Annotated in this window: 47 protein-coding genes (2 of these 47 running past the window's edge); 21 read left to right on the forward strand and 26 right to left on the reverse strand. The window is 74.2% G+C overall.

All coding sequences use genetic code 11. The features are described 5' to 3' along the window. A protein-coding gene (locus JE024_RS01460) for a Gfo/Idh/MocA family protein (protein WP_205371807.1) crosses the window boundary here: on the forward strand, positions 1-30 show its 3' portion. The gene continues 1,113 nt to the left of window position 1, outside the view; the window shows 30 of its 1,143 coding nt (coding positions 1,114-1,143); its start codon lies beyond the left edge, outside the window; it ends in the stop codon at positions 28-30. After that, the gene (locus JE024_RS01465; RefSeq protein ID WP_205371808.1) at positions 27-956 is read left to right on the forward strand and encodes a DUF6807 domain-containing protein; all 930 of its coding nucleotides are present in this window, start codon (positions 27-29) and stop codon (positions 954-956) included. The genes JE024_RS01460 and JE024_RS01465 overlap by 4 nt, the downstream gene beginning before the upstream one ends. A gap of 89 nt (positions 957-1,045) precedes the next feature. On the opposite strand, the gene JE024_RS01470 is transcribed toward JE024_RS01465, so the two are convergent. The 7 genes from JE024_RS01470 to JE024_RS01500 form a co-directional block, all read right to left on the reverse strand. Further along, entirely contained in the window at positions 1,046-3,784 is a 2,739-nt protein-coding gene (locus tag JE024_RS01470) for an exo-rhamnogalacturonan lyase family protein (RefSeq protein ID WP_205371809.1), read from the reverse strand. A gap of 628 nt (positions 3,785-4,412) precedes the next feature. After that, on the reverse strand, positions 4,413-5,003 hold the full coding sequence (locus JE024_RS01475; protein ID WP_205371810.1) for a hypothetical protein: 591 nt from the start codon (positions 5,001-5,003) through the stop codon (positions 4,413-4,415). Positions 5,004-5,008: 5 nt separating this feature from the next. Beyond that, positions 5,009-5,869, reverse strand: a complete 861-nt coding sequence (locus JE024_RS01480; RefSeq protein WP_205371811.1) for a carbohydrate ABC transporter permease — start codon at positions 5,867-5,869, stop codon at positions 5,009-5,011. Further along, positions 5,866-6,819, reverse strand: a complete 954-nt coding sequence (locus JE024_RS01485) for a carbohydrate ABC transporter permease (protein WP_244883110.1) — start codon at positions 6,817-6,819, stop codon at positions 5,866-5,868. The genes JE024_RS01480 and JE024_RS01485 overlap by 4 nt, the downstream gene beginning before the upstream one ends. 35 nt (positions 6,820-6,854) lie before the next feature. After that, the gene (locus JE024_RS01490) at positions 6,855-8,132 is read right to left on the reverse strand and encodes an extracellular solute-binding protein (protein ID WP_372449752.1); all 1,278 of its coding nucleotides are present in this window, start codon (positions 8,130-8,132) and stop codon (positions 6,855-6,857) included. 1,220 nt (positions 8,133-9,352) lie between these two features. Further along, positions 9,353-10,927, reverse strand: a complete 1,575-nt coding sequence (locus JE024_RS01495) for a glycoside hydrolase family 53 protein (protein ID WP_205371813.1) — start codon at positions 10,925-10,927, stop codon at positions 9,353-9,355. A 263-nt stretch (positions 10,928-11,190) separates the two neighbouring features. Continuing rightward, positions 11,191-13,212, reverse strand: coding sequence for a beta-galactosidase (locus JE024_RS01500; RefSeq protein WP_205371814.1), 2,022 nt, complete (start codon positions 13,210-13,212; stop codon positions 11,191-11,193). A gap of 212 nt (positions 13,213-13,424) precedes the next feature. Here JE024_RS01500 and JE024_RS01505 point away from each other — a divergent pair, with 212 nt between their 5' ends. The 5 genes from JE024_RS01505 (at position 13,425) to JE024_RS01525 (ending at position 19,332) form a co-directional block, all read left to right on the forward strand. Then, positions 13,425-14,735: an ABC transporter substrate-binding protein gene (locus JE024_RS01505; protein WP_205371815.1), complete on the forward strand. Its 1,311-nt coding sequence runs from the start codon at positions 13,425-13,427 to the stop codon at positions 14,733-14,735. After that, complete coding sequence (locus JE024_RS01510; protein ID WP_205371816.1) at positions 14,732-15,670, forward strand: carbohydrate ABC transporter permease; 939 nt, start codon at positions 14,732-14,734, stop codon at positions 15,668-15,670. Before JE024_RS01505 ends, JE024_RS01510 begins: the two co-directional genes overlap by 4 nt. Next, on the forward strand, positions 15,667-16,584 hold the full coding sequence (locus JE024_RS01515; RefSeq protein ID WP_205371817.1) for a carbohydrate ABC transporter permease: 918 nt from the start codon (positions 15,667-15,669) through the stop codon (positions 16,582-16,584). The genes JE024_RS01510 and JE024_RS01515 overlap by 4 nt, the downstream gene beginning before the upstream one ends. A 25-nt stretch (positions 16,585-16,609) precedes the next feature. Next, the gene (locus JE024_RS01520) at positions 16,610-17,638 is read left to right on the forward strand and encodes a LacI family DNA-binding transcriptional regulator (RefSeq protein ID WP_205371818.1); all 1,029 of its coding nucleotides are present in this window, start codon (positions 16,610-16,612) and stop codon (positions 17,636-17,638) included. A 416-nt stretch (positions 17,639-18,054) separates the two neighbouring features. Beyond that, positions 18,055-19,332, forward strand: coding sequence for a cytochrome P450 (locus JE024_RS01525; protein ID WP_205371819.1), 1,278 nt, complete (start codon positions 18,055-18,057; stop codon positions 19,330-19,332). On the opposite strand, the gene JE024_RS01530 is transcribed toward JE024_RS01525, so the two are convergent. Beyond that, the gene (locus JE024_RS01530; protein WP_205371820.1) at positions 19,323-19,643 is read right to left on the reverse strand and encodes a GNAT family N-acetyltransferase; all 321 of its coding nucleotides are present in this window, start codon (positions 19,641-19,643) and stop codon (positions 19,323-19,325) included. The two genes, JE024_RS01525 and JE024_RS01530, sit on opposite strands and share 10 nt — an antisense overlap. A gap of 168 nt (positions 19,644-19,811) precedes the next feature. Here JE024_RS01530 and JE024_RS01535 point away from each other — a divergent pair, with 168 nt between their 5' ends. The 5 genes from JE024_RS01535 to ppk2 all read left to right on the forward strand — a co-directional run bounded on the left by JE024_RS01535 (position 19,812) and on the right by ppk2 (position 26,001). Further along, on the forward strand, positions 19,812-20,159 hold the full coding sequence (locus tag JE024_RS01535; protein WP_205371821.1) for a hypothetical protein: 348 nt from the start codon (positions 19,812-19,814) through the stop codon (positions 20,157-20,159). A 181-nt stretch (positions 20,160-20,340) separates the two neighbouring features. Further along, positions 20,341-22,377, forward strand: coding sequence for a SpoIIE family protein phosphatase (locus JE024_RS01540; RefSeq protein ID WP_205371822.1), 2,037 nt, complete (start codon positions 20,341-20,343; stop codon positions 22,375-22,377). Between the two features lie 112 nt (positions 22,378-22,489). Next, positions 22,490-24,556: a SpoIIE family protein phosphatase gene (locus JE024_RS01545; protein WP_244882500.1), complete on the forward strand. Its 2,067-nt coding sequence runs from the start codon at positions 22,490-22,492 to the stop codon at positions 24,554-24,556. A 69-nt stretch (positions 24,557-24,625) separates the two neighbouring features. Then, complete coding sequence (locus JE024_RS01550; RefSeq protein ID WP_205371824.1) at positions 24,626-24,943, forward strand: hypothetical protein; 318 nt, start codon at positions 24,626-24,628, stop codon at positions 24,941-24,943. Positions 24,944-24,996: 53 nt separating this feature from the next. Next, positions 24,997-26,001: a polyphosphate kinase 2 gene (ppk2, locus tag JE024_RS01555; protein WP_205371825.1), complete on the forward strand. Its 1,005-nt coding sequence runs from the start codon at positions 24,997-24,999 to the stop codon at positions 25,999-26,001. Between the two features lie 79 nt (positions 26,002-26,080). On the opposite strand, the gene JE024_RS01560 is transcribed toward ppk2, so the two are convergent. The 8 genes from JE024_RS01560 to JE024_RS01595 all read right to left on the reverse strand — a co-directional run bounded on the left by JE024_RS01560 (position 26,081) and on the right by JE024_RS01595 (position 35,867). After that, positions 26,081-26,347 (reverse strand): WhiB family transcriptional regulator, encoded by a 267-nt coding sequence (locus JE024_RS01560; RefSeq protein WP_205371826.1) that lies wholly within the window; start codon positions 26,345-26,347, stop codon positions 26,081-26,083. Positions 26,348-26,569: 222 nt separating this feature from the next. Further along, positions 26,570-28,873: a PTS fructose transporter subunit IIABC gene (locus JE024_RS01565; protein ID WP_205371827.1), complete on the reverse strand. Its 2,304-nt coding sequence runs from the start codon at positions 28,871-28,873 to the stop codon at positions 26,570-26,572. A 97-nt stretch (positions 28,874-28,970) separates the two neighbouring features. Continuing rightward, positions 28,971-29,930, reverse strand: coding sequence for a 1-phosphofructokinase (gene pfkB, locus JE024_RS01570; RefSeq protein WP_205371828.1), 960 nt, complete (start codon positions 29,928-29,930; stop codon positions 28,971-28,973). Then, positions 29,927-30,682 (reverse strand): DeoR/GlpR family DNA-binding transcription regulator, encoded by a 756-nt coding sequence (locus JE024_RS01575; RefSeq protein WP_205371829.1) that lies wholly within the window; start codon positions 30,680-30,682, stop codon positions 29,927-29,929. The genes pfkB and JE024_RS01575 overlap by 4 nt, the downstream gene beginning before the upstream one ends. 181 nt (positions 30,683-30,863) lie before the next feature. After that, on the reverse strand, positions 30,864-32,939 hold the full coding sequence (fusA, locus tag JE024_RS01580) for an elongation factor G (RefSeq protein WP_244882502.1): 2,076 nt from the start codon (positions 32,937-32,939) through the stop codon (positions 30,864-30,866). A gap of 524 nt (positions 32,940-33,463) precedes the next feature. Further along, entirely contained in the window at positions 33,464-33,955 is a 492-nt protein-coding gene (locus JE024_RS01585; RefSeq protein ID WP_205371830.1) for a nucleoside deaminase, read from the reverse strand. A gap of 93 nt (positions 33,956-34,048) precedes the next feature. Further along, positions 34,049-35,083, reverse strand: coding sequence for a phosphotransferase family protein (locus tag JE024_RS01590; RefSeq protein ID WP_205371831.1), 1,035 nt, complete (start codon positions 35,081-35,083; stop codon positions 34,049-34,051). Between the two features lie 85 nt (positions 35,084-35,168). Then, on the reverse strand, positions 35,169-35,867 hold the full coding sequence (locus JE024_RS01595; protein WP_205371832.1) for a TetR/AcrR family transcriptional regulator: 699 nt from the start codon (positions 35,865-35,867) through the stop codon (positions 35,169-35,171). A gap of 206 nt (positions 35,868-36,073) precedes the next feature. Here JE024_RS01595 and JE024_RS01600 point away from each other — a divergent pair, with 206 nt between their 5' ends. Continuing rightward, entirely contained in the window at positions 36,074-37,303 is a 1,230-nt protein-coding gene (locus JE024_RS01600) for a saccharopine dehydrogenase family protein (RefSeq protein WP_205371833.1), read from the forward strand. A 9-nt stretch (positions 37,304-37,312) separates the two neighbouring features. Here the strand turns inward: JE024_RS01600 and JE024_RS01605 are convergent, their stop codons facing one another. Next, positions 37,313-38,170 (reverse strand): LysR family transcriptional regulator, encoded by an 858-nt coding sequence (locus JE024_RS01605; RefSeq protein WP_205371834.1) that lies wholly within the window; start codon positions 38,168-38,170, stop codon positions 37,313-37,315. Between the two features lie 70 nt (positions 38,171-38,240). Between JE024_RS01605 and JE024_RS01610 the strand changes: the two genes are divergently transcribed. Both JE024_RS01610 and JE024_RS01615 read left to right on the forward strand, forming a co-directional pair. Then, entirely contained in the window at positions 38,241-38,837 is a 597-nt protein-coding gene (locus JE024_RS01610; protein WP_205371835.1) for a short chain dehydrogenase, read from the forward strand. A 170-nt stretch (positions 38,838-39,007) separates the two neighbouring features. Beyond that, a complete protein-coding gene (locus tag JE024_RS01615) occupies positions 39,008-39,982 on the forward strand; it encodes an alpha/beta hydrolase (RefSeq protein WP_205371836.1) in 975 nt (324 codons plus the stop codon). Positions 39,983-40,044: 62 nt separating this feature from the next. On the opposite strand, the gene JE024_RS01620 is transcribed toward JE024_RS01615, so the two are convergent. Further along, complete coding sequence (locus JE024_RS01620; protein ID WP_205371837.1) at positions 40,045-41,334, reverse strand: ROK family transcriptional regulator; 1,290 nt, start codon at positions 41,332-41,334, stop codon at positions 40,045-40,047. Positions 41,335-41,524: 190 nt separating this feature from the next. On the opposite strand from JE024_RS01620, the gene JE024_RS01625 reads away from it, so the two are divergent. From JE024_RS01625 to JE024_RS01640, 4 genes are read left to right on the forward strand one after another with little or no spacing between them, the layout of a single operon-like run. Beyond that, complete coding sequence (locus JE024_RS01625) at positions 41,525-42,841, forward strand: ABC transporter substrate-binding protein (RefSeq protein ID WP_205371838.1); 1,317 nt, start codon at positions 41,525-41,527, stop codon at positions 42,839-42,841. A gap of 14 nt (positions 42,842-42,855) precedes the next feature. Beyond that, positions 42,856-43,851, forward strand: coding sequence for a carbohydrate ABC transporter permease (locus tag JE024_RS01630; RefSeq protein WP_205371839.1), 996 nt, complete (start codon positions 42,856-42,858; stop codon positions 43,849-43,851). Between the two features lie 40 nt (positions 43,852-43,891). After that, a complete protein-coding gene (locus tag JE024_RS01635) occupies positions 43,892-44,731 on the forward strand; it encodes a carbohydrate ABC transporter permease (protein ID WP_205376309.1) in 840 nt (279 codons plus the stop codon). A 46-nt stretch (positions 44,732-44,777) separates the two neighbouring features. Next, on the forward strand, positions 44,778-46,151 hold the full coding sequence (locus JE024_RS01640; protein WP_205371840.1) for a GH1 family beta-glucosidase: 1,374 nt from the start codon (positions 44,778-44,780) through the stop codon (positions 46,149-46,151). A gap of 340 nt (positions 46,152-46,491) precedes the next feature. On the opposite strand, the gene JE024_RS01645 is transcribed toward JE024_RS01640, so the two are convergent. The 6 genes from JE024_RS01645 to JE024_RS01670 form a co-directional block, all read right to left on the reverse strand. Further along, complete coding sequence (locus JE024_RS01645) at positions 46,492-47,532, reverse strand: LacI family DNA-binding transcriptional regulator (protein ID WP_205371841.1); 1,041 nt, start codon at positions 47,530-47,532, stop codon at positions 46,492-46,494. Positions 47,533-47,710: 178 nt separating this feature from the next. Continuing rightward, entirely contained in the window at positions 47,711-48,697 is a 987-nt protein-coding gene (locus tag JE024_RS01650) for a hypothetical protein (protein ID WP_205371842.1), read from the reverse strand. Beyond that, on the reverse strand, positions 48,694-50,298 hold the full coding sequence (locus tag JE024_RS01655) for a polysaccharide deacetylase family protein (protein ID WP_205371843.1): 1,605 nt from the start codon (positions 50,296-50,298) through the stop codon (positions 48,694-48,696). The genes JE024_RS01650 and JE024_RS01655 overlap by 4 nt, the downstream gene beginning before the upstream one ends. Positions 50,299-50,398: 100 nt before the next feature. After that, the gene (locus tag JE024_RS01660; protein WP_244882505.1) at positions 50,399-52,093 is read right to left on the reverse strand and encodes a glycosyltransferase family 2 protein; all 1,695 of its coding nucleotides are present in this window, start codon (positions 52,091-52,093) and stop codon (positions 50,399-50,401) included. Then, positions 52,090-53,415, reverse strand: a complete 1,326-nt coding sequence (locus JE024_RS01665) for a nucleotide sugar dehydrogenase (RefSeq protein ID WP_307840687.1) — start codon at positions 53,413-53,415, stop codon at positions 52,090-52,092. The genes JE024_RS01660 and JE024_RS01665 overlap by 4 nt, the downstream gene beginning before the upstream one ends. 237 nt (positions 53,416-53,652) lie before the next feature. After that, on the reverse strand, positions 53,653-54,639 hold the full coding sequence (locus JE024_RS01670) for an EamA family transporter (protein WP_244882506.1): 987 nt from the start codon (positions 54,637-54,639) through the stop codon (positions 53,653-53,655). Between the two features lie 83 nt (positions 54,640-54,722). On the opposite strand from JE024_RS01670, the gene JE024_RS01675 reads away from it, so the two are divergent. Then, the gene (locus tag JE024_RS01675) at positions 54,723-55,685 is read left to right on the forward strand and encodes a LysR family transcriptional regulator (protein ID WP_244882508.1); all 963 of its coding nucleotides are present in this window, start codon (positions 54,723-54,725) and stop codon (positions 55,683-55,685) included. Between the two features lie 257 nt (positions 55,686-55,942). Here JE024_RS01675 and JE024_RS01680 read toward each other — a convergent pair whose 3' ends face one another. Further along, the gene (locus JE024_RS01680) at positions 55,943-56,299 is read right to left on the reverse strand and encodes a PRC-barrel domain-containing protein (RefSeq protein ID WP_205371844.1); all 357 of its coding nucleotides are present in this window, start codon (positions 56,297-56,299) and stop codon (positions 55,943-55,945) included. Between the two features lie 339 nt (positions 56,300-56,638). Here JE024_RS01680 and JE024_RS01685 point away from each other — a divergent pair, with 339 nt between their 5' ends. Next, positions 56,639-57,301, forward strand: a complete 663-nt coding sequence (locus tag JE024_RS01685) for a pyridoxamine 5'-phosphate oxidase family protein (protein ID WP_205376314.1) — start codon at positions 56,639-56,641, stop codon at positions 57,299-57,301. Here the strand turns inward: JE024_RS01685 and JE024_RS01690 are convergent. Continuing rightward, positions 57,276-57,671, reverse strand: the 3' portion of a protein-coding gene (locus JE024_RS01690) for an arginine deiminase (protein ID WP_205371845.1). It continues 870 nt past the right edge of the window; only the last 396 of its 1,266 coding nucleotides appear in the window; the start codon falls outside the window, past its right edge; its stop codon occupies positions 57,276-57,278. The two genes, JE024_RS01685 and JE024_RS01690, sit on opposite strands and share 26 nt — an antisense overlap.

Here is a 57,671-nt window from a genome sequence, read left to right on the forward strand (position 1 = left end):
CCGGCGGGCGCAGCGGGGGCGGGGGCATGAGCGCGCCCGTCACCGTCACGCACACCCACGGCGAGCGGATCGTGGTCGCGGCCGCCGGGGTGGAGCTGCTGACCTACGTGTACCGGCCGGACCCCGAGGCGTTCGAGTCGGCCAAGCCCTACGTCCATCCGCTGCGCACCCTGTCCGGCCGCACGGTGACGGGCTACCGGCCGAGCGACCACCGCTGGCACAAGGGCCTCCAGATGACCGCCAGCCATCTGTCCGGGCAGAACTTCTGGGGCGGCAACTCCTACGTCCACGGCACGGGTTACCTGCCGCTCCCCGAGCGGATCGGCCGGATGCGGCACGACCGGTTCGAACCGCTCTCCCCCGGCGGCGGCCGGGTGACCCTGGACGAGCACCTGACGTGGATCGAGAACGGCGGCCGCGAGTGGGCCCGTGAGCGGCGCACGCTGACGGTGCACTCGGTGGACACCGGCGCCGGCACCTGGGCGCTGGACTGGACGATCGCGCTGACCAACGTCCACGACGAGCCGCTGAGGTTCGGCTCGCCGACCACGGCGGGCCGCCCGGGCGCCGGATACACCGGGCTGCACTGGCGGGGACCGCGCGACCTGACCGGCGGCGACGTGCTGGGACCGGACGGGACCGGCGGCGCGGGCGAGCAGGGCGCGGCGGCCCTGATGGGCACCCCGGGGCGGTGGCTGGCCTTCACCGGCGTCCACGACGAGGTGGACACCCGCAGCACCCTGGTGTTCGCCCACGCGCCCGAGAACGCCGCCGCCGACCACCCGTCCCACTGGTTCGTGCGCTCCGAGCCCGTCCCGACGGTCGCCTTCTCCTGGGCCTTCCACGAGGAGTTCGCGCTGCCGCCCGGCGAGGGCTTCGCCTACCGCTACCGGATCGTGGTCGCCGACGGCGCCCTGGACCGGGAGGCCGTCGAGGGGCATCTGAAGGACTGGTGACCCGTGCCGCGCGGCGGCACACGACGACGCCCGGGCCGCGGGCGGGAGAACTCCCGCCCGCGGCCCGGGCGTTCACGGGCGGCGGGCCGTCACGGCATCCGGTCGCCCAGCAGCGCCAGGTTCTCGATGGCCGCCAGGCCGTACAGGGCGGTGTCGTTGGTGTACACCCAGTCGGCCTCGCTGCCCGGCACCAGGGTGACCGGGCCGCCGACCTCCTCGGTGGCCCACGGGGCGGACTCGCGGTAGCCGTCGCTGTTGTAGAACTTCTCCCAGGCCCGCCGGGCGAGCTTCTCGTCCCCGGTCTGGACGGCCGCGTACGCGTCGAGACGCGAGTGGCCCTGGAAGAGGATCAGCGAACCGAAGTTCGCCCCGTACCGTGCGGCCTGTTCCGCCTTCGTGGCGTTGAAGTACCGGCAGTAGTCGAGGTACGCCTCCTTGAAGCGCGGCATGTCGACGAGGTCGATCAGCTCCGCGCACAGCTCGTTCAGCCCGAAGACGGCCGAGAGATGGGAGACGGAGACCTTGGGCTCGGTCTCCACCGCGAACCGGCCCGTGTCGAGGTCGTAGAGCCCGCTGCCCTGCACGAAGCCGTTGGGCTGTGCCGCGATCGTCTCCATGGTGGACAGCACCCGCGCCTTCGCCCGCTCCGCCTTCGGGCCGCCGCGCTCCCACTCGGTGAGCCAGGCGGAGACCAGTCCGCTCCAGTCGGTGCCGAAACCGACGGACAGCGCGTGGCGGTCGGGCGTGTACGGCTCGGTGCGGATCTTGCGGATCGGGTCCAGGGCGAGGAAGGTCTCGTCGGAGTCCACGTTGGCGTGCATCAGGTCGCCGGTGCGCTCGTCGGCGGTGAGGAAGTAGTAGAAGCGCCGGTAGGTCGTGTTGGCGATGCGCTGCTGCTTGGCGCTGTCGGCGTAGTGCTGGACGCCGTGCCGGGTGCCGAGGCCCGCCCAGGTGCCGAGGTGGTAGACGTCGACCTCGCCGGTGTGGCGGGTCATCGCCTCGGCGAAGCGGAAGATGTCGGCGCGGCCCGAGCGCAGATAGGCGTACCAGAGCCAGAGGTCGGGCGAGAGCTCGGAGTTGTCCCAGGCGTAGCCGCCGACGTCGTAGCGCCACTGGTGCCGCGCCGGGTCGTAGCTGTGCATGATGTCGCCGTAGTCCCAGAAGCCGTACCAGCGGCGCATGTCGACCTGGTCGCGGTAGTACGTGAACAGGAAGTCGAGGTGGTCCTCGATCTTCGCCTTGGCCGGGGTGGAGCGGTCGGGCTCGGAGAAGAGTCCGCCGAAGACCTTGGCGGCGACCATGTGCGAGGGCGGCGCGGCGAGCTGCGGGGGCGTGCGCACCGCGGCCGTCTCCTTCGCCAGGTGCGCGGCGTCGGGGGTGCTGTCGTGGGCCCAGAAGAGGAGTTCGCTGGTGCGGGCGATGCCGTAGGGGGTGCCGAAGCCGGGCTCGTAGTCCTCGTAGGTGATGTTGAGGCCTTCGAGCTGCTCGGCATAGGTGTCCTGGCCCAGGCCGTCGTGGTAGAAGCGCAGGTCCATGGGCTGGGCCTCGGGAGACCAGAGCCACAGGGTGACCTCGGCCCGGTCGGTGTGCGCGTCGCGGATGTCGAGGCCGGCGGGGTGCTTCTCCCAGAAGTCGCGCAGCCCGAAGGAGAGTCCGCCGCTCGCGCCGCCGACGTAGCCGAAGCCGGAGGCGCGGCGCCCGCCGCCCGCGGCGATCCAGCCGTGCCCCTTCTTGGTGCGCTTCCTGACGGTGAAGCCGTCGGCGGACAACTGGCTGAGGGTGTAGTCGCCCCACTCCGGGATCAGGTGCAGACGGGTGGTGACGCGCTGGTCCCAGGTCGCGGGATCGGGCAGCTTGCGGCCGTCGAACTGCGCGGCCTGGACGGCGGCACCCGGGTCGCGGCGCAGCCCGGTGACGCCCTTGACGGCCTCGCGGAGCAGGCCGGTGCCGTCGCCGCCGATGCGGATGTGCCGGTCGTAGGAGGCGTCGCGCATCGGCACGGTGAAGCGCACGCCGAGCCCCCTGATGAAGTCGCCGCTCGCCTTGCCCGGTTCCTGTGTGCCGTCGTAGGTGACGGTGTGGACCATGCGGAACGACTCGGAGCCGGCGTAGAAGTAGAGCCGGACGGAGAAGGGCATCCAGCTGCGGTTGCCGCGGCGGTGCCTGCCGTCGATGCGGACCACCGCGCGGACGGGGCCGTCCTGTTCGACCTCGGTCGCGAGAACGGTGCTCTCGAAGCGCTCGTACGACTCCTTGCCCTGATCGCCGTCCTCGATCTCGCCCTGCCGCAGCAGCACGAGGCGCCCGTTCGAGGCGATCTCCCGCCCGCCCCGGGTGACGGACTTGACGAGGCTCGACCCGCTGCGGCCGAGCCGGGCGACGATGACGCCGGTGTCCACGGTGACGGTGCCGCCGTCACGGCCGACCGTGATCCGGCGCGCAGGCGCGGCGGGTTCACCGGCGGTGAGGGTGAAGGTGTCCGCCGTGGTCTCGGGGCCGACCGCGTGGGCGGACCACTTCAGGGAGCCGTCCGGCCACTGCGCGAGGGGCCAGGACTGCACCGGCACCTGCTTGCCGTCCGCCGTGCTCAGCGCGAACTTCTGGTTCCCGGGGTACGCGCCCTTGGGCCACGGCACGCCGAGCGTCGTCCCCGGCGCGGCGCCGAGCCCGCCGGACTCCAGCCAGCCGAGCGTGACCGCCTCGGGCCGGCCGGCCTCGGCCGCCGGTGCCGCCTGCGCGGTGCTGCCGCCGAGCGCCCAGCTGAACTGAGCGGCCGCTCCGGCGGCCGTGGCGGCCGAGAGCAGGGACCTGCGGGAAATCGGTGACATGTCGACTCCTTCGGTGAATGGTTCCTCGTGGGCGGCGGATCGGGTGGAGCGTTCAGGGGGCCCGGGGCGGTGAGGGCCCGGAGCGGTGACGGCCCTGGGACTGGCACCGTCGGGGGGCCGGGGCGGGGCATGGGGTGCCGGGGCGGGGGCGGGGCACGGATCGTCGGCCCGGGGCGGGCTCCGGGGGCGGGGGTGGGTCGGCCGGGCCCGGGATGCCGGGCTGTGCGGGTGACGGCCCTGCGGGCTCGGGGGCGCGGCGACTCGGCGGCCTGCCGGGCGGGGTGCTGCCTGACGGCCGCCGCGTGCGGTGGCGGGGTGCCGCCGGGTGGGGTGCGGGCTCGGCGGGGTGCCGCCGGGTGGGGTGAGGGCTCGGCCGGGTGCCGCCGGGCGGTGAGGGCTCGGTGGGGCTGCCGGGCGGCGGGGTCCCGGCCCGGCAGGGGCGGAGTGCGGAGACAGGGGGTTTCGGGGGCGTGTGCGCCTCGCGGGCACGGCACGGTGCCGCCCTACGAACCCGGCGCAGCCACGCGGGTGGTGCGCCGGGCGCGGGCGCACGGTCCGCCGCGCGTCGCATGACCCGCGCGCCGCGTGCGCCGGCCGCCCGCGGTGGCACACCGCGGGCGGGCGGGGTTCAGCGGGCGGCGCAGCGGGACTCGACGGCGATGGCCGCCGCGGCCACCGCGCCCGTCACCGGGACCGCGAGGGGCGCGACCGCCCACGCCGATCCGGCGACGACCGCGAAGCCGCCGACGAGCAGCAGCGATCCGGCCGGGTCGCGGACGGTGCGGCGGGCGGCGGCGCCCAGCAGCTCGCGCCAGCGGGCGCCCGGGTGCCAGACGGCCGCGGCCCGCAGCACGGTCACGGCCCCGCCGATGAACGCGAGGATGCCGACCGCGCCGACGAACGGACCACCCGGCAGCCCGGCGGCCACCGCCGAGAGGTTCAGCCAGAGCAGCCACACGGCGGCGAGCCCGCCGGCCCCCACGAGCGCACCGCCGGGCGCCGCCGCGCGGACGTCGGAGACGAAGTGCCGCCAGCCGCCCGTCTCGTGGTTCAGGTGGCGGCGCAGATGGCGGGCCCCCGCCGCGAAGGCGGCGGGCGCGGTGACCACGGGCAGCGCGGCCAGTGTGATCCACACACCGGTCAGCAGGCACTCGGCGAAGACGCCGAAACCGGTGGCGAGACGGGACGGCGGTCGCACCGCCGCTGTGCGGACGGCCATGGCGGTCAGCCCTTCAGTCCGGAGGTGGCCATACCGTCGATCAGATACCGCTGGAAGGCGAGGAAGAACGCCAGCACCGGCAGCAGCGCGACGAGCGACATGGCGATCATGCCGCCGTAGTCGGCGACGGCGTCCTGGTCGATGAACATCTTCAGACCCAGCGAGACGGTGTACTTCTCGGGCTCGTTCAGATAGATCAGCGGGCCCATGAAGTCGTTCCACGCGTTGATGAACGTGAAGATCGCGCTGGTGATCAGCGCCGGCCTGCACAGCGGCAGCACGATGGACCAGTAGATCCGCAGGTGTCCGCAGCCGTCTAGCCGGGCCGCCTCGTCCAGTTCGCGCGGCAGGTTGCGCATGAACTGGAGGATGAGGAAGACGAAGAACGCGTCGGTGGCGAGGTACTTGCCGATCAGCAGCGGCACATAGGTGTTGATCAGTTCCAGCTTCTGGAACAGCACGTACTGCGGGATCAGCAGCACGTGGTACGGCAGCAGCAGCGTGCCGATCATCAGCGCGAACATCACGTTGCGGCCGGGGAAGTCGATCTTGGCGAAGGCGTACGCCGCCAGCGAGCTCGACACCAGCACACCGACGACCGAACCGACGGCCAGGAAGGTGGAGTTGACGAAGAACGTCGAGATCGGGATGTCCGCGATGCCCTCGGTCAGCCGGCGGTAGTTGTCGGCGATCGGCTGCGTCGGCAGCAGGTCCAGACTGCCCACGATGTCGTCGCTCGGCTTGAGCGAGCCGCCGATCACCCACACCACGGGGTAGAGCACGACGGCGAGCAGGGCGAGCGCCCCGGCGTGCCAGAACAGGGATCCCGAGCTGCGCCGGGCGCGGTTGGTGAGTGTGCCGCTCATCGGGCCGCCTCCTCGTAGTGCACCCAGCGCCGCTGGGACCAGAACAGCACGGCGGTGACCAGACCGACCGCGATCAGCAGCATCCAGGCCATGGCGGACGCGAAGCCCATCCGGCTGTTCTCGAAGCCTTGCTGGTACAGGTAACAGGTGTAGACGAGGGTGGCGTCGGCCGGTCCGCAGGTGCTGTTGCTGACCACGTACGCCGAGCCGAAGATCTGGAACGAGTGGATCGTCTCCAGCAGGACGTTGAAGAACATCACCGGCGAGATCATCGGCAGCGTGATGTTCCAGAAGCGCCGCCAGGGGCCGGCCCCGTCGACCTCCGCCGCCTCGTACAGCTCGCGCGGCACCTGCTTGAGGCCCGCGAGGAAGATGACCATCGGCGCGCCGAACTGCCAGACGGTCAGCGCCACCAGGGAGTACAGCACCCAGGTGGGGTCGCCGATCCAGCCGCCGACGTCCATCCCGAAGAGGGACTGGGTGCGGTCGACGACGGCGTCGTCGGAGAACAGGGCGCGCCACACGATGGCGACGGAGACACTGGCGCCGACGAGGGAGGGGGCGTAGAAGGCCGCCCGGTAGAAGCCCTGTCCGCGCCGGCTCTGCGCCAGCAGCATGGCGACGCCGAGGGCGAGGAGCAGCTTGATCGGCGTGCCGATGACGACGTACTTCGCGGTGACCTCGACGGAGGTCCGCCAGCGCGGGTCGTCGAGCATCTCGGTGAAGTTGTCGAGGCCGATCCACTTCGGGGAGTCGAAGAGGTTGTACTCGGTGAAGGCGAAGTACAGGGAGGCGGCCATCGGGCCCGCGGTCAGCAGGAGGAAGCCTGCTATCCAGGGCGACATGAAGAGGTAGCCGATCAGACCGTCCCGCTTCGGCCGGAGCCGTCCGGCGGGGCGGGGCGCGGGGCCGGGGGCGTCGCCGTCGGGGGACGTCCCGGCCTGCCGCACGGATTCCTGGAGATGTGTCACGGGTGGAGTTCTCCTCAGGCGCCGAGGGCGGTCTTCGCCTCGGTGAAGAACTGCTTGGCGGAGTCCGCGGCGGAGGCCTTGCCCAGCGCCATGTCGCCCGCGATCCGCAGGAAGGCGGCCTCGACGATGTCGGCGCCGGCCGGGTGCGGGGTGATGGGCTCCAGGACACCGGCGTCGGCGATCTGCTGCTCGTAGGCGGCGATTTTCTTGCTGACCGGGTCGGTCGGCTGGAACGCCTCGTACTGCTCGGTGGTGGAGAGCACGCCCCGGTCGTAGCCCATGATCCGGCCGGCCTCGGGGTCGTGGACCATGAAGTTGATGAAGGTGGCCACCTCGGCGGGGTGCTTGGTGCGGGCGCTGCCGCTGAGCATCAGGGAGCCCAGGTACTGGCCGGTGCGCTTGCCGTCGAGGGTGGGGATGGGCGCGATGGCGTAGGAGCTCTTGCCCTCGGCGGAGTAGCGGGCGGTGAAGTTGTCCCAGGTGAACTCGCCGCCGGCGAGGCCCGCGGCCAGCGCGGACTTGGGCTTGACCTGCTCGACCTTCTTCTGGTCGGCGTAGAGGCCGGACTTGACGCCCTTCAGCGCCTCGTCCCAGTAGGCGGCGAGCTCGCTCTCGGTGAAGCCGAGGTCCTTCTCGGTGAAGAACGCCTTGCCCTGCTGGCGCAGGATCAGGTCGTAGAGGTACATCACGCCGTAGGCGCCGGAGTCGCCGGAGGTGCCGCCCTTGTCGTGGATGGCGACGAGGCCGTTCCGCCAGTCGTCCCAGGTCCAGCCGGGCTCCGGGGAGACCCCGGCCTTCTCGTAGACCTTCTCGTCGATGACGTAGCCCATGGAGTTCGAACCGACGGGTATGCCGAGGAGCTTGCCGTCGACCTCGCCGAACTTCTCCAGTCCGGCACGGAAGTTGCGCAGGTCCAGGTTGCCCTTGTCGGCCTGCGGGGAGAGGTCGAGCAGGACGCGCTTGGCGTCGTACTTGCGCAGGAAGCCGATGGCGTTCTGGAAGACGTCCGGCGGGTTGCCGCCCGCGGCCTGGGTGTTGAACTTCTTCCAGAAGTCGGCGTACTGCTGGAAGTCGGTCTTGACCTTGATCTTCGGGTGCTTCTTCTCGAAGAGGGCGATGGTCTCGTTGATCTTCTTCGCCCGGTCGTCGGCGCCCCACCACGCGTAGCGGATGGTCACCGTGCCGCCGGAGGAGCCGCTGCCCCCACCGCAGCCGGCGGCGGTGAGCCCGGCGCCCGCGAGCGTCACACCGGTGGCCTTGAGGAAGGACCGCCGCTCCATGTGCCTGGACATACGCATGATGCACCTCTCGTCGATGCGTGGGGAAGATTAATGAAACGTTTCAGGAAAGCGCTTGCCCCGCAATGTAGGGGTGGCGGTGAGACCGCGTCAACGGTTTGAGCGGTCCGTCATGTCGAACATGCGCCAAAACTTCGGACACGGGCGCCTGAGGCCTCCCTCCGGGCGCCTCACCGGCCCGTGAGGACGCCCGGAGGGAGGCCCTCGGGCGGACCGCGGTGCGCGTCGCGGGGCGGGGCCGCAACGGGAGCCGCGGCGCGCGGCCCCGGGCGAGCCTGCGGTCCGGGGTCCGGGCCGCAGCCGGACGACCCGGCGTCGAGAGCACGTCGGCCGGCGGGAGCCGACGTGCTCTCCGAGCAGGGCCGCCCCCGGCGCACCGGCCGCCCGGCCACGGCGGCCGCGGTGGGCGTCGGGCAGGCCCCCACCGCGCGTCGCGGGGCGGGAGCCTCCCGCCCGGCGGGCCGGGTCCCGCAGCCGGGCGGCCGGCGTCGAGACCACGCCCGCCGGCAGGGGCCGACGCCCCCTCCGAGCGGGACCGTCCCCCGAAGCGCCGGCCGCCCGGCCTCGGCGGGCGCGAGCCGCCGGGGCCCTGGGACACCGGGACGGAGCACCGGGACACCGGGGCACCAGGACACCGGGACGGAGTACCGCCGCGGGCCTCCCGGCAGGCCGCCCCGCATCTCCCGGGTGCCGCGCCCGCCAGGGGAAGTGGCACCCCCGGGGCAGACCGATGCCGCGCCCGCCAAGGAAAGTGGCACCCCCGGCCCACGCCGATGCCGCGCCCGCCCGGGTGAAGCAGCACCCCCGGCCCACGCCGATGCCAAGCCCGCCGGGTGAAGCAGCACCCCGGCGCAGACCGGCGCCGCTCCCGCCAAGGAAAGTGGCACCCCCGGCCCAAGCCGATGCCGCGCCCGCCGGGTGAAGCAGCACCCCGGCGCAGACGGGCGCCGCGCCCGCCCGGGGGAAGCAGCACCCCCGGCGCAAACCGCCGCCGCACCCGCCCGGCCGGTGGCGGGCGCGTCCCCGCCGCCGACCGTCATCGCGCCGCAGGCGGATCGGCGCACCCGGGCCCGATGGACCACCGGCGGGCGCCCGGCCGGGTCCGGGCGCCGCACGCTCGCGGCGAAGATCATGAATCGATTCATCCCATGTCCGCCGCTCATCAGCCGACGTGACGCACCGTCAGCCCACCGGTCCCCGCCCGCGCCCCCGCCTCAGCGGTGGCGCAGCCAGGCCGCGGCCGGGAGGAGGCGGTCGGTGTAGTCGAAGAGCGCCTGGTTCTCCCAGCCGTTGCCGGACGCGGGGTCGGCCGGGTCCCAGCCGTTGCCCTGGACGGCCGTCCAGGTGGGCTCCCAGTAGAAGACGCCCAGGCCGCGCCGGCCGGGCACGGCCTCGACGACGTTCATGACGTCGCGCAGCCACCGGGCCTGGCCGGCCGGGGTCGCCGGGTAGCCGGTGACCAGTTCGCCGGGGAGGTCGATGATGTTCTCGTGGTCGTCCTTGCTGTCCAGGCGGAACGGATAGGCGGTCTCGGCGACCATCACCTGCTTGCCGTAGCGTCCGGAGATGTCGTCGAGGTTGGCCTGGAGGGCGGACAGCGAGCCGTGCCAGTAGCCGTAGAAGGAGACGGCGATGACGTCGAAGGGGACGCCCCGGGCGGTGGCGTTGTCGAACCACCAGCGGTAGAGGGCGTTGTCGCCGCCGTGGGCCAGGTGGAGGGCGATCCTGGTGGACGGGGAGACGGCGCGGGCGGCGTCGGCCCCGGAGCGGAGCAGGCCGGCGGTGCGGTCCCAGTCGTCGGTGGACCCTTCGGGCCAGAGCAGGCCGGTGTTGATCTCGTTGCCGATCTGCACCATGTCGGCCGTGGTGCCCTGGGCCTTCAGCGCGTTCAGGACGTCGTGGGTGTGCGCGTACACGTCGGCCCTGAGCTGCTCGTAGGTGTGGGCCGACCACGCCGACGGCTTGGTCTGGGCGCCGGGGTCGGCCCAGATGTCGGAGTAGTGGAAGTCGACCAGCAGCTTCATGCCGCGGGCCTTGAGCCGTTCGGCCGTCTCCAGCACGTGCCGCTTGTCGTTGTAGCCGTCGGCCGGATCCACCCAGACCTTGAGGCGCCCGTAGTCCGCGCCCGCCGACCGCAGCAGCCCGAGGGCGTCCCCGGCGGTGCCGGTGGTCCCGCGGTAGACGCCGCCGAGGTCCTCGCTCTTGCCGAGCGAGGAGACGTCGACGCCGCGGACGGACAGTCCGGTGGCGCCCGGGGTGAAGGAGAGGTCGTCGACGTTGATCCAGTCGCCGGCCCGCGCGTCGGATTCGATGCTCACCGTGCAGCCGCCGCCCCGCACGGCCACGGAGGTGACCAGGCGTATCCACCGCCCGTCGGAGGTGACGGGCAGATCGGTGCGCTGCTCGACGGAGCCGCAGTTGCGCAGGGCCAGGTGGGCGGTGTTCTGGCCGCCGCTGGAGCGGACCCAGGCGGTGAGGGTGTAGGTGCCGTCGGCGAGGCCGGACAGGTACTGGTAGGTCTCGACCCGGTAGGCGGACGCCGACCAGTGGGTGAGGCGGCTGCCGCCGCTCCGGCCGCCCGCTTCGGCGTACGAGGCGGCGTCCTGGCCGGTGGCGGACCAGGTGGACCAGCCGGTGGTGCCGGATTCGAAGCCGGTGTTGGTGAGGGTGGCGGCGGCTCGGGCGCCCGGGGCGGGCAGCGCCGCGGTGAGGAGGGCGGCGAGCGCGGTCAGCGCGGCCGCCCGCAGCAGTCCGCGGGCTGTGGGGATACGGAAGAGGGCTGCGTGCATCGTCGGTCCCTTCGACGGTGACGGAAGAAGGACGGATGGCGGGTGGTGCGGTGACCCGGGGCGGCCGGCAGCTCGGCGGCCGCTCCGGGAGGCGGTGGCCCGGGAGCGATGTCCCGGGGGTGGGGCCCGCCGGCCGGGCCCTGGGCGGGGCCCGGTTGCCGCCCCGGGCGGTGATGCGAGGGGGGCGGACACCGGGGGCGGTGCGGGAGGGTCCTTCCCCGCGCCGGCCCGCCCCGGAGGGCGGCCGGCGCGGGGCCGGGCTTTCAGGCGTCGAGGTGGACGACGCGGACGCCGCCCGCCGGGACGGCGAGGTGTCCGCCGGCGCGCTCCCCGGTGAGCAGTTCGGTACCGGGGGCGTCCAGCGGCACCTTGGCGTCGTGGCCGGTGTGGTTGACGGCGAACAGATAGGCGCCGCTCTCGCCTTCGCGGCGGACCACCTCGACGTCGCGGGGCAGCTCGCCGCGCGGGGCGAGGCCGGCGTCCTCGAAGGCGGCGTCCAGGACGGTGTCGAGGGCGGGGGCGCCGAGGCGGGTGGAGACGTACCAGGCGGTGCCGTCGCCGATGCGGTGGCGGGTGACGGCCGGGTGTCCCCCGGCCGGGCCGTCGGCGTAGGTCCACACCGTCTCGGCGCCGCGCGGGACGACGAACTCGCTCCAGACGTCGCCGGTCAGGGCCGTGCCGCCGGGGCCGGTGATCCGCACGCTCTCGCCCTCCCCGAGCGGCGACCACTCCTCGACGGTCAGCCCCAGCACGTCGCGCAGCACCCCGGGGTACGCGCCGGGGTGGACGGCGTCGTTCCGGTCGACGATGCCGGAGAAGTAGGAGACGACCAGGGTGCCGCCGCCCTCGGCGTAGGCGCGCAGGTTCCGGCCGGTCTCCTCGGAGGCCAGGTACAGGGCGGGGACGACGACGAGGGGGTAGCGGGCGAGGTCGGCCTCGGGGTGGGCGAAGTCGACGGTGAGGTGCCGGTCGTAGAGGGTCTCGTAGAAGCTGTCGGCGCGCTCGCGTGCGTCGTGGTCCTCGCTGGGCCGCCACTCCAGCCGCTGGGCCCACCAGGACTGCCAGTCCCAGACCATCGCAGCGTCGGCGACGGTCCTGGTGCCGTGGACGGCGGCGAGCGAGGCGATACCCGCTCCCAGTTCGACGACCTCCCTCCACACCCGGGAGTCCGTCCCGGCGTGCGGCAGCATCGCCGAGTGGAACTTCTCGGCGCCCTTCCGGGACTGGCGCCACTGGAAGAACATGGCGCCCTCGGAGCCGCGCGCCACATGGGCGAGGGAGTTGCGGGCCATCTCCCCCGGGCGCTTGGCCGGGTTGCGGGGCTGCCAGCTCACACCGCTGGTGGAGTGCTCCATCAGCAGCCAGGGGGCGCCGCCCGCGACCGAGCGGGTGAGGTCGGCGGCCATCGCGAGGTTGACGTGGGTGCGGCGGCCGTCGGTGATCAGATAGTGGTCGTTGGTGACGACGTCGACCTCGCGTCCCCAGGCCCAGTAGTCGACCGTGTCGCACTGGCTGAGCGCGGTCATGAAGTTGGTGGTGACGGGGACGCCGGGGGCGAGGCGGTGGAGGATGTCCCGCTCGGCGCGGAAGTTCTCGCGCAGGGTGTCGTCGGCGAAGCGCCGGTAGTCGAGCTGCTGCGCGGGGTTGCCCACGGTCGGGGTGAGGCGGGGCGGGTCGATCTCGTCGAGCGAGCCGTAGCGCAGCCCCCAGAAGGCGGTCCCCCACGCCTCGTTGACGGCGTCGGCCGTGCCGTAGCGGTCGCCGAGCCAGCGGCGGAAGTGCGCCGCGCAGCCGTCGCAGTAGCAGGCGCTGACGGGGACGCCGTACTCGTTGTGGACGTGCCACATCGCGAGGGCGGGATGGCCGGCGTAGCGGCGGGCGAGCTCGGTGGTGATCCGTGCGGCGGCCTCGCGGTAGGCGGGACTGCTGTGGCAGATCGCGGCGCGTGAGCCGAAGGAGTAGCGGACGCCCTCGCGGGTCACGGGGAGCGCCTCGGGGTGGGCGCGGTAGAACCAGGCGGGCGGCGAGACGGTGGGGGTGCCGAGGTCGGCCCGGATGCCGTTCTCGTGGAGCAGGTCCAGGATCCGGTCGAGCCAGCCGAAGTCGTAAGCGCCGGGCTCCGGTTCGAGCAGCGCCCAGGAGAAGATCCCGACGCTGACCATGGTGACGCCGGCCTCGCGCATCAGCCGGACGTCCTCCTCCCAGACGCTCTGGGGCCATTGCTCGGGGTTGTAGTCCCCGCCGAACGCGAGCCGGCGGGCGCCCCGGTCAGTGGTCTCCGGCATGTGTCTCTCTCCTGGGTCGACAGCGTGAACGCCTCAGCGGACTGAGACTTTCTGGGAACGTGCACACACGTGCATCGATGCGATGACGCAACATAAGCGCACAGGAACAACCATTGACAAGTGTCCAGGACGTTTCTCTACTGTGAACGCTCACAGATGCAGAACCGGCCCCGCGCCTCTCGCGGGACGCCCTTCGGTCAGGGAGACCATCCATGTCCCACACGCTGCACCGCCGCCTCGCGGCCACCGCCACGGCCGTCGTTCTCGGCGCGTCCGCCCTCACCGCCTGCGGCTCGTCCGAGGGCGACGCCCAGGCGGACTCGGGCCCGGTCTCCCTCACCTACTGGGCCTGGGCGCCCGGCATGGACAAGGTGGCGGACCTGTGGAACGACAAGCACCCGGAGATCAAGGTCACGGTGCAGAAGCAGGCGTCGGGCGACGACCTGGTCACCAAGATCATCACGGCCTCCAAGGCCAAGAAGGCCCCCGACCTGGTGCAGGCCGAGTACCAGGCGCTGCCCACGCTGGTCAGCAACGACGCCCTCGCCGACATCTCCGGCGAGGTCGGCGGCATCGAGAAGCAGTTCGCCCCCGGCGTCTGGCAGCAGACGACCCTCGGCACGGACGCCGTCTACGCGGTGCCGCAGGACTCCGGGCCGATGATGTTCTACTACCGCGCCGACCTCTTCGAGGAGTACGGGCTCGACGTCCCGGTGACCTGGGACGAGTTCGCCGAGACGGCCCGCGCGCTGAAGAAGAAGGCACCGGAGAAGTCGCTGACCACCTTCTCCGCCAACGACTCGGGGCTCTTCGCGGGCCTCGCGCAGCAGGCGGGCGCCCGGTGGTGGACGGTCGAGGGCGACGCCTGGAAGGTCGGCATCGACGACGCGGCCACCCGCAAGGTCGCCGACTTCTGGGGCGGTCTGGTCGAGGAGGGCGCGATCGACAACCAGCCCATGTACACCCCGGCCTGGAACAAGGCGCTCAACACGGGTGAGCAGATCGCCTGGGTGAGCGCCGTGTGGGCGCCGGGCACGCTGACCACCGCGGCCCCGGACACCAAGGACAAGTGGCGGATGGCGCCCCTCCCCCAGTGGGACGAGGGCACGAACACCACCGGGAGCTGGGGCGGCTCCACCACCGCGGTCACCACGGACTCGAAGCACAAGGCGGCCGCCGCGAAGTTCGCCACCTGGCTGAACACCGACCCCGAGGCGCTGGCCGCGCTGGTGAAGGAGGGCGGCATCTACCCGGCGGCCACCGCCGCCCAGACCAGCGGCGCCCTCGCCTCGTCCCACGAGTTCTTCGCCGGCCAGGCCGACTTCTACGCGAAGGCGGCGGAGATAGCGGAGACCGCCGCGCCCGCCTACTGGGGCCCGAACGTGAACGTCGCGTACGCCACCTTCAAGGACGCGTTCGGCAAGGCCGCGAAGGCGAAGTCCGGCTTCGGCGACGCGCTGTCCACCATGCAGGCCGCCACCGTCGCGGACCTGAAGAAGCAGGGCTTCGAGGCCGCCCCGTGACCGCACCGCGCACACCCCGCGCGCGCCGGGTGCCGAACGGGGTGCGCAGCGCCCCGTACGGCTTCCTGCTCCCGGCCGCCGTGCTCTTCCTGCTGTTCTTCGCCCTGCCCATCGGCTACGCGCTGTGGCTGAGCCTCCACCGGATCGACGTCCAGGGGCTCGGCCTCGGCCGGGGCGCCCGGCGCGAGGTCTGGGCCGGGCTGTCGAACTACACCGCGGCCCTCACCGACTCCGAGCTCGGGCACGGCGCCCTGCGGGTGCTCGGCTACGGCGCGATCGTGGTGCCCGTGATGCTCGGGCTGGCCCTGCTGTTCGCCCTGCTCCTGGACACCGAGCGGGTGCGGGCGCGGTCCTTCTCCCGGCTCGCGATCTTCCTGCCGTACGCGATCCCGGGTGTGGTCGCCGCCCTGCTCTGGGGCTTCCTGTACCTGCCGGACGTCAGCCCGTTCCACTATCTGCTCGACCGGGCGGGGCTGCCCGGCCCGGACCTGATGGACGGCGGGGCGCTGTTCGGGTCCCTGGCCAACATCGCCGTCTGGGGCGGCACCGGCTTCAACATGATCGTCATCTACACGTCGCTGCGGTCCATCCCGGCCGAGGTGTACGAGGCGGCGCGGCTGGACGGCGCGAGCCCGCTGCAGATCGCGCTGCGGATCAAGATCCCGATGGTGGTGCCCTCGCTGGTGCTCACCTTCTTCTTCTCCGTCATCGCCACCCTGCAGGTGTTCAGCGAGCCGACCACGCTCAAGCCGCTGACGAACGGCATCTCCACCACCTGGAGCCCGCTGATGAAGGTGTACAACGACGCCTTCGTGGCCGGGAACGTGTACGCGGCGTCCGCGACGGCCGTGGTGCTCGCCCTCGCCACCTTCGCGCTCTCCTTCGCCCTGCTGCGGTTCGCCAACTCCCGCGCCAAGCACCGAGGAACCCGATGAGCACGACCACTCCCGTCGCCGGCCGCCGCAAGGCCGCGCCGGCCGCCGGCACCACCCCCGGCACCCCGCAGGGGCCGCCACGGGCACGGCGGACCGCCCTGCTGCCCACCGCGGCCCTCCTGCTGGGAGCCGTCTACTGCCTGCTGCCGGTGGCCTGGGTGCTGGTGGCCGCGACCAAGTCCGGCAGCGAGCTGTTCTCCACGTTCACCTTCCTGCCCGGCAGCGGTCTGGCGGACAACCTGTCCGACCTCGGTTCCTACCGCGACGGCATCTACTGGCAGTGGATGGCCAACTCCGGGCTCTACGCGGGCCTCGGGGCCGTGCTGTCCACGACGGTGTCGGCCGTCTCCGGCTACGCGCTGGCGCTGTACCGCTTCCGCGGCCGTGAGGTGATCTTCAACGTGCTCCTCGCGGGCGTGCTGATGCCTCCGGTCATCCTCGCGATCCCCCAGTACCTGCTGATGGCGAAGGCCGATCTGACGGACTCGTACCTCTCGGTGCTGCTGCCGCTGATCCTCTCCCCGTACGGCGTCTACCTCGGGCGGGTCTACGCCCAGGCCGCCGTGCCGTCCGAACTGGTCGAGGCCGCGCGGATGGACGGCGCGGGCGAGTGGCGGATCTTCCTGCGGATCGGCGTCCCGATGATGTCGCCGGGCCTGGTGACGATCTTCCTCTTCCAGTTCGTGGCGATCTGGAACAACTTCCTGCTCCCCTACATCATGCTGAGCGACGACGGAAAGTTCCCCATGACCGTCGGCCTGTTCACCCTGCTCGCGCAGGGCAGCAACACTCCGGCCCTCTACACGCTGGTGATCACCGGCGCCCTGCTCGCGATCGTCCCGCTCATCGCCCTCTTCCTGGTCGTCCAGCGGTTCTGGAGCCTCGACCTGCTGTCGGGGGCCGTAAAGTCATGAGCTCCGGGGAACGAGGGGAAGCACCATGAACCGCGGCCCAGAGGGCAGGCGCCGGCCGGTCACCATCCACGACGTGGCACGCGAGGCCGGGGTGTCGCGCGGCACCGTCTCCCGTGTCCTCAACGGAGGGCACTACGTCAGTCCCGCGGCGCAGACGGCCGTGAACAACGCGATCCGCCGGACCGGCTACGTGGTCAACCGGCACGCCCGCTCGCTGATCACCGGACGGTCCGACTCGGTGGCCTTCCTGCTCACCGAGCCGCAGGAGCGGTTCTTCGAGGACCCGAACTTCAATGTGCTGCTGCGTTCCTGCACCCAGGAGCTCGCCTCGCAGGACATCCCGCTGCTGCTGATGATCGCGGGCAACGAGGACGAACGGCGGCGCAACCTGCGCTACATCCAGGCCGGGCACGTCGACGGGGTGCTGCTGGTCTCCAGCCACTCCGGCGATCCGGTGGCGGGCGAACTGGACGCGGCGGGCATCCCGGTGGTCGCCTGCGGCAAGCCGATCGGGCAGCAGGCGCGGATCAGCTACGTCGCCGCCGACGACCGGGACGGGGCGCGGCAGATGGTCCGTTTCCTGTACGAGTCGGGGCGCCGCCGGATCGCCACCGTGTCCGGGCCGCCGGACACGCCCGGCGGTGTGGAACGCCTCGCCGGCTACCGCGAGACGCTCGCCGAGTGCGGGCTGCCCGTCGACGAGGAGCTGATCGCGACCGGCGACTACAGCCGGGCGAGCGGCGGCCGGGCGGCGGAGCAACTGCTGGAGCGCGCCCCGGACATCGACGCGGTGTTCGTCGCCTCCGACCTGATGGCGGACGGTGTGCTGGACGCGCTCGGGCGCGCCGGGCGCTCGGTGCCCGGGGACGTGGCGGTGGGCGGGTTCGACGACTCGCCGGCCGCGCTGTCCGCGGTGCCCCGGCTCACCACGATCCGCCAGCCGTTCGACCGGATCAGCAAGGAGATGGTGCGCATGCTGCTGGCCCGGATCGGCGGCGAGGACCCGGCGGCCGTCATCCTCCCGACCGAACTGGTCCGCCGCGAGTCCGCCTGACGAGCGGGGGGCTGCGCCCCGAAGGGTGACGTGACACCGGCCCGGGCGCCCCGCGCGGCGGGGCCCCTGGGCCGGGGGCGCGGGCAGGCGGGACGGGTGACCCCGCTGGACGGCCGGCGTCGTGTCACCGGCCTCAGCGGCCGCGCCCGGTGACACGACGCCGGCCCCGGACCCCGCGGGGCGGGACCGCGGGGCCGGTCATCCCGCCGGGTGGCGACCGCGGGGGCGGGACCTCGGGACCGGTCATCCCGCCGGGTGGCGACCGCGGTCCGGTTCTCCGAAGGCCCCGGCGCCGTGAGGCGCCCCCGCATCGGGCGGGTGGGTGGCGTGTTAGCGTCTGCGCGCGGATTCCGCCGCCGGCCGGGGACCGGACGGGGCGGCCCGTGTCCCCTCCTCACCCCCTCCCCGGACCAGGTATGCCAGACCTCCGTGACGCGCTCGGCACGCTCGACCTGTTCGGCGACGACTTCGTGGGCGACCCCCACCCGTGGCTGGACACCCTGCGCGCCGACGCGCCCGTGCACCTCGACCGCGGCACCGGGCTGTGGCTGGTCAGCCGGCACGCCGACATCCGGCAGGTGCTCCTCGACACCGGCGCCTTCCGCCCGGACAACGCCCAGCAGGCCGTGACCCGCCTGCCCACGGCCACGCTGCGGGTCCTCGCCCGGGCCGGTTTCGGCCTGCCGCCGGCGCTGGCGAACAACGGCACGGACAGCCACCCCGGGCTGCGCCGGGTGGTGACGCGCTTCTTCAACGCGCAGCGGGTCGCGGCCGCGGTGCCCGTGATCGGACGCGTCGCCGGCGAACTGCTGGCGGCCGCCGCCGGCGACCTGCGGGAGACGGGCCGGTCCGAGCTGTTCACCGGCTTCGCCCAGGTGCTGCCCTGCCGGGTCCTGATGGAGCTGCTGGGCATCACGGGCGTCGACCCGGCCACCCTGATCCGCTGGAGCGACGCCTCGCTGGAACTCTTCTGGGGCCGCCCCTCCCCCGAGCGACAGCTCGAACTCGCCGCCCACGCCGGGGCGTTCCACCGCTGGCTCACCTCGGCGGTGCACGACGCCCGGCGCGCGGCGCCGGATTCGTTCATCGGGGCGCTCACCCGGCACCGGGGCCCCGACGGGGAGCCCGTGGACACCGCCACGGTCGTCGCCGCCTGCTTCTTCGTCTTCGTCGCCGGGCAGTCCACCACCGGCCAGCTCATCTCCACCGTGCTGCGCCGGGCGCTGGCCGAACCGGGGCTGTGGCCGCGCCTGGCGCACGAGGACGGACTCGCCGAGGGCTGGGTGGAGGAGGTGCTGCGGCGGGAGCCGCCGGTGACCACCTGGCGCCGGATCGCCGCCCGCCCGGCCGCGGTCGGCGGCACCACGGTGCCCGGCGGCGCGCACCTGCTGCTGATGCTGATGGGCAGCGGATCGGACCCGGCGGTCTTCCCGGAGCCCGGACGCATGTGCCCGCACCGGCCCGAGGTCCGTCACCACCTGGCGTTCGGCGCGGGCCGCCACCGCTGCCCCGGCGCCTCCCTGGCGCGCACCGAGGCCGCGGTCGCGCTGCGCGCGGCCGCCCGCGTCCTGCCGGCCGTGTCCCTGGAGGGCGGCGCGCCGATGCTGGGGCTGCTCTCCTTCCGGGCGCCGCTGCGGGTGGGCGTACGGGCGGACCGGGCCCCCGCCGCCGCCGGCGGCCCGCGTCAGGCCTGAGCGGCCGTCAGTCCGAAACGCGCGTGCTGGGCCACGGGCACCAGGTCCGCGTACTCGGGGTGCTTGCCGATCCAGCCGCGGAAGAACGGGCAGTAGGGCAGCACGGTGAGCTCCTGCGCGCGGGCCGTGTCGAGGGCCTCCCGGGCGAGCCGGCCGGCGAGTCCGCGCCCCTCGAAGCGCGGGTCGATCTCGGTGTGGATGAAGGCGATCTCGTTCTCGTACCGGTGGTACTCGGCGAAGCCCGCCTGCTCCTCGTCCGCGAAGATCTCGAAGCGCGACAGTTCCGGATTGTCGCCGACACGGATGTCCATGGTTCCTCCTGCTGCTCACGAGCCCCGTCGATGATCACCGGGGCGCCGTGCAGCATCATGGCCCATGCGGGTCGCCCGGCGCGACGCGCACCGGGTTCCGGGGCACCGGGACCGGATCGCACACGGGTCGGGCGCACGGGGCGCCGCGACGGAAGGCGGGTCGGCACCATGGACATCCAGCACTTCGAGCGCATCAGCGCGTTCGTCGAGGCACGGCTGCGGCCGCTGTTCGACGCGGAGACCGGCAGCGACCACGGCTTCGGGATGGACGACACCTCGCGTGCCCTGCGCGCCCTCCTCAACACCGTGCGCGCCGCGGCGGCGGTCCGGGGGATCGCGGCCGGCCGCGACGACGCGGACCCGGCCACCCGTGCCGTCGTCGACCAGGCGCTGGAGCACAACTGGGACGTGCTGCGCGGTGTGGCCCGCAACTGGGAGGACCACCCGGACTTCCTCAAGGAGTTCAAGCGCCACGCCTGGGAGCTCGAAGCGGACACCCCGGCGCCGGCGGCCTGAGGCGGCCGCCCCCGTGGGGCCCGCGCACCGGGGGCCTCACGGGGCGGGGCGGCGGGCCTCGGCGCGGACCTGCGGACGGCCCGGCCCGCCCCTCCGGCCACACTGCGGTGAAATGCCCCTTATGTAGAATTCGCACCGTCTGTGATTTGGCATCCGGTGTCGGAAAGGGCAGGGCACGCACATGGCGGACCCTTCGGACCTCATGCGCCGGGCCGCACGCGTCCTGCGTGCCCGGGACCCGCTGGAGATGCTCGGCGCGCTGACCGCCGACGGCGGCCTGCCCGCCGGGCGCACCCGTCTCTGGGTGGGGCGCGGGCCGGCCCTGGAGCCCTTTCCCCCGGCCCCGCCCGGCGACGACCCCCTCGACGCGGCGGCCCGCGAGGTCGTGCGGACGGGGGGCCCGCGGCTGGTGGACACCGCCCGCGGGCCGGCCCTGGTGCTGCCGCTGACCGTCGAGGGCCAGCGGTGCGGGGCGCTCGCCGCCGGTCTGGAGGAGGGCGAGGACCCCTACGCCGGGGCCGTCTTCGAGGGCCTCGCCCTGCTGGCCGAGAGCTGCGCCCTCGGGCTGTGGAACCAGGCCCGGACGGGACCGCTCACCGCCGCGATGGACGCCGCCGCGGCGGGCATCTTCGCCTGGGACTTCTCGGCGGACAACGTCTTCTGGGACGAGCGCACCTGCGCCGTCTACGGAGTGGACCCGAAGGTCTTCGACGGCCGGGGCGACACGTTCTTCGCCCTGCTGCACCCCGAGGACGTCCCCGTGCTCCAGGCCGCGATCGCCCAGGTCACCGAGGCCGCGCTCACACCCCCGGGGGCGGGCGTCACGGGCGATCCCGGCCGCTACCGCCTCCAGTACCGGGTCGTCCACCCCGACGGCAGCGTGCACCACGTCACCGAGTGCGGCCGGGTCGTCCTCGACGAGCAGGGCCGCCCGGCACGGGCGCTCGGGGTGGTCTACGAGGCCGGCGCCGACCTCCCCGCGGCCGGCCGCGGCCCCGGCGCCGAGGCCGACCCGTCCTCCCGCAACTCCCTGCTCTTCACACTGACCCGGGCGCTGTCCAAGGCGGTCACGGTCGAGGACGTCACGCGGGTGATGACGGATGTGGCGCGGCCCGCGCTCGGGGCGGAGAACCTGCTGCTCGGCATCATGGAGAGCGGCCATCTGGAGATCGTCGGCGAGAGCCGGATCGCCCCCGCCCTGGAGCATCTGCGGGTGCCCGCGCTGGACGTGATGGCGTTCGCGGCGACCCGGGAGGAGCCGCTGTTCATCGAGGACCTGACCCGGCACGCCGAGCACGGGGTGCCCGGTCTCGCGCTCGTCGGCGAGCTGCCCTCGCGCTCGTGGGTGGTGCTCTCGCTGGGGTCCGCCGACCACGCCACCGGGGCCTGCCTGATCTCGTTCGCCGGACCGCGGCTGTTCGACGCCGCGGAGCGCACCTTCTTCACGGCCGTGGCCGTGATCCTCACCCAGACCCTGGAGCGCGCGCGGCTCTTCGACACGCAGCACCAGCGCGCCACCGACCTCCAGCAGGCGATGCTGCCCCGCCGGCTGCCCGTGCTGCCGAGTCTCAGCGCGCAGTCCCGCTATCTGCCCGGCACCCGCGGCATGCGCATCGGCGGCGACTGGTACGACGTCCTCCCGCTGGACGACGGCACGGCCGCCCTGGTGATCGGGGATGTCCAGGGGCACGACGCCCACGCCTCGGCGGTGATGGGGCAGCTCCGGGTGGCGCTGCGCGCGTGCGCCGAGTCGGGCCTGGCGCCCGGCGCGCTGCTCGGCAAGGTCAACCGGGTGCTGTGCGACCTCGACACGGACCGGTTCGCCACCTGCGCCTATCTCGTGCTCAGCCCGGTCGACGGCGTGCTGCGCGGGGCCCGGGCCGGCCATCCGCAGCCGCTGCGGGTGCGGCCGGAGACCATCACCGAGGTGGAGCTGGCCGGCGGCCCGCCGCTGGGGGTGGACCCCTCGGCCCGCTATCCGACGACCGTCTCCGCGCTCGGCCCCCTGGACACCCTGCTGCTCTTCACCGACGGCCTCGTCGAGCGCAGGGACGCCGACATCGACGTCAGCGTGCGCAGGATGATGGACGGCATCCTGGACTGGAGCCGGGGCGCCGGAGACATCGACCTGACCGCCCTGACGGACTTCCTGACACTGCGGGACGACCCGGGGCGCATCGACGACGTGGCCCTGCTCGCCGTCCGCCGCACACCGTGACGGCGCCCGGCCCGGGAGCTCCCGACAGGCGGGGGACGGACGGCGGCACTAGGTTGGGCCACCGATCCCGCTGTACGCGACCCGTGCGCCGGAGGGCGGTGGAGAAGTGACCGTGGACCCCCTCGACTCCGTGCTGCTGGACGCCCTGTCCAACGGGAGCGGTGTCCGGCTGTACGCGCTCGACGACGACCTGCGGATCGTCCGCGCCGCCGCGTCCCGCAACGGCGGCGACGGGGACGCGGGCGAGGAGGCGCAGTCGCCGGTCGGCCGGCGCTTCTCCGACGTCTACCCCCTCGGCGACGGGCCCGCGGACATGGAACGGCTGCTGGCGGAGGTCGTCCGCGGGCAGGTCCGGGTCAGGCGCAACCTGCGGGGCCGCCGCGCCCTCGCACCGGATCACGACGGGACGCGCATCTACTCGCTCTCCTTCCACCCGCTCGGCGACGCGGCCACCCGCCCGGCGCGGGCCGAGCGGATCGCCGTCCTCGTCGCCGACGTCACCGAGCGGGAGTGCGCCCGGGAGCGCGCGGCATCGCTGGACGCCGTGCGGGAGCGGGTGGGCCAGTCGCTGGACCTCGCCGCGACCTGCGAGGACCTGGTGCACGCGGTGGTGCCCGGCTTCGCCGACATCGCGGTGGTCGAGATCGTCGACGAGGTGCTGCGGGGCGCACAGGCCCCCGAGGGCCCGCTCGGGCGGGACACCCCGCTGCGGCGGACCGCGTTCGCCGGACCGCCCGACGGGGGGCCGGCGCACCCCGTCGGGGACGTGCGCGGCATGCCGCACCCCTCGCCGTACAGCCTGGCGCTGTCCGACCTGCGCCCCCGGCTGCTGGAGGTCGGCCCCGACAGCGAGTGGCTGGCCGGTGACCCCTCGCGCGCCCGGTCCATCGCGGAGTACGGCTCCCACTCGCTGATCGTCCTCCCGCTGACGCTGCGCGGGACCGTCCTCGGGCTGCTCAGCCTGTACCGGCGGGGCGGGAGTCCCGCCTACACGCAGGAGGACGTCGGCTTCGCGACGACGCTCGCCGCCCACACGGCGGTCTCCATCGACAACGCGCGCCGTTACCAGCGGGAGCACACGATCGCCTCCACCGTGCAGCGGCGGCTCCTCCCGCCGGACGCGGAGTCCCGCGCCTTGGTCTCCGTGGAGGCCGTGCACGCCTACCTGCCGGGACGCAACAGCGGCTGCTGGTTCGACACCATCCCGCTCTCCGGGGCGCGGACCGCGCTGGTCGTCGGCGAGGTGAAGGGCCACGGGATCCAGACGGCGGCGGTGATGGGGCAGCTCCGCACGGCCGTGCAGACGCTCTCCGCGCTCGACCTCGAACCGGACGAGCTGATGGCGCGGCTGAACGACACCGCGCGGGTCCTGGACCGCGAGCGCAACGCCCGGCCGCGGGGCGACGAGCCGTCCGAACCGCTGGAGGCGGCCTGCCTCTACGCGGTCTACGACCCCTTCAGCCGCCGCTGCACCATGGCCCGTTCCGGACACCCCGTGCCGGTGGTGGTGACCCCGGACGGGCAGGTGGACGCGCTGTACGTGCCCGAGGGCCCGCCACTGGCCTCGGCCGACCGCGCGCCGTTCGGCACCCTGTCCACCGAGCTGGAGCCCGGTTCCCTGCTGGTGCTGTACAGCGGGAGCCGGGGCCTGCTCGACAAGACGGGCACCCGGCCGGTGGGCGAGGTGCTCGCCGCACCGGACCGGCCGCTGCGCGACGTGTGCGACGCGCTGGTCTACAACTTCCCGGCACCCGAACTCGACGGCGCGGTCGTGCTCCTCGCCCGGACCGGCTCGTTCGCCTCCGAGCACCAGGCGACCTGGGAACTGGCCCACGACCTGCGGGACCCGGCGGCCGCGCGTGCGCTGGCCCGGGAGCGGCTCACGGCCTGGCGGCTGCCGGAGGACACCGTCCAGACGGTGGAGCTGGTGGTGAGCGAGCTGGTGACGAACGCGGTGCGTTACGGGACGGCTCCGGTGACCCTGCGGCTGATCCGCACCGCTTCGCTGACCTGCGAGGTCCACGACACCAGCCGCAGCGCCCCGCATCTGCGGCACGCGCAGACGGTCGACGAGGGCGGCCGGGGGCTGTTCATCGTCTCCCAGCTCGCCTCCTCCTGGGGCACCCGGTACACCCGCGAGGGCAAGACGATCTGGGCCGAGATCCCCCTGCCCTCCTGAGCTGCCCTGCTGAGCCGCCCCGCGGGGCCGCGGGCCGCGCGGCGCGGCCCGGGAGCGCACACTGGAGGCATGGCCGACTTCCAGGGCGATGTGACGGTGACCGCCGACGGTGTGGACTACCCGGCGGCGGCGGAGCTGCACTCCTGGGCGGAGGACAGCGCGGAGGAGACCGCGGCCGAGCGGGCGGTGGACATCGCCGACGGCCTGACGGACTGGAACGGCAGCATCGACGTGACGGGCGGCGAGGGCGCCGCCTGGAAGGTGATGGAGGCCGAGGACCGGCGCCTGGTGATGCCGGACGGGCGGGTGGCGCCCTTCGTGGTGAACCGCCGCTTCTTCGGCACCGGGGTGCTGCTGATCACGGGCTCCGCCGAGCCGCCGTTCTGAACGCGTCCGGCGGCACGGCCCGCCGTGGACGCGGGTGAGGTAGAGATGACGTCGTGACGGACGAAGACAACGAACTCCTAGGCGACGCCGGTGAACCGCTCGCGGACGACAACGAACTGCTCGACGGGCTGACGGTCGACAGCGGACAGCACGGGCGCCCCGTGCTGCTGGACGAACGGGGCCGGCCGATCCGTTCCTGGCGCGAGAACTACCCCTACGACCGCAAGCTCAAGCGCCGGGAGTACGAGGCGGAGAAACGGCTGCTCCAGATCGAGCTGCTGAAGATGCAGAAGTGGGTGAAGGACACCGGGCAGCGGCTCGTCGTGGTGTGCGAGGGACGTGACGCGGCGGGCAAGGGCGGCACGATCCAGCGGTTCACCGAGCGGCTCAACCCCCGTGGCGCGCGGGTGGTGGCGCTGGAGAAGCCGACCGACCGGGAGGCCGGCCAGTGGTACTTCCAGCGGTACGTGGGGCACCTGCCGTCGGCCGGCGAGATCGTCTTCTTCGACCGGTCCTGGTACAACCGGGCCGGTGTGGAACGGGTGATGGGCTTCTGCACGGAGCAGCAGTACCGGACGTTCCTGCGCCAGGCGCCCCTGTTCGAGGAGCTGCTGACCGACGACGGGATCGTGCTGGTGAAGTACTGGTTCTCGGTGTCCCGCTCGGAACAGCGCACCCGGTTCGCGATCCGCCAGGTCGACCCCGTCCGGCAGTGGAAGCTGTCGCCGACGGACCTCGCGTCGCTGGATCTGTGGGACGCCTACACCCGGGCCAAGGTGGACATGTTCCGGGCGACCGACACACCGTACGCGCCGTGGACGGTCGTGAAGAACAACGACAAGAAGCGCGGGCGTCTGGAGGCGATGCGCAGCCTGCTGTGGCGCCTGGACTACACGAGCAAGGACCCCGAGGTGGTGGGCCGGCCCGACCCGCTCATCGTCGGCCCCGCGGACACCCTGCTGGAGCCGGGTGAGGAGAGCACCTCGCTGTCGCCGACACCGCTGGCGAACCGCGATCTCGGGCACCCCGGGGAGCATCCGGAACCGACCGCGGGGTGACCGGGCGGCCGCCTCCGGACATCGGTCCGGGGCGGCCGTTCCCGTGTGTCACCGGCCGTCCGGTCACGGCCCGGGCGTCTCAACGGGCCTCCTGCGCGGCGGCCTTCGCCCGCCGGGCCTCACGGCGGCGGAGCGCACGGCGCTCGTTCTCGTCCATCCCGCCCCAGACGCCGAAGTCCTGGTGCTCCCGCACGGCCCAGTCCAGGCACTGCTCGCGGACGGGGCACGCGGCGCAGATCTCCTTGGCCGCCTTGATCTGGAGCAGCGCGGGGCCGCTGCCGCCCACGGGGAAGAACAGTTCCGGGTCGACGTCACGGCAGGCGGATTCGATGCGCCAGTCGGTCATATGGCTTCACTCCCTTGGCAGTTGGCGTCTTCTTGTCAGGCCGCCCTCGGGGGGCGCTCCTTCCTCGCGTGACCGTTGAGGCGGCGCTCAAACACCGTGCAGGTGATCCGGATGTTCCGGCTCCGGAACGCGGCGCGCCCCGATGCCGAGCGCTCCGTCCCGGGCGGAGGGCCGGGGACGGAGCGCGGGCGGGGCGCTGGGGGAGCCGGGGGCGGGCGACGGTCAGGCGGCGACCGGGACCGCGGGCTGCTCGGCCGCCGGGGACGCGGAGCCCTCCGCCGCCGGCCGGCGCAGGCTCTTGAGTAGGACGACCAGCGCGGCGGTGACCACGGTGCCGGCCGCGACGGCCAGCAGGTACAGCCACGGGCTGCCGATCAGCGGCACCACGAAGACCCCGCCGTGCGGCGCGCGCAGCGTGGCCTCGAACGCCATCGACAGCGCCCCCGTGACGGCGCCGCCCGCCATGGCCGCCGGGATCACCCGCAGCGGGTCGGCGGCGGCGAACGGGATGGCGCCCTCGCTGATGAACGAGGCCCCCAGCACCCAGGCCGCCTTGCCGTTCTCCCGTTCCGCCTTGCTGAACAGACGGCCGCGCACGGTCGTCGCCAGCGCCATCCCCAGCGGCGGGACCATGCCCGCCGCCATCACGGCCGCCATGACCTTGAGGCTGCCGTCCGTGGGAGCGGCGAGCCCGCCCACGGCGAAGGCGTACGCCACCTTGTTCACGGGGCCGCCGAGGTCGAAGCACATCATCAGGCCCAGCAGCGCCCCGAGGAGGACGGCGTTGCCGCCGGACAGACCGCTCAGCCAGTCGGTCATGGCGCGCTGGAACGAGGCGATCGGCTTGCCGACGACGACGAACATCAGGAACCCGACGACCGCCGCGGAGATCAGCGGGATCACCACGACCGGCATGATGCCCCGCAGCACGTCCGGCACCCGGACCCGCTGGATCGCCATCACCACGGCACCGGCGATCAGACCGGCGGCGAGCCCGCCGAGGAACCCGGCCTCGATGGTGAGGGCGACGGCGCCGCCGACGAAGCCGGGGACGAGCCCCGGCCGGTCGGCCATCCCGTAGGCGATGTACCCGGCGAGCACCGGGACGAGGAACGCGAAGGCGGCGCCGCCGATCTGGAACATCAGCGCGGCCCAGCTCGCGGACTCGGTCCACAGGAAGTGCTCGGCGACCGAGGGGGCGTCGGCGATCTCGTAGCCGCCGACGGCGAACGCCAGCGCGATGAGGAGGCCGCCCGCGGCGACGAACGGGACCATGTAACTGACCCCGGTCATCAGCCATTTGCGCAGCCGGGTGCCGAAGTGCTCCCCGCCCTCGGGCTCGGCGCCCGGAGCCGTCGCCGCCGTCCTCGCCGCCGAGGGGGCGGTGGCGGCACCGGCCGCCGCCTTGGCGCGCACCTCCGCGATGAGCGCGGCGGGCCGGCTGATCGCGGCCTTGACGCCGACGTCGACGGTCGGCTTCCCGGCGAACCGGGCCCGTTCCCTGACCTCCACGTCATGCGCGAGGATCACCCCGTCGGCCGCCGCCACGACCCCGGCGTCGAGCCGGGTGAACCCGGCCGCCCCCTGCGTCTCGACCACGACCTCGACGCCTTCGGCCTCCCCCGCCCTCCGGAGCGCCTCCGCGGCCATGTACGTGTGCGCGATCCCGGTGGGACACGAGGTCACGGCCACGATCCTGAACCCCCGCGCCCCGGCGTCGGGCCCACCGGGGATGGCGGCGGGGCCGGGCTGCGCGACCGGGGCCTCGGGCCCGGTGCCCGCCGCGGCCGGGCCGGCCGAGGGGGCGGGGTGCTCGGAGGCGTGCGTGCCGACGCCCCGGGCGGTCGCGTTTCGCGCAGGATCCGGGGTGAGCTCTGCCGTCGGGTGTGTGTCAGGTCCCGGGAGGCTGGTACCGGGGCCCGCTGAGGCGGCCGGCTCCGCGGCCGTCTGCATGCCCGCGCTCCGCGCTTCGCCTCGCCGATCCTCGGGGCCGGGCTGCGCGACCGGGGCCTCGGGCCCGGTGCCGGCCCGGTGCGGGGCGGCGGCCGAGGCGGGCGCGGGCGGTTGGGCGGTGGGGGTCGCCGGGGTGTCGCCGCGGATGAAGGCGGCGGCGGTGGCGGGGTCGTCGGTGGCGCGGAGGGCCGTGGTGAAGGCGGGGTCCATCAGGCGGCGGGCGAGGGAGGACAGGATCGTCAGGTGGGCGTCGTCCGCGCCGGAGGGGGCCGCGATGAGGAAGATCAGGTCGGCGGGGCCGTCGGGGGCGCCGAAGTCGATGCCGTGGGGGCTGCGGCCGAAGGCGAGCGTCGGCTCGGTGACATGGGCGCTGCGGCAGTGCGGGATGCCGATGCCGCCGTCGAGGCCGGTGGGCATCTGCGCCTCGCGCGCGGCGACGTCGGCGAGGAAGCCGTCGAGGTCGGTGACGCGTCCGGCGGCGACCATGCGCTCCGCCAGGGAGCGCGCCGCCGCCTGCTTGGTGTCGGCGGTGAGGCCGGTGTCGACCAGGTCCGGGGTGATCAGCTCGCTCATCACGCGGCTCCTTGCGGGCGGACCGCCTCGGCGGCGGTGGTGGGGACGTGGCGGTGCGGGGCCCGTACGGGAGGGGCGGCCGGGCGGGGGCGCCGGTTCACGGGGCGGGCTCCCCCGCCGGGCGGGCCAGCGGGCGGTCCAGCGGGACGTCGCCGGTCACGGTGACGGACGCCGGGTCGAGGTCGGACGGGGACGGCATGACGCTGCCGGGCAGCTGGACGGCGGCCGTCCCGTGGGCGACGGCCGCGGCGAGCGCCCGGGGCCCGCCGCCGCCCGCCGCGAGGAACCCGGCGAGCGAGGCGTCGCCCGCGCCGACGTCGCTGCGCACGGCGCGGGCCGGGGCGTGGCCGAACCAGGTGCCGGTGGCGTCGACCAGGAGCTGCCCGTCGGCGCCGAGGCTCGCGAGCACGGCGCGGGCGCCGAGGCCGCGCAGTTCCTCGGCGGCCTTCACGGCGTCGCCGACGGTGGCGAGGGGGCGGCCGACGGCCTGGGCCAGTTCGTCGGCGTTCGGCTTGATCACGTCGGGCTGTTGCGGGAGGGCCGCGGTCAGCGCGGCGCCCGAGGTGTCGAGGGCGACGCGTCCGCCGGTGCGGTGGATGCCCGCGACCAGTTCCGCGTACCACTCGGGTGCCAGGCCGCGCGGCAGGCTGCCGCAGCAGGCGATCCACTCGGCGTGGGCGGCGTGGGTGCCGACGGTCTCCAGCAGGGCCGACGCCTCGGGGCGGCTGATCTCCGGGCCGGGCGCGTTGACCTTGGTGAGGGTGCCGTCGGGCTCGACGAGCGAGATGTTGACGCGGGTCGAGCCCGCGACGGGCACTCCCGCCGCCTCGATGCCGTGCTCGCCGAGGAGGCGGGCGAGCAGCGCGCCCTCGGGGCCGCCGAGGGGCACCACGGCGACCGTGCGGCGGCCGGCCGAGGCGACGGCCCGGGAGACGTTGACGCCCTTGCCGCCGGGGTCGACCCGGTCGCGTCCGGCGCGGAGCACGGCGCCCCGCCGGAGGCCGGGCAGCTCGTAGGTGCGGTCCAGGCTGGGGTTGGGGGTGAGGGTGAGGATCATGCGCGGATCACCTCCGTGCCCTGGGCCTCGACGGCGCGGGCGTCGTCGTCGCCGAGACCGGTGTCGGTGATCAGCACGTCGACGTCCCGCAGCTCGCCGAACCGGGCGAAGTGCCGGCGGCCGAACTTGGCGGAGTCGGCGAGCAGGACGACCCTGCGGGCCGCCTGGGCGGCGGCCCGCTTGACGGCCGCCTCGGCCAGGTCGGGCGTGGTCAGTCCGCCGTCGACGGCGAAGCCGTTGGTGGCGAGGAAGACGACGTCCGCCCGGATCTCGCCGTAGGCGCGCAGCGCCCAGGCGTCGACGGCGGCCCTCGTGCGGTGCCTGACCCGGCCGCCGACGAGGTGGAGGGCGATGCCCGGGTGGTCGGCGAGCCGGGCGGCGATGGGGAGGGCGTGGGTGACCACGGTGAGCCGGGAGTCGACCGGGAACGCGGCGGCGAGCCGCGCGGAGGTGGTGCCCGCGTCGAGGATCACGCTGCCTTCGGCGGGCAGCTCGGCGAGGGCGGCGCGTGCGATGCCGTCCTTCTCGTCGGTGGCGACGGTGTCCCGCTCCGCCAGATCCGGTTCGAGCTGCCCGGCGGGGATGGCGCCCCCGTGGACGCGGCGGACGAGGCCGGCGCGGTCGAGCGCCTTGAGGTCGCGCCGTACGGTCTCGGCGGTGACCTGGAACTCCTCGGCGAGGGAGAGCACGTCCACCCGCCCTCCGTCCCGGGCGAGGCGCAGGATCTCCTGCTGACGCTCCGCTGCGAACATGTGGCTTTACATCCGTTTCCATGACCGGTCATGTGGTTTTCGGCGAGCCTACGCACCATCCGGAGCAAAGTAAACAGATTCGGGCAGGAAACGGGCAGAAAACAGGCGGCCGTGAGGCTCCCCGCCCGTGCGGGGAGCCTCACGGCCGCCGACGCGGCAGCGGCAGCGGCAGCCGCAGCGGCTAACGCTGCAGCACCGCGTCCGAGACGGCCGCGGGCACCGGGGCGTAGCCGGTGGTGCGGGTCGTGAAGGTGCCACGGCCCTGCGTACGGCTGCGCAGCCGGGACGCGTAGCCGAACAGCTCGGCCAGCGGCACCGTCGCCGTGATCACGGCGGTGCCCGCCCGGGCCGTCTGGCCCGTGACCCGGCCGCGCCGGGCGGCCAGGTCGCCGAGCACGCCGCCGACCGCGTCGTCCGGCACGGTCGCGGTCAGCTCCACCACCGGTTCCAGCAGACCGGTCACGGCGGCCCGCAGGGCCTCGCGCAGGGCGAACCTGGCGGCGGTCCTGAAGGCCATCTCCGAGGAGTCCTTCGGATGGGTCGCGCCGTCGGTCAGCGTGACCCGCACCCCGGTGACCGGGTGCCCGCCGAGCGGGCCCTCGGCGAGCGCGTCACGGCAGCCCGCCTCGACCGCCCGGACGTACTCCCTGGGCACCCGCCCGCCGACGACGGCGGACTCGAACGCGAAGTCCTCGCCCGCGGCGGAGTCCAGCGGCGCCACGTCGATGACGACATGGGCGAACTGCCCGGCGCCGCCGTCCTGTTTGACGTGCCGGTACACCAGACCCGACACCCCGCGGACGACCGTCTCCCGGTAGGCGACCTGCGGCCGGCCGACGCCGACCTCGATGCCGTGGCTCCTGCGGATCTTCTCCACCGCGACCTCCAGATGCAGTTCGCCCATGCCGGACAGCACCGTCTGGCCCGTCTCCGGATCGCTCCGGACCGTGAGCGACGGGTCCTCCTCCACCAGCCGGGCCAGCGCGGACGCGAGCCGGTCGGTGTCGGGGCCGGTGCGGGGCTCGACGGCGACCGAGACGACCGCGGCGGCGACGGTGGGCGGTTCGAGGAGCAGCGGTGCCGAAGGCGCGCACAGCGTGGCCCCCGCCCGGGCGGCCTTCGGCCCCACCACGGCGACGATCTCCCCGGCCACCGCCCGGTCCACCTCGGCGTGCCGGTCCGCCTGCACCCGCAGGATGCGTCCGATCCGCTCGGTGCGGCGCGTGCCCGCGTCCAGCACGGTGTCCCCCTTGGTGAGCGTTCCCGAGTACACCCGCACATAGGTCAGCCGGCCGGTGGCCGTGGAGTTCACCTTGAACACCAGACCCGCGAACGGTGCGTCCGGTTCGGCCGGACGCCGCTGCCGCGTGCCGCCGTGCGTTCCGCTCACCGGCGGGACGTCCCGCGGCGAGGGCAGATAGGCGACGACGGCCCGGAGCAGCGGCTCGATGCCGCGGTTGCGGTACGCCGATCCGCACAGCACCACGACGCCCTCGCCGCCGAGGGTGATGTCGCGCAGCGCCGCTTCGAGCGTCCCCTCGGAGAGGGTGCCGCTCGCGCAGTACTCGTCGAGTGCCGCCGCGTGCAGTTCCGCCACGCCCTCCTCGAGCAGGCGCCTGCGCCGCAGCGCCTGCGCCAGCAGGTCCGGGGGCACCGGGCCCTCGGCGCAGGTGTCGCCGTCCCAGACCAGGGCACGCATCCGCGGCAGGTCGACCACCCCGGTGAAGCCGTCCTCGCGCCCGATGGGGAGCTGGACGACGAGCGGGACGGTGTGCAGCCGGTCGCGGATGGAGGCGACGGCGGTGTCGAGGTCGGCGCCGGCCCGGTCGAGCTTGTTCACGAACGCGATCCGGGGCACTCCGTGGCGGTCCGCCTGGCGCCACACCGACTCGCTCTGCGGTTCCACGCCGGCGACGGCGTCGAACACGGCGACCGCGCCGTCGAGGACGCGCAGGGAGCGCTCGACCTCGTCGGCGAAGTCCACGTGTCCGGGCGTGTCGATGAGGTTGATCCGGTGCCCGTCCCACTGGCAGCTGACGGCCGCGGCGAAGATCGTGATGCCCCGGTCGCGCTCCTGCGAGTCGAAGTCGGTGACGGTGGTGCCGTCGTGGACCTCGCCGCGCTTGTGGGTGGCGCCGGTGAGGTAGAGGATCCGCTCGGTGACGGTGGTCTTGCCTGCGTCGACGTGGGCGAGGATGCCCAGGTTGCGGACGGCGTCCGTCGAAGTGGCGTTCGCTTGGGGCAGGTTGATGCGCACGGCCGGTGGCCTTTCACGGTGTGACGGGGAAGGTGGCGGCGCGATTGCGGGACGAACGGGCCACGGGCGGGCGGGAGCCGCGCGCCGCGGACCGTGGCTCGCCGCGGCGGCCCGCGGACCGGCCTGCGGTACGGCTCGGTGACCGAGCCGTCCGGGCGGCGGAGGGCGGGCGTGCGGGGAGCGGGAGGTCAGGCGTTCGTCACGGGGGTCCGGTGGCGGCCGCGCAGCCGGCACCGGGCGTCCCGGGACACCGGGATCACGTCGAACCGGGAACGGGGAACGGCGACGGCGGTGTGGTCACGCACGGCGGGCTCCCCTCTGCTGGTCCTCGGCGCCGGTCGCCGGCGTCCGCGGTCGGCACCGGCGGTGTGCCGGCGCGCGAGCCGAGTGTACGAGGCCGGTGCGAGCGGGCGACACCGGTTTTCCGGGGCGGGGCGGCCGCCCGGGAACGCCGAACCGCAGGGGTCAGGAGCGGTGCGGCGCACCCCGGTTGACGGGATGCGCCGCACCGCTGCGCCGGTCCGTCAGCCCCGCGCGCGGGCCTCGCGGAAGCGGATGTGCAGGGCGCGGACGTCGTCCGCGAGCGCGGGGACCGGGCCCTGCACCTCGATGCCCGGCACCACCTCCGACACCGCGAACGGGTGCACGGGCGACGGTGCCACGCCCAGTTCGCCGAGCCACTCGCCGAGCTGCCCGGAGGAGACGATGTAGACGATGCGGCCGAGGCCGACCCAGCCGTGGGCGGCGGCGCACATCGGGCAGTGTTCCCCGGAGGTGAACACCGTCGCGGCGCGGCGCTCCTCGGCCGTCATGTTGGCCGCGGCCCAGCGGGCCAGGGCGAACTCGGGGTGGCGGGTCTGGTCCGCGAGGGAGGTCTCCCGGTTGCGGTCCTCCGCCAGGACCGTGCCGTCGCCCCCGACCAGGACGGAGCCGAACGGCTCGTCACCGGCGTCCACCGCCTCGGCCGCCAGTTCCACGCAGCGCCGCAGATGGCGCAGATCCGCTTCGTCGGTCATCGCACTCCCCAGGGTGTGTTCCCGTGCCGTCCGGGCCCCTCGGAGGGGCCCGTCGGTGACGCTATCCCGCCCCGTGGCCGCCGTGACGGGATTTCACCGCCCGGTCCGGTCGGCCGCTTCGGTGAGCGCGGCCGTGAACAGGGGCTCCACCGTCCCGCGCAGCCAGGCGCGCTGCTCCGTGCCGTAGCCGCGCGGACCGGCCTCGACCAGCATGATCAGGTACAGATAGGCGCGGTAGAGGGCGAGGCGCAGCCGGGCCGGGTCGTCGAGGACGGCGGGGCCGCCGGCCTGCGCGTAGCCGGCCAGGAAGTCGGCGTCGTCCCCGATGTCCTCGAACAGGGCGAGGGAGACGAAGTCGGCGACCGGGTCGCCCCAGAACATGCGCTCGCCGTCGACGATGCCGCTGAGGACCCGTCGGCCCGGCGGGCCGTCCACGAGCAGGTTCCCCTGCCAGAGGTCGAAGTGGACCAGCGCGGGCCGGGTCACGTCGTCGAGGACGGGGCGCGCAGCGGCGAACCGCCGGCGGATCCGGTCGAGCGGCAGCGGCGGTTCGGGCAGGTGGCGTCCGGCGTCGGCGAGCAGGGCGTCCGTCATGGCCGTGAACGCCTCGCCCCAGGTCGGCGCGAGGGGCCCGAGGCCGCCGCCCGGGTAGCCGTAGCCGGGGCCGGTGACGGTGTGGAGACGGGCGACGCCCTGCCCCAGCAGCCCGCGCAGGCGGCGCCGCTCGGTGTCGTCCATGGTGCCGGCGCACTCGTGCCAGGCGGTGCCGGGGCGGTGGGTCGTCACCATGCCGGGGCCGCCGGGGTCGGACGGGCCGAACGCGGCGTGCACCAGCTCCGGTACGGGGACGTCCCCGAGCGCGGCGGCACGGGAGCAGAACTCGGCCTCGGCGCGCAGCAGGTCCTTCTCGTAGCTGAGCCCGCAAGTGCCCGCCGGGGGCGGGATCTTGACGACCCATCGGCGGCCGTCCGCGAGGTCGGCGCGGACCACCGTGTTGTAGGTGCCGCCGGTGAGCGGGACGCGGCCGGTGACGTCGGCGCCCGCCGCCCCCGCCGCGGCGAGCAGGGCGTCCGTCCGCGTTTCGCCGTCCGCCGCCCCGTCCCGCACCGTGTGCGCTGCCTCTCCCATGGGCCCCAGTGTGCCTCCCGTCTCCCTTGCGGCACAGGGGTGTTCCGGGCCGGCGCCCCCATGCCGGGCGGCGGGGGCCGCGGGGTCAGCGGCCCAGGCGGGCGGCGGCGCTCTCGATGAGCATGTCGAGGGCGGCCGGATAGGCGCTGGTGTTCATCTCGGCGACCAGCCGCGGGGCGGCCCGCGCGATCCGGGGGTGGGTCGCGGGCGGCAGCGTGGCGTACGTGGCCTGCCACACGGCCTCGTCGGCCGCCCGGGCGGCCTCCGGCAGCGCGAGGGTGGCCGCGTCGAGGGCGGCGAAGGCGAGCGCCTGGTCGATGAAGCAGTGGTAGACGCCGACGGCCGCGGCGACGTCGAAGCCCGCCCGGTGGAGCACGTCGAGGATCGCCTCGTCGGCCGCGATCTCGTGCGCCCGCCCGGAGACCCGGCTCGCCGTGAGGACGGCGGCCTGGGGGTGGTCGAGGTAGGCGGCGTGGACGCGCAGACCGAGGGCGCGCAGGTCGACCTGCCAGTCGCCGGTGCGCGACCAGCCCGTGAGCGCGCGCCCGATCAGTTCGTCGCCGATCGCCAGGGTGAGGTCGTCCATGCCCCGGAAGTACCGGTAGAGGGCGCTGGGGTCGGCGCCCAGCGCCAGCCCGAGCCGCCGCGCGGTGAGTCCCTCGCCGCCGTGCTCCCGGAGCATGCGCAGGGCGGTGAGCACGATCAGGCGCTCGGAGAGCACCGCGCCCGCCTTGGTGGGGCGCCGCCGTCTGCGGTCCCCCTCGGCGACCACCTTCTTGGGCATCGCCCGCGCTCCTTCCCCGGGGCGGGCGGGGCACCGGGCCGGCCCGGTGTGCCGGGCGTGTGCCTCCCGGGCCGGGTCCGGCGTGTCTGCCGCCGTGCCGTCCGCCGTCACCGACGCTTATGCCAACGCCATTGACCATAACCGCACGCGGCGCGTTGGATCGGTGCAGCCCGGGCGAAGACCGTTGTGCAGGGAAAGGACCTGATATGCGTATCCTGCTGATCGGCGCCGGCGGAGTCGGCACGGCGATCACCCGTATCGCCGCCCGGCGCGGCTTCTTCGAGCGGATGGTCGTCGCGGACTACGCGCTGCCCCGTGCGGAGGCCGCCGTGGCGGCGCTGGCCGGCTCCGGCCGGGCCGAGCGGTTCGCCGCCGCCCGCGTCGACGCCTCCGACGAGGGGGCCGTCACCGCGCTGCTGCGCGACGAGGGCTGCGACGTGCTGCTGAACGCCACCGACCCGCGTTTCGTGATGCCGCTGTTCCGTGCCGCGCTCGCGGCCGGCGCGCACTACCTGGACATGGCGATGTCGCTGTCCCGGCCCCATGCGGAACTGCCGCACGAGAGGACCGGGGTGAAGCTCGGGGACGAGCAGTTCGCCATGGCCCCGGCCTGGGAGGAGGCGGGCCGGCTGGCGCTCGTCGGCATCGGCGTCGAACCGGGGCTCTCCGACGTCTTCGCCCGGTACGCGGCCGACGAACTCTTCGACACCATCGAGGAGATCGGTGTGCGCGACGGCGCCGACCTCACCGTGGAGGGCTACGACTTCGCGCCGTCGTTCAACATCTGGACGACGATCGAGGAGTGCCTCAACCCGCCCGTCGTGTACGAGAAGGACCGCGGCTGGTTCACCACTCCCCCGTTCAGCGAGCCGGAGGTCTTCGACTTCCCCGGCGGGATCGGGCCGGTGGAGTGCGTGAACGTCGAGCACGAGGAGGTGCTGCTGATCCCCCGGTGGGTGGAGGCGGACCGGGTCACCTTCAAGTACGGGCTCGGCGCCGAGTTCATCGAGACGCTGCGCGTCCTGCACCGGGTCGGCCTCGACAGCACCCGGCCGGTCACCGTCACCGCGGAGGACGGGCAGCGGGTCCGGGTCTCCCCGCGCGACGTGGTGGCCGCCTGCCTGCCGGACCCGGCGGCCCTGGGCGACCGGATGCGGGGGAAGACCTGCGCGGGCACCTGGGTCAAGGGGACCAGGGACGGCGCGCCGCGCGAGGTCTACCTCCACCATGTCGTCGACAACGCCTGGTCCATGGCGGAGTACGGCTGCCAGGCCGTGGTCTGGCAGACGGCGGTGAACCCCGTCGTGGCCCTGGAGCTGATCGCGGACGGCACCTGGACGGGCGCCGGTGTGCTCGGCCCCGAGGCCTTCGCCCCGCGCCCGTTCCTCGACCTGCTCACCGCGTACGGCTCCCCGTGGGGTGTGCGCGAGCAGTAGGGCCGCCGCTCAGCCCGGGTGACGGGCCGTCACCCGGCGCAGGTGGGCGAGGAAGGCGAGGGTCGCCGGATGGGTGGGGACGCGCGGGCGGGCCACCCGGACGGTGACCCGCGGCGCGTCCGGCAGCGGCAGGTAGCGCACGCCCGGGTGCGGGTGGCTGTGGGCGGTGGCCTCCGCGGTCACGCCGAGCGCATCGCCGGTGGCGATCACCGTGAGCCAGTCGTCGGCGTTCGCCACCTCGAAGGTCCGCGGCCCGCCGTCGGGCCAGAGGCCGTCCGTCGTCGCGGCGGTGGCGCACACGGCGACGGAGCGGCCGGCCAGATCGCCGAGGCCGGCCGCCGCGCGGGCGGCCAGCGGGTCGTCGGCGGCGGTCGCGAGCACGCGGGGCTCGGAGTACAGCTCCTCCACGACGAGCCCGGCGTCCGGCGCGGGCCGGGTGCGCAGCAGGGCCGCGTCGGTCTCGCCGCGGCGGAGCGCGGCCTCGGGGTCGTCGCCGCGGTGGGCGCGCACCGGGCTGTCGGGGTGCTCCTCGCGCCAGGCGCGCAGCAGCGGCACGGTCCGGTCGCCGAGGGCGGCCCAGGGGAAGCCGATGCGCAGCGGCCGCGCTCCCCGGGCCGCGTCGAGCAGGGCGTCGTCGAGGTCCGCGAGGATCCGGTGGGCGCGCTCGTGGAGCCGGCGTCCGGCGTCGGTGAGGCGCAGGGTGCGGGTGGTGCGTTCCACCAGGCGCACGCCGAGCCGGCGCTCCAGCTGCTCCAGGGTGCGCGAGAGGGCGGGCTGGCCGATGTGCAGCACGGCCGCCGCCCCGGTGACGCTTCCCTCGTCGCCGATGGCGGCGAGTGCCCGCAGGTGCCGCAGCTCCACATTCATGACCACCGAGCATAAGTGCGTCCCGGACGGCATTTCCGCACCGGGGCGCGCCGGACCTAGCGTCGGGGTCATGAGGATTCTGCTGATCGGCGGCACGGGCACCCTGGGCTCGGCCGTGCACAAGGCTCTGACCGGCCGCGGACACGAGGTGGTCACCGTGGCGCGCGGTGACGGCGACCTGCGGTACGACATCACCGACCCGGCGCAGATCACCGCCCTGTACGCGGAGGCGGGCCGGGTGGACGCGGTGGCGAGCGCGGCCGGGTCGGTGCCCTACCGGCCGTTCGCCGAACTGACCCCGGACGACTTCACCGCCGCGTTCCGCGGGAAGGTGCTGGCGCAGATCGAGCTGGTGCGCCAGGGCCTGGACCATGTCGCGGAGCGGGGGTCGTTCACCCTGATCACCGGGGTACTGGCCCGGGTGCCCGTGCTCACGGGCAGCGCCGCGTCGGCGGCCAACGGGGCGCTGGAGGCGTTCGTGCGCGCGGCGGCCGTGGAGATCGCGCCCCGGCGGGTCAACGCGGTGAGCCCCACGGTGTTCACCGAGAGCCTCGGGCGGTACGGGAGCGTGTTCCCCGGTATGAGGCCCGTGCCCCTCGCGGAGGTCGCCGACGCCTACGTCCGCTCCGTCGAGGGCGCCCAGACCGGCCAGGTCTACGAGCTGTAGCCCCCGTCCGGGAGCGGGGCGCCGGGGGCTTCGCGGCACGGCCCCCGGGGCCGGGGTGCGCCCGCGGCGGTTCCGGCCCAGCATGGGGAGGGTGCCCGGCCAGGTGCGCGCGGCAGGTTCCGCGCGCCGGGCCGCCGGGCACTCCCCCCACAGCTTGGAGGAGATCCAGCATGGCCGAGATTCCCCCGCCGATCACGCCGTACCTGGAACCCGCCGCGAAGGAACTGGCGGAGGCCACCGACCCCCATCCGCGGATCTACGAGGTGCCGCCCGAGAAGGGCCGCGAGATCCTGCTGGGCCTGCAGACCGGCGACGGCGTGGACCGCCCCTCGGTCGACGAGGAGTGGGTGACGGTCGACGCCGGCGAGTGGGGCCAGGTGCGCACCCGCATCATCCGCCCCCGGGGCCTCACCGGCCCGCTCCCCGTGGTGTTCTACATCCACGGGGCGGGCTGGGTGTTCGGCGACGACGTGACGCACGACCGCCTCTTCCGCGAGCTGTCCGTCGGCGCGGGGGCGGCCGGGGTGTTCCCCGTCTACGACCGGGCGCCCGAGGCGAAGTACCCGACGCAGGTGGAGCAGAACTACGCGGTCGGCCAGTGGCTGGCGCGGCACGGCGCCGAGCACGGCCTGGACCCCGGCCGGGTCGCCGTCACCGGCGAGTCGGTCGGCGGGTGCATGTCGGCGGTCTTCGCGCTGATGAACAAGGAGCGCGGCGGGCTGGACCTCAGGGCGCAGGTGCTGCTGTACCCGGTCGCCGACGCCGACTTCGACACCCCCTCGTACCGGCAGTTCGCCGAGGGCTACTACCTCACCCGGGACGGCATGATCTGGTTCTGGGACCAGTACACGACCGATCCCGAGCAGCGCCGGGAGCCGCACGCCTCCCCGCTGCGGGCGAGCCTGGACCAGCTCAAGGGGCTGCCGACGACCCTGGTGATCACCGACGAGGCGGACGTCCTGCGGGACGAGGGCGAGAAGTACGCCAACCGGCTCCGGGAGGCGGGCGTCGATGTGACGTCGGTGCGTGTGGCGGGCATGGTCCACGACTTCCTGCTGCTGGACAGCCTGCGTGACACCCGCGCCGCCAACGTCGCCCGCCATCTCGCGGTCGACGCGCTGCGCAAGGCGCTGCACGACGGCTGACCCGCGCGCCGGATCCCCGCGAGGCAACGCCTCGCGGGGATCCGTGGCCGCAGGCCGAGCGCCTAGCCGAGGACCCGGTCCTCCAGGGCGGCCCGCCATGCCGGGGGCGCGATGTCCGCCACCGGGGCGGCGCGGCGGCCGCCGCGGGCGAAGAAGTCCGCGAGGGGCAGGGTCGCCGCCCCGACGGTGACCGCGTCGGGGCCGAGGCGGCCGAGGTCGACGGTGACACGCGAGGCGGGATGCGCCAGCGAGTAGGCGGCGGCGTGGCGCCGGACGTCGTCGAGGAACCGGGAGCCGAACGCCAGGCCCGCCCAGCCGCCGATCAGGACGCGTTCCGGCTGGAAGAGGTTGACCAGGTCGGAGATCCCCGCCCCGAGGTACTCGGCGGTCTGCGTCATCACCGCGTGGGCGACGGGGTCGGGGGCGGTGCCGTCCGGGGGGCAGGCCGCGGCGAGCAGCGCGGTCAGCCGGGTCTCCTCGTCGACGCCCTCCGGCGGGCGTCCGCCGGCCTCGCGCCAGCGCTCCAGCACGGATTCGGCGCCCGCGTAGGCCTCCAGGCAGCCGGCCGCCCCGCAGCGGCAGCGGCGTCCGCCGGCCTGCACGGTCAGATGGCCCCATTCGAGGGCTCTGCCCTGGTCGGCGCCCTCGGAGAAGAGGCAGGCGCCGACGCCGGATCCGAAGAGGACGACGACGGCACTGTGCGCGCCGCGTCCCGCACCGAACCACATCTCGGCCTGGCCGAGGGTCTTGGCGCCGTTGTCGATGAAGTACGGCACGGTGTCGGGGAGCCGGCACGCGGTGCGCAGCAGCGCTTCGAGGGGCACGGCGTCCCAGCCGATGGTCTGGCCGTGCACCACGGCGCCCCGGCCGGCGGTGCGTTCGACGATGCCGGGGGTGCCGATGCCGACGCCGAGCAGGCGTTCGGGGGGCACGGCGGCCCGGGTGAGGACCTCGTCGACGCCGCTGCGGATGTGCTCGACGATCACCCCGACGTCGTAGGCGGAGTCGGTCAACGGCCTTTCCGCGCGGGCGAGTTCGGTGAGGGTGACGTCGAACAGCTCGACCCGGACCCGGGTCTCGCCCAGGTCGACGCCGATCATGTGGCCGCCCGCCGGGCTGACCCTGAGCAGGGTGCGGGGACGGCCGCCGTCGGACTCGACGCTGCCGGCCTCCTCCACGAGGCCCTCGGCGGCGAGTTCGGCGACCACGTTGCTGATGGAGCCCGAACTCAGCCCCGTGACGGGCCCGAGCGCCTGGCGGCTCATCGGTCCGTCGAAATACAACCGTTGCAATACCGCCGCACGGTTGCCCCTGCGCAGGTCATTCACCGTGCGCCTGGTCCGCTGGGCCATCGTGACTCCTTCCCGGACTGCCTTCGCGGCAACATACCTTCGTTCACCCTCTTGACGCGACCTTTCGGCGAAGCTTAACTCACGTCCTAAATTAAGCCCTGAGGGCGTTCGGGAGTCGAACGCCGTAGCCATCCGGCCTCTCCGTCCCTCACGGCTTTCGTCGCTCCTGAGGAAAGGGACACCTGGAGCCATGCGAAGAATCCGGGCAGCCGCCAGTGGCGCGGTCGTCGTCTCCCTGCTCGCCGCCGCCACCGCCTGCGGCGGCGGGTCGTCCACCGATGGGGGATCGAACGAGTCGCCCAAGACCCTGACCTACTGGGCCTCCAACCAGGGCCCGAACATCGAGGCCGACAAGAAGATCCTCCAGCCCGAGCTCGACAAGTTCGAGAAGCAGACGGGCATCAAGGTCAAGCTGGAGGTCGTGCCCTGGTCCGACCTGCTCACCCGGATCATGACGGCGACGACCTCGGGCCAGGGCCCGGACGTCCTGAACATCGGAAACACCTGGTCGGCGTCGCTCCAGGCCACCGGCGCACTGCTGCCCTGGGACGAGAAGAACCTCGCGAAGATCGGCGGCAGGGACCGGTTCGTGGACTCGGCGCTCGGGTCCACCGGCGCCGAGGGCCAGGACCCGGCGGCCGTGCCGCTGTACTCGATGGCGTACGCGCTCTACTACAACAAGAAGATGTTCGCCGAGGCGGGCGTCGACAAGCCCCCGGCCACCTGGGACGAGCTCGTCGCCACCGGCAGGAAGATCTCCAAGGACGACAAGTGGGGTCTGGGCGCCGAGGGCTCCAACCTCTCCAACAACATCCACCAGGTGTTCGTCCTCGGCAAGCAGCACGGCGCCGACTTCTTCGACGCCGAGGGCAAGGCCGACTTCACCAGCGACGGCGCGGTCAAGGCCGTGAAGCAGTACGTCGACCTGATGGCCACCGACAAGGTCGTCGCCCCCGGCAACGCGGAGTACGCGCAGAACCAGTCCCTCAGCGACTTCTCCAAGGGGAAGACCGCGATGGTGCTGTGGCAGGCCGCCGCCACCACCTTCAAGGCCCAGGGCATGAAGGACGAGGACTGGGGCGTCGCGCCGGTCCCGGTCCAGTCGGGCACGCCCGGCCAGGACACCAGCGTCAACTCGATGGTCGCCGGCATCAACATGGCCGTCTTCAAGAACACCAAGAACCTCGACGGCGCGCTCGAGTTCGTGAAGTTCATGACCAGCGACGAGGAGCAGAAGCACCTCTGCTCGACCTACGGCTCCATCCCGCCGGTCAAGGCGGCGCAGAGCGACCCGGCGTTCGACCGGCCCGAGCTCAAGGTGCTCCGCGACACCCTTGCGACGAGCGCGGCCGCCCTGCCGCAGGTGCCCAACGAGTCGCAGTTCGAGACCGCCGTCGGCACCGCCGTGAAGAACCTCTTCGCCCAGGCGGCGTCCGGCAAGCAGCCCACCGACGCGGACGTCAAGGCCGAGCTGACCAAGGCTCAGCAGCAGATGGCCGGGCAGTGAGCGGTGCTTCTGCCATGACCACCACCATCAGCACACCGGCCGGACAGGCCGGGGTGCGGGGGAAGGCCCCCGGGACGGCGCGAGGCCCGCGCCGCCCCGGGCGGCTCCGCCGCATCGGACTGCCGTACCTCCTGCTCCTGCCCGCACTCGCGCTGGAACTGCTCGTCCATCTGGTCCCGATCGTCATCGGCTTCGTCATGAGCTTCAAGGAGCTCACGCAGTTCTACCTGCGGGACTGGACGGCGGCGCCGTGGACGGCGTTCGACAACTTCTCCGTCGCCGTCGACTTCGACGCGCCCGTGGGCCGGGGACTGCTCCACTCCTTCTGGATCACCTGTCTGTTCACCGTCCTGTCCGTCGGCCTGTGCTGGCTGCTCGGCACCACGGCGGCCGTGTACATGCAGGAGACGTTCGCCGGGCGCGGCCTGCTGCGCGCCCTGTTCCTGGTGCCGTACGCGCTGCCCGTGTACGCGGCGGTGATCACCTGGGCGTTCATGTTCCAGCGGGACAACGGCCTGATCAACCACGTCCTGCACGACCAGCTCGGGCTCACCGACGGGCGGCCGTTCTGGCTGATCGGGGACAACAGCTTCTTCGCCCTGCTCACCGTCTCGGTGTGGAAGGGCTGGCCGTTCGCCTTCCTGATCGTCATGGCCGGACTCCAGAACATCCCCAAGGAGCTGTACGAGGCCGCCGCCCTGGACGGCGCCGGCATGTGGCAGCAGATCCGGCGCATCACCCTGCCGTCGCTGGCCCCGGTCAACCAGGTCCTCGTACTGGTGCTCTTCCTGTGGACCTTCAACGACTTCAACACGCCCTTCGTGCTGTTCGGCAAAGCGGCGCCGGAGGCGGCGGACCTCATATCCGTGCACATCTACCAGTCGTCGTTCGCCACCTGGAACTTCGGCACCGGGGCGGCCATGTCCGTACTGCTGCTCGGCTTCCTGCTGCTGGTGACGGGCGTGTACCTGTTCTTCACCTCCCGAGGTCGGAAGGTCTCCCATGTCTAGTCACGCCTCCCGCGGCGGCCGCCCCGCCGTCCGGTCGCCGATGGCGGCGCCCCGTTCCTTCGTGTGGTCCCGGCGGATCTTCCTGACCGTGCTCGCCGCGTTCGTCGCACTGCCGGTGTTCGTGATGGTCTCCAGCTCGCTCAAGCCGCTCCAGGACGTCACCGGCGAGTTCCGGTGGATCCCCAGCGGACTGACGATCCGGCCGTACTTCGACATCTGGGAGACGGTGCCGCTCGCCGACTACTTCGTCAACTCGCTGATCGTGGCGGGCGCGGCGACGGTGTGCTCGGTGGTGATCGCGGTGTTCGCCGCGTACGCGGTGAGCCGCTACACCTTCCGCGGCAAGCGGGTGTTCACGGTGACCGTGCTCTCCACCCAGATGTTCCCCGGCATCCTCTTCCTGCTGCCGCTCTTCCTCATCTACGTCAACATCGGCAACGCCACCGGCATCGCGCTCTTCGGCTCGCGGGGCGGCCTGATCCTCACCTATCTGACCTTCTCGCTGCCGTTCTCGATCTGGATGCTGATCGGGTACTTCGAGTCCGTGCCGAGAGACCTGGACGAGGCGGCGACCGTGGACGGCTGCGGCCCGATCGGCGCGCTGTTCCGGGTGGTCGTGCCCGCCGCGATCCCCGGCATCGTGGCGGTGGCGGTCTACGCCTTCATGACGGCCTGGGGAGAGGTGCTCTTCGCCTCCGTCATGACCAACGAGACCACCCGCACCCTGGCCGTCGGCCTGCAGGGCTACTCCACCCAGAACGACGTGTACTGGAACCAGATCATGGCGGCCTCGCTCGTCGTCAGCATCCCGGTGGTGGCCGGCTTCCTGCTGCTCCAGCGCTACCTGGTGACCGGCCTGACCGCCGGGGCGGTCAAGTGACCCCCCGCCGTGCCGGCACCCCCCTCCCCTGTCTGAAAGGACGTCCGTGACCAAGCCCATCGACCTCGCCGCGCTCCCGCACGACTTCGCCTGGGGCACCGCCACATCGGCGTACCAGATCGAGGGCGCCGTCGCCGAGGACGGCCGCTCCCCGTCGATCTGGGACACGTTCTCGCACACCCCCGGGAAGATCGACAACGACGATCACGGCGACACCGCCTGCGACCACTACCACCGCTGGCGCGAGGACATCGCGCTGATGAAGGAGCTGGGCACCAACGCCTACCGCTTCTCCGCGGCCTGGCCCCGGGTCGTCCCCGGCGGCGACGGCCCGGTCAACGACCGGGGCCTGGACTTCTACGACCGGCTGGTGGACGGCCTGCTGGAGGCGGGCATCACGCCGAGCCTGACCGTCTACCACTGGGACCTGCCCCAGGCCCTCCAGGACCGGGGCGGCTGGCCCGAGCGGGACACCGCCCACCACCTCGCCGCCTACGCCGGCGCCCTCGCCGAGCGCCTCGGCGACCGCGTCACCCAGTGGGCCACGCTCAACGAGCCGCTCTGCTCCGCGTGGATCGGCCACCTGGAGGGCCGGATGGCGCCGGGCGTCAGCGACCTGCCCACCGCCGTCCGCGCCTCCTACCACCTGCTGCTCGGTCACGGGCTCGCCGCGCAGGCGATCCGCGCGGCGGCGCCCGGGGCGCAGGTCGGCATCGTCAACAACCTCTCCACGGTGACGCCCGCGTCCGACCGCCCCGAGGACGTGGCAGCGGCCCGGCGGATGGACGGCCACACCAACCGCTGGTGGCTCGACCCGGTGCACGGCCGCGGATTCCCCGAGGACATGGTCGAGCTGTACGGCGTGGACCTGCCCGTGCGCGACGGCGACCTGGAGATCATCGGGGGCGGGCTCGACTGGCTCGGGCTCAACTACTACTTCCCGGCGGTCGTCGCCGACGACCCGGCCGGCCCGGCACCGTACGCCCGGCAGGTCCGCCGGCCGGGCGTGCCGCGCACCGGCATGGACTGGGAGATCGAGGCCGAGGGCATCGAGACGCTGCTGCTGCGCCTCACCGAGGAGTACGGCGCCCGGAAGCTCTACGTCACCGAGAACGGCTCGGCCTACCCGGACGTGGTGGGCGCGGACGGCACGGTGGACGACCCGGAGCGGGCCGACTACCTGCTGAGCCACCTCGCCGCGTGCGCGAGCGCCGCGCGCAAGGGGGCCCCGCTGGCCGGGTACTACGCCTGGTCCCTGCTGGACAACTTCGAGTGGGCGTACGGCTACGACAAGCGTTTCGGCCTCGTCCACGTCGACTACAAGACCCAGGCGCGCACCGTGAAGGGCAGCGGGCGCGGCTACGCGGAGGTCATCCGCGAGCACCGGGCTGCACTGGAGAGCGCTCACCACGCAGCCTGACGCGGCCGGGCCCGGTCCGCCGGGGCGGCGGGCCGGTCCTTCCCTCCGGGGAGGCCGGCCCGCCGGCAGCGCCGCACGAGGGGGCCCGCGCCGGCGCCACCGGCCCGACGCCGAAGGCCCCCGCCGGCCACGGCGCCGTCGGCGGTCTTCCGTGCACCTCGCGCGGCTGACGACGCGACCGGGCCGCACCGCGGCGCGGCGCTCGACGAGAACCGCCCGGCCGCCCTGATCCGCCGGGCCCCCGGTACGCCGATCCGGGGGCCCGGTACGCCGGGGCCCGCCCCGTCCCCGTCCTCCGGGGCCGGGCGGGCCCCGGTTCCCGTGTGTCCGGGGGTTCGTGTCAGGCGGAGGCGCGCACGATCAGCTCGGGGTCGAAGACGAGCGAGGTGGGCTCGGTCCGGGCGCCGCGGATGTGCTCGTCGAGCAGCTCCGCCATGGCGGCGGCCATCCGCTCCACCGGCTGGCGGACGGTCGTCAGCGGCGGCCGGCACACCGCGGCGGCGCTGGAGTCGTCGAAGCCGACGACCGCGACGTCCTCGGGGACCCGCAGCCCGCGCTCGCGCAGCACCTGGATCGCGCCCTGCGCCATCAGGTCGTTGGCGGCGAACACCCCGTCGATGCCGGGGTGTTCGTCCAGCAGCCGGATCATCGCCGAGACACCGCTCTGGAGGGTGAAGCCGCCTTCGGCGACCGGCACCCAGGGGTGGCCGCGGCGGGCCAGGGCGTCCCGGAAACCGGCGAGCCGCTCCTGTCCCGCGGGCACGTCCTGGGGACCGGAGACGGTGCCGACGCGGCGGCAGCCCCGGTCGAGGAGGTGGTCGGCGGCGAGCCGCGCGCCGTCCCGGTGGGCGAGGTCGACATAGCTCAGCGGCACGGAGTGGGCGGGCCGGGCGAACAGCACGGCGGGCAGACGGGCCTCGGCCAGCAGCCCCGGCAGCGGATCGTCCGCGTGGGTGGAGACGACGAGCGCCCCGTCGGCACTGCCCTGCTTGAGGTAGGCGATCGCCTGGGCCCGGGCGGCGCTCGTCTCGGCGAACATCAGCACCGGGTGCATCGAGCGCCCCCGCAGGAAGCCGACCACCCCGCTGACCACCCGGCCGAAGAAGGGGTCGGCGAACACCCGGGCGGCGAAGGCGTCCTGCTCGTCCTCACCCGCGTCGCCCGCCCCGGAGACGATCAGCGCGATCGTCTCGGCGCGCCGGGTGACGAGCGAGCGCGCGGCCCGGTTGGGGGCGTAGCCGGTGCGCTCGATGGCCTGGCGCACGGAGTCCTGGATGTGCGGATCGACGTTGCGGATCCCGTTGATGACCCGGGAGACGGTCGCCCGTGAGACTCCGGCCTCGCGTGCCACGTCCTCCAGTGTCGGGACCTGTCTGTTCATGTCCGCACCCTAGCGTTCTGCCCGGCCAGAGGCATAGAGCGCTCTCCCGGGACGGTGCGGGCCTGCGGCGGAGGGGCCCGCCGGGGCGGGTCCCGGGGAAAGCGGGGCGGGGCCGGGCGGGTCCGGGGGCGGGGCGGGGCCGGGCGGGCGGGGGCCGGGCGGGCGGAGGCCGTCAGCCCTACCCGAGGCCGGGCAGCCGGGACCTGCGCACCGTGAACCGGTCGAAGACCAGGGAGGTGTTGTCCCCGCGCAGCCCGACACCGCCGGGGCCGCCCAGCGCGCCCGGCGCGGTGTCGACCGTCCGCAGCACCGGTCGGCCGTCCACCGCGAGACGGATCAGCACACCGCCCCTGACGGTGCGCGCCAGGGCGCTGACCCGGTGCCACCGCCCGTACGGGACGGGGTGCCGGGCCTCGGCGAGGGTGCGGTAGACGCCCTCGCCGCCCGGCACCGCGGGACTCTTGCGCTTGAGCACCACCACGCCGTCGCGGCGGCGGAAGCTGAGCGCGTACAGCTCGTCGGGGCTGCGGTAGCGCAGCCACAGATGCGCGCCGTCCCAGTCCCGCGCGGGGGTGCCGGGGGTGGTGACCGGGGGCTCCACCAGGGCGCGGAAGGTGACGGCGACGTCCTGGAGGTCCCGTCGGCGGGTGACCAGGCGGAAGACGCACGAGCCGGTGCCGTCGGACGAACGGGCGTCGGGCGAGCGGTCGTCGGGGACGCCCGTCCAGCCGTACGTCCAGCGGGCGAAGAGGGATCCGCTGGTCACGTCCCAGTCGGGGTGGAGGCGGGCCCGCGGGTCCCCGGGGCGGCGGAAGGCGTACTCGTTGGTGACCAGTCCGTCGGCGGGGAAGCGCGAGCGGAAGGACACGGGGTCGGGCGGGAAGGGCGGCCGGCCGGCCGCCGGATCGCTTCCGCCGGAGGCCGGGGAGGTTCCGCCGGGGGCCGGATCGCTTCCGCCGGAGGCCGGGGAGGTTCCGCCGGGGGCCGGATCGCTTCCGGCGGGGGCCGGCGACGGGGCCGGGGCCGGCGCGGTGGAATCCGCGGCCGGGGCCGGGGAGGTGCCGGCGCCGTGGGCGGCGGCGGCCGTGCCGGCGGCCGACGCGGCGACGGCCGCGGCGAGCAGCGCCCTGCGGCCGAGCGGGCCGCGCGCCTCGGGCGGTTTCATGGTGCCGTCCTTCCGTGTCCCCGGCCGTGCGGCGCTTCCGGTGCGGATTCCGCCGGGGCCGCGGGCCGTGTCTGGGCCACCGTCAGGGTCCGGAAGGCCGGCCACCGCGGGGCGCCGTCGTTGTGGACGCCGAGGGCGACGCCGCCGGTGGCGTGTCCCCCGGCGGCACTCGGGGGCACCGGGACGCGGGCCCGGAGCCGTCCGTCGACCCGGACCTCGGTGGCGTCGGCCGTCACCACGATCCGCAGGGTGTGGCGGGCCGCCGGCTCCAGCCGGGCCCGGGCGACCGTGCGCCGCGCGGCGCCGGTCCCCTCGGTGACGCGTACGTTGGCCCGGCTCAGCGCGACGAGCACCGGCCGGCCGCCGTGGGCGCGCACCGTCAGGGAGACGCCGTTCGCCGTGGAGTGCAGGCCGTCGACGCTCGCCTCGGCCGTGTAGCCGGTCCAGTCCGCGGTGGCCAGGGGGCGGTACTCGGCGGAGAGGTGGCCGCGCTCCAGCGGGTACGGGCCGGCGCCGGTGAAGGCGCCCACGGTGGTGCCGCCGGGCGCGCCGGGGAACTCCCACCCGGCGGGCACCGCCAAGGGCCGCGGCTCGCCGCCGGGGCGGCGGGGGCCGCGTTCGGCGAGCCCGGCGAGGAGGCCGGCGACGGTGGTGCCGCTGGTGATCTCCAGGCGCTGGACGGTCCGTTCGGCGAAGGCCCGGGCCCCCGCGCCGAGCGGGTGCGGGCCGTGGTGGTTGGTGAGCGCGGCGGTGAAGCGCTGCCGCAGCATGCCCTGGAGCACGCCGGCGCCCGACGGGCCGGAGCCGTGCGACTCGGAGAACGGGTAGGCGAACAGCAGGGGCTTCGGCAGCCCGCGGGAGGTGATCGCGTCGATCGAGCGGTCCAGGTCCGCGGCGACCCTCGTCCGGTATTCGGCGGGCGTCTCGCGGCGGCGCTCGGCGGGCAGCCAGAGGCGCTCGGTGAGGGCGGGGCCGAGGCGGGCGCCCGAGGCGTCGAGCGGCAGGCGGCGGTGGAGGTCGTCGGTGTGGCTCTGGAAGTCCCAGCGGCCGGAGGAGGCCATCCGGCGCACTTCCTCCCAGGAGAGGTAGTAGGTGTGCCGCTCCCCCACCTGACCGGTGATCAGATAGGCGGCGGCGCGCATGCCGTGGCGGGCCAGGCTGCGGTCGGCGTACCGCCACAGCCCCTGGGCGCCGTCGTCGAAGGTCAGGTAGACGGTGCGCCCGGGCACCCGCTCGCCGCGCAGATGCCGGACGAACTCGGCGGTGCTCAGCGTCCGGTACCCCGCGGCCCGCAGGGCGGCGAGCTGCGCGTCGAAGGCGGCGGGTGTCACGGTGTACGGGCGTTCGCCGTCGGGACGCACGTCGTGGTAGGCGAGGACCACGGGGCCGGTGTCGCGGGGCAGGCCGCGCAGCGCGGGCGCGCCCGCGGCCGGCGGCGGCGCGGCGGCCGGGGAGAGCTGCTCCTCGACGGCGAACCGGTCGGTCCGGTGCTGCCAGGCGGCCAGGAACGGGATCGCGGCGACCGCCGCGGCGAGCGCGCCGAGCAGCACCCGTACCAGCAGGCGCCGCCCGGCGGCCGGATCGTGGGCGGAGCGCGTCACAGAAGGTCTCCCCTGGTCAGAACGGTCAGCAGGAGCAGCACGACGACGAGGGCGGAGAGCACCGCGGCGAGGGCCCGGGCGGCGGCCGCCGCCGCGCCCCTCACGAGGTGCCCCTGGACCAGACCCCCCGGCGGACGGTGGCGAGCGAGTACGGGAGCAGCCAGGCCAGCACGGTGGAGGAGAGCAGACTCATCAATGGCCGGTAGCGCCACCGGGTGTCCCCGGGGTGGTCGGCCTTGTACGCCAGGCCCCAGGCGCAGCCCTTGAGCAGGACGCCGCACAGATAGAGGCCGGTGAGCAGCCACAGCCCCTGGAGGGGGGCCCACAGCAGGTGCCGGACGGCCATCAGCGGGGCGAGGAGCACCCACAGGACGTGCCCGTAGTAGAGGGCGGCGGCGCCGGGGCCGCGGCGCCACATGAAGCCGCCCGTGAAGCACAGGTTGCGGATGAAGCTCTTCTTCCAGCGGACCTGCTGGCGCAGGAACGCCCGGACGCCGGCCGGCACGTCGGTGCCGACCCGGGCGGATGCCACGTAGCCGACCAGCCAGGGGCGCTCGGGGTAGTCCTCGCCGGTGACGAACGGGGAGCCGGCGTGACGTTCCTTCAGCCGTTTCCCGTGCCATGCCTGTCCGAGGACGTAGCCCGTGAGCTGCCGGTCGGTGGCGAAGCGGAAGGGGGCGCCGAGGAAGCGGTCCTCGGCCCAGGCGGGGAGGTAGTTCCAGACGGCGTCCCGGCGGAACGCGGCCAGCGGGCCGGAGACGCAGGTCACGGAGCCAAAGGCGGACTCGGCCGCCTTGGCGACGCGGAACTGGCCCTCGTACCAGACGTCCTGGATCCGGGCGAGCAGCGAGGCGTCCGTGTTCAGGGCCCGGCAGTGGCCGCTGACGGCGCCGAGGTGGGGGTTGCGCACCAGGGCGGTGACGCAGCGCCGGACGGCGTCGGGCGCGAGGACGCAGTCCGAGTCGGTGAAGACGACGACATCGCCGTCGGCGCGGGCGCAGGCTCGGACGAGGGCGTGCTTCTTGCCCACGTTCTCGGTCAGGTGGACGACGGTGATGCCGAGTTCGGCGGCGAGACGCCGCAGGATGTCGCCCGTGCCGTCGCGGGAGGCGTCGTCGACGACGACGATCTCGACGCCCGGGAGGTCGGACCCGGCCATCGAGCGCACGCACTCCTCGATGCGGGCCTCCTCGTCCCTGACGGCGAGCAGCAGGCTGACCCGGGGCTGTTCGGGCAGCGGGGGGAAGGTGCCGCGCAGCCGCCGCGGGCAGGGCACCTGCTCGACGGCCGGGTCCCGGTAGCGGGTGTAGGCGACGTAGAACATCGCCGCGGTCGCGGCGAGCACCGCCGTCCCGTAGACGGCGGCGGGGCCGAGGCCGTCGGCGATCGCAAAGGAACGATTCGCCAGGATGACGGTGAGCGGGGTGAGGCAGAGCAGCACGACGACGCGCACGACCCCCCGCCGGGTCGACGGGTCCAGCCCGGCGAGCCACCGCCCGGCGAACCGCCGCACCGGTCCGCCGCGCGCCGGCGGCGCGGTGCCGGGGGCACGGGAGGCCGGGGGTTCCTGGGCTTCCGGGGGTTCCTGGGCGGCTGGGGGTTCCTGGGCCGGGGGTTCCTGGCCCCGGGGTTCCTGGGCGGCCGGGGCGGGGTGGAGGGCCGTCGCCGTCCGCCCGGCCGCGGCGGCGGAGGGGGCCCGGGACGCGGCGGGAGCGGTGGCCGCGGGCGGGGCGGGAGGTTCGGGTGGCGTGCCGCGGCGCCGGCCCGCCCCCGTCACCGCCGTCCGTCGGCTCATCGGACCGCTCCGGCGGGACGGCCGGCGAGGCTGTGGGTGGTGTCGAGCACCGGGCAGCCGCGGGCGAGGCCGGCCACGTCGGTGCCGTCGTGGAGGGTGTGCACCAGGACGAGGTCCCACGGCAGCGAGGCCGCCTCGGCGAGGTGGCGGCGTCCACCAGCCCGGGAGGTCACCTCCGGCACCAGGGGGTCGTGGTAGCCGACCCGGGCGCCGAGCGCGGACAGCCGGTCGATGATCTCCAGCGCGGGGCTCTCCCGCACATCCGCGACCCCCGGTTTGTACGCCACCCCGACGACGAGGATCCGTGCCCCCGCGACGGCCACCGCCCGGTCGGCGAGGGCCTCGCGCGCCCGGCGGACCACCGCCGAGGGCCGGGCGGCGATCGCGGACATCGCCGAGTCGACGAGCGGCGCCTCCCGCTGCCGGGAGCGCAGTTGCCAGAGCAGGTAGTGCGGATCGCAGGGGATGCAGTGCCCGCCGACGCCCGGCCCCGGGTAGAAGGGCATGAAGCCGTACGGCTTGGTGGCGGCGGCGTCGATGACCTGCCGGGGGTCGAGGCCGAACTCCAGGCTGGTGTCGGCGAGTTCGTTGGCCAGGGCGATGTTGACGGCGCGGAAGGTGTTCTCCCAGAGCTTGCACATCTCGGCGGTCTCCGGGTCGTCCACCCGGTGGATGCTCGGCGCGGTGCGCCGCAGCAGTTCGGCCGCGAGTTCGGTGCTGCGCCGCCCGACCCCGCCGATCACCCGGGGGGTCGACTCGGGCGCGTGGCCTTCGGTGCCGGGGTCGATGCGCTCGGGCGCGAAGGCGACGTACACGTCGGTGCCGGGGCGCAGACCCCGGGCGGCGAGCGGTTCCACCAGCAGGTCCCGGGTGGTGCCGACGTAGCTGGTCGAGGTGAGCACCAGCACCTGCCCCGCGGAGGCGTGGCGGACCACGGTGGCGCACGCCGCGGAGAGCGCCCGCAGGTCCGGCACCCGGTGCCGGTCGACGGGGGTGGGCACGCAGACGATCACGGCCTCCGCGCGCCCCACCGCCCCGGTGTCCTCGGTGAGGCGGAACTCCGGATCCCGCAGCGCCTCGGCGAGGGAGCGGAGCTGTTCCGGCGGCAGGTCCACATCGCCTCGCCGGATGTCCGCGAGCCGGCTGCCGCTGATGTCGATCCCGGTGACGGCGGCGCCGGCCGCCCGCAGGGCGAGCGCCGTCGGCAGTCCCACGTAGCCGAGCCCCACCACGGCGACGGTGCCGGTGCGGGCGGCGGTGCCCTGGGGCGGTACGGACAGGTCCTCACAGGCCGCTTCAGCGGCGGTCACGATGGCGTCCACCCGCCGGAATATGACACGTAGGATGATCGCCCGCCCGGACGACTCTCCGCAGGCCGGACACCCCGGAGGGGAGTTCACCCGTTCGCGGGTCCGCGCAGGTGGAGGGGCTCCGCGCCGGGGCCCGCCACCCCGTCCGCCCGCTCGGCGCGGGACGCGGAGTTCCGCCGTGTGGCGCAGATCGCCGGCGGCGCGGCCCCGTGCGGCGGCCGGCGGCCCGGATCGGCGCACCGGGTTGCGTCAGCGGTTGGCGCGGGCCTCGGCGCGGGTGGCGCCGATGCCGGCGGCGACGACCAGGAGGGTGCCGGCGATCTGGAGCGGCATCGGGGTCTGCGCGATGAGGATCATGGCGGCGACCAGGCTGACGGCCGGTTCGAGCCCGGCCAGCGTCCCGTAGGTGGTCTTGCCGATGCGCTGGAGCGCCTGCATCTCCAGCAGGAACGGCAGCAGGGGCATGAGCACGGCGATGCCGAGCGCGGCGATCGCCGTCTCCCAGGTCAGCCCGCCGACGGCGGCCGGTGCCCCGAACGGCGCGGCGACCACAGCGGCCACCGCCAGGGACACGGCGAGGGCGTGCGGGGCGGGCAGCCTGCTGCCGACGTGGGCCGTGCCGATCACGTACAGCGCCCAGCAGGCGGCCGAGCCGAGGCCGAACATCACGCCGGGTAGGCTCGTCGCGCCCGTCCACGGCGAGGTCAGCAGCACGACGCCCGCGGCGGCGAGCGCGAGCCACGCCAGTTCCCGGGGGCGGCGCGAGGCGATCACGGCGACGGTGAGCGGGCCGAGGAACTCCAGGGCGGTCGCGGTGCCGAGGGGCAGCCGGGCGGCGGCCTCGGAGAAGAGCAGCATCATGCCCGCGCTGACCGCGCCGAGCAGCACCGTGGCGACCAGGTCCCGCCGTCCGGTCGCGCGCAGGGTCCGCCACAGGGACGGGCCGGTGAAGGCGACGAGCAGCAGCGCGGCGAAGGTGAGGCGCAGCCAGGTGGTGCCCGCGGGCCCGAGGGTGGCGAAGAGTTCCGTGGCCAGGGCGCTGCCGGTGTGCAGCAGGCACATGGCGACGAGCACCAGCACGGCGCCGGGCACCTGCCGCCGGGGGGCGGGGAGCGCGGCGGGCCCGGCCGCTCCGCCGGTGGGCGGCGCGGCGGAGCGGGCCGGGGGCACCGTGTCGGCGGACAGGGCGGCCGGTGCGGCGGGGGTGGCGTCGGGGGCGGCAGGCGAGGTGGTCACCGGGACATTTGATCGTCAGGCATCCGTTTCTGTCCACGGGCCGAAAGTGGATGGATCAGCCACTGATGGTGGACGATGGCCTCATGGAAGCGGACGACATGCCACGGCTCCCCGACGCGACGCAGCGACTGCCCGACCTGGGGCGGCTGCGGCTGCTGGTCGAGCTGCACCGGCTCGGCACGATGGCGGCGGTCGCGGCGGGCACGGGCTACGGGACCTCGGCCGTCTCCAAGCACCTCGCCGTGCTGGAGGAGGAGGTCGGGGTCCGGCTCCTCACTCCGGACGGCCGCCGGGTACGGCTCACGCCCGCCGGTGAGCGGCTGGTGGAGCACGCGGTGGGCATCCTCGCCGCAGTGGAGGAGGCGCAGTCGGAGCTGCGCGGCCGGACGGACCCGGCGGGCCGGGTGCGGCTGGCGAGCTTCTTCACGGCGGTCGAGCCGGTGGTGCTGCCCGCGCTCGCCCGGCTGCGGGAGGAGCACCCGCGGGTGGTCGTGGAGGTGCAGGAGCACGAGCCGGAGAGCACTGCGGAGCTGCTGCGCTCGGGGGGCGTCGATCTGGGCGTCGTCTACGACTACAGCCTGGTCCCGAGGGTGGTGCCGCCGGAGCTGAGCGCCCGCGCCTTCGAGGAGCAGCCGCTGTTCCTGGCGGTGCCCGCGGGGCATCCGGACGCGGGACGGCCGGTGACCGTCCCCGAGCTGCGGGACTTCGCGGAGTCGGGCTGGATCACCAATTCACGCGGCACGGACGACGACGAGCTGGTGCACCGGGTGTGCGCCGTCGCCGGTTTCACCCCGCGCATCGCGCACCGGGTCGACAGCCTGCGCCTGGTGAACAGCCTGACCGGGGCGGGGCTGGGGGTGGCGCTGCTCGCGGAGTCCGGCATCGAGCGCCACCGCCCGGACGTGGCCTTCCGTCCCCTGGACCCGCTGGCGGGCACCCGCCGCACCTTTCTGCTGGCCCGGGCCGGACGGTGGTCGTGGCCGCCCCTGGCGGCCGTCGCGACGGCGATCCTCCACGTCCGGGACGGGGGCCCCGGGGCCCGGTGACCCCGGGGCGGCGCCCGCCACGCATGGTCCACGGCCGGCGGGCCCGGTGACCCCGGGGCGGCGCCCGCCACGCATGGTCCATGCCCGGCGGGCCCGGTGACCCCGGGGCCGAACGCCCGCCCGGCGGGCCCGGGGCCGAAGAACCCGCCGCGCGCGGTACGGAACCGGGCTGCCGGGTCGGTGCCCGGTGACCGCCGCAGGTGGCATGCCCGAGCGCCGGGCACCGCACCGGGCGCCCGCGCCCGCCGCGCCCCCGCTCAGCGGCGGGCGAGCTGGCGTTCGCCGCCGGCGCCGGGCTCGTACGGCAGGCCGTAGTGGGTGAAGATCTCCCGCTCGTTCTCGGCGGGCAGCACATCGTCCGTCCCCATGCTGGGGGCGTCCTTCACCACGGACTTGCCGTAGGCGACCCGCACATAGCCCGGTCCGACGACCGCTCCGGCCAGGGGGACGAACACCAGGCGGCGGCGGGTCGGCAGGCCGACGGCCACGGTGACGACGGCCGGTTCGTCGCTGCGGGTGTTCACGTAGACGGCCTCGAGCGTGCCGATCTTCTTGTCCTCGTCGTCGAGCACTTCCTGGTTGCGCCACTCGCGGATGTCAGCGCTCTGGATCACGGTGCCTCTCCTCGCCGTCGACGCGCCGGACGGCGTGAGCGTGCGCCCGGCCACGGTGGAAATGCCGCACAACGGGCACTCCCCTTCCATCGTGCCCGGTAAGGGGCGGGTGCCGCCCCTTGTGGCGCCCGCCGGAGGCGAGCGGCGGCCCCGCTGCGATGGATCTTCACAACTGCGCGACGGCTTCGCCCCCATCGCGGGGCCCGCTGCGGGCACGATGGACCCAACGGTCCGGCCGGCGGGTGATCCCCCGGAGCCGGGCTCCGCGTGTGCCCCACAGGAAGAGGACGACCGTACGTGACCCCCCACAGCAGCCCCTTCGGATCCGCCGGTGAGCGCATGCTGCAGGACCATCTCGGCAACACCGAACGGGCCGACGCGTTCTACGGGCGGCAGGTGCAGCCCCAGCTCACACCCCGGATGCGGCGGTTCATACAGCAGCAGTCCATGGTCTTCCTGTCGACCGCCGACGCCCGGGGCGAATGCGACTCCACCTTCCGCGCGGGCCCGCCCGGGTTCGTGGTCGATCTGGACCAGCACACGCTGACCTACCCGGAGTACCGGGGCAACGGGGTGATGGCGAGCGCCGGGAACATCACCGAGAACCCCCACATCGGGCTGCTCTTCATGGACTTCACCCACCACCACATCGGCCTGCACGTCAACGGCTCCGTCCGGCTGCGCACCGACGAGGAGCAGCGCCGTTCCCACCCGCACCTGCGCACCGACACCGCTCCCGGGCGGCGGCCCGAGCTGTGGGTGCACATCACGGTCGAGGAGGCGTACGTGCACTGCTCCAAGCACATCCCGCACCTCGAACCGGCTCCGCGTCCGCGGCTGTCCCCCGACGAACGGCCGAAGGACGCCGACTACTTCGTCGCGCCGCGGCCCGGCGTGCCGCCGGTCGCCGTGCCCGGTGCCCACGAGGAGGAGGCCCACGACCGGTGCCTGCCGGGCATCCCCGTCCCCGCCTCGGTCAGAAGCCGACAGGTTCACGGATGAGGGGGCAGGTCATGCAGTGCCCGCCGCCGCGGCCCCGGCCGAGTTCGGCGCCGACGATGGTGACGACCTCGACGCCGGCCTCCCGCAGCAGTGCGTTGGTCTGGGTGTTGCGGTCGTAGGTGAACACCACACCGGGCTCCAGCGCGACGGCGTTGTTGCCGCTGTCCCACTGCTGCCGTTCCGAGGCGTAGACGTCGCCGCCGGTCTCGATGACCCGCAGTTCCGGCAGTCCCAGCGCGCCGGCCACCACGTCGGTGAAGGCGCGGGAGCCCTCGTCGGTGATGTCGACGGGGAACCGGGCGCTGCCGGGCCGGAGCGAGAAGGTGTGGACGCCGTCCATGATGCGCGGGTAGAGGGTGACGATGTCGCG

The organism is Streptomyces zhihengii (assembly GCF_016919245.1).
Classification (GTDB): domain Bacteria; phylum Actinomycetota; class Actinomycetes; order Streptomycetales; family Streptomycetaceae; genus Streptomyces; species Streptomyces zhihengii.

Coding starts and splice junctions, on each gene's coding strand:
- JE024_RS01635 (WP_205376309.1), top strand. CDS start 43,892: ATGGCGGCGCCCCGTTCCTTCGTGTGGTCCCGGCGGATCTTCCTGACC.
- JE024_RS01590 (WP_205371831.1), bottom strand. CDS start 35,083: ATGGGAGAGGCAGCGCACACGGTGCGGGACGGGGCGGCGGACGGCGAA.
- JE024_RS01470 (WP_205371809.1), bottom strand. CDS start 3,784: ATGTCACCGATTTCCCGCAGGTCCCTGCTCTCGGCCGCCACGGCCGCC.
- JE024_RS01605 (WP_205371834.1), bottom strand. CDS start 38,170: ATGAATGTGGAGCTGCGGCACCTGCGGGCACTCGCCGCCATCGGCGAC.
- JE024_RS01520 (WP_205371818.1), top strand. CDS start 16,610: ATGAACCGCGGCCCAGAGGGCAGGCGCCGGCCGGTCACCATCCACGAC.
- JE024_RS01560 (WP_205371826.1), bottom strand. CDS start 26,347: ATGACCGACTGGCGCATCGAATCCGCCTGCCGTGACGTCGACCCGGAA.
- JE024_RS01505 (WP_205371815.1), top strand. CDS start 13,425: ATGTCCCACACGCTGCACCGCCGCCTCGCGGCCACCGCCACGGCCGTC.
- JE024_RS01625 (WP_205371838.1), top strand. CDS start 41,525: ATGCGAAGAATCCGGGCAGCCGCCAGTGGCGCGGTCGTCGTCTCCCTG.
- JE024_RS01565 (WP_205371827.1), bottom strand. CDS start 28,873: ATGAGCGAGCTGATCACCCCGGACCTGGTCGACACCGGCCTCACCGCC.
- JE024_RS01600 (WP_205371833.1), top strand. CDS start 36,074: ATGCGTATCCTGCTGATCGGCGCCGGCGGAGTCGGCACGGCGATCACC.
- JE024_RS01620 (WP_205371837.1), bottom strand. CDS start 41,334: ATGGCCCAGCGGACCAGGCGCACGGTGAATGACCTGCGCAGGGGCAAC.
- JE024_RS01475 (WP_205371810.1), bottom strand. CDS start 5,003: ATGGCCGTCCGCACAGCGGCGGTGCGACCGCCGTCCCGTCTCGCCACC.
- JE024_RS01535 (WP_205371821.1), top strand. CDS start 19,812: ATGGACATCCAGCACTTCGAGCGCATCAGCGCGTTCGTCGAGGCACGG.
- JE024_RS01480 (WP_205371811.1), bottom strand. CDS start 5,869: ATGAGCGGCACACTCACCAACCGCGCCCGGCGCAGCTCGGGATCCCTG.
- JE024_RS01550 (WP_205371824.1), top strand. CDS start 24,626: ATGGCCGACTTCCAGGGCGATGTGACGGTGACCGCCGACGGTGTGGAC.
- JE024_RS01495 (WP_205371813.1), bottom strand. CDS start 10,927: ATGCACGCAGCCCTCTTCCGTATCCCCACAGCCCGCGGACTGCTGCGG.
- JE024_RS01540 (WP_205371822.1), top strand. CDS start 20,341: ATGGCGGACCCTTCGGACCTCATGCGCCGGGCCGCACGCGTCCTGCGT.
- JE024_RS01675 (WP_244882508.1), top strand. CDS start 54,723: ATGGAAGCGGACGACATGCCACGGCTCCCCGACGCGACGCAGCGACTG.
- JE024_RS01585 (WP_205371830.1), bottom strand. CDS start 33,955: ATGACCGACGAAGCGGATCTGCGCCATCTGCGGCGCTGCGTGGAACTG.
- JE024_RS01595 (WP_205371832.1), bottom strand. CDS start 35,867: ATGCCCAAGAAGGTGGTCGCCGAGGGGGACCGCAGACGGCGGCGCCCC.
- JE024_RS01610 (WP_205371835.1), top strand. CDS start 38,241: ATGAGGATTCTGCTGATCGGCGGCACGGGCACCCTGGGCTCGGCCGTG.
- JE024_RS01645 (WP_205371841.1), bottom strand. CDS start 47,532: ATGAACAGACAGGTCCCGACACTGGAGGACGTGGCACGCGAGGCCGGA.
- JE024_RS01615 (WP_205371836.1), top strand. CDS start 39,008: ATGGCCGAGATTCCCCCGCCGATCACGCCGTACCTGGAACCCGCCGCG.
- JE024_RS01630 (WP_205371839.1), top strand. CDS start 42,856: ATGACCACCACCATCAGCACACCGGCCGGACAGGCCGGGGTGCGGGGG.
- JE024_RS01685 (WP_205376314.1), top strand. CDS start 56,639: ATGCTGCAGGACCATCTCGGCAACACCGAACGGGCCGACGCGTTCTAC.
- JE024_RS01465 (WP_205371808.1), top strand. CDS start 27: ATGAGCGCGCCCGTCACCGTCACGCACACCCACGGCGAGCGGATCGTG.
- pfkB (WP_205371828.1), bottom strand. CDS start 29,930: ATGATCCTCACCCTCACCCCCAACCCCAGCCTGGACCGCACCTACGAG.
- JE024_RS01515 (WP_205371817.1), top strand. CDS start 15,667: ATGAGCACGACCACTCCCGTCGCCGGCCGCCGCAAGGCCGCGCCGGCC.
- JE024_RS01650 (WP_205371842.1), bottom strand. CDS start 48,697: ATGAAACCGCCCGAGGCGCGCGGCCCGCTCGGCCGCAGGGCGCTGCTC.
- JE024_RS01530 (WP_205371820.1), bottom strand. CDS start 19,643: ATGGACATCCGTGTCGGCGACAATCCGGAACTGTCGCGCTTCGAGATC.
- JE024_RS01490 (WP_372449752.1), bottom strand. CDS start 8,132: ATGTCCAGGCACATGGAGCGGCGGTCCTTCCTCAAGGCCACCGGTGTG.
- JE024_RS01660 (WP_244882505.1), bottom strand. CDS start 52,093: ATGAGCCGACGGACGGCGGTGACGGGGGCGGGCCGGCGCCGCGGCACG.
- JE024_RS01575 (WP_205371829.1), bottom strand. CDS start 30,682: ATGTTCGCAGCGGAGCGTCAGCAGGAGATCCTGCGCCTCGCCCGGGAC.
- JE024_RS01525 (WP_205371819.1), top strand. CDS start 18,055: ATGCCAGACCTCCGTGACGCGCTCGGCACGCTCGACCTGTTCGGCGAC.
- JE024_RS01500 (WP_205371814.1), bottom strand. CDS start 13,212: ATGCCGGAGACCACTGACCGGGGCGCCCGCCGGCTCGCGTTCGGCGGG.